Genomic DNA, 56394 nt, shown 5'->3' on the forward strand with positions numbered 1-56394 from the left:
CAGCCGCTCCAGAGTTCATCTAGCAAGAGGCCGCGGGGCAGCTCTGGCTGGGTGGCTTGGGCGCCTTCCAGGGCCTCAGTGGAAAAGGAGGTCAGCAATGGCGGCACAGGCTGGCCGGCCCACAGGCGGCCAGCGTGCCGGGCCACGACCTCTCCGGTGTGGCGCTCGGTACCTGGCGTGGGTTTGATCTCGATATTGAGCAAATAGCCGTTGCGGATGCAGTAGGCGGCAATGCCGTCCAGCGTCGGGATGGTTTCACCCGCATACGCGCGGCTGTGCCAGCTGCCGGCATCGAGTTGGCTCAGGGTGGACCAGCTGTGATTGCCCGCAATCGCTTCATTTGCTACATCTTTGATAGCTACTCGCGCATATTCCACCTGCGCCAGAGCCTGATTGGATGCATTCGTGGTACGGGTGAGGGTGGCGTCGTGCAGCAAGAATGGCACGCCATCCGCGCTGAGTTTGACGTCGCATTCGAACATGCGGTAGCCGTGGCTGGCCCCCAGGCGAAAGGCGGATAGCGTGTTCTCTGGCGCCAGCTTGCCGGCACCCCGGTGCGCCACCCAGCGGGGGTAAGGCCAAGCGGGGAGGTCGAACACGTTCTCTGCCGTCATACCGACTCCAACCGCTTGCCGGTCGTGGCGTCGAAGTGGTGAATGCGGTCAGCGCGCGGCGTCACATGCAGCGTGGTACCCAGAGCCGGTGCAGGCTGCGACTCTTCGATACGGATGATGACCGTCTCGTCTGCATCCGCGGCGTTCAATTTGTGCGCCCATTTGCCGTAGATCAGGCGCTCGGCGCCCAGCATTTCGACGGCTTCTACTTGCAGAGCCCAGCCGCCAGGGGTGATGTCCAGATGCTCGGGGCGGATGCCGGTGATCACACCAGCCTTGGCATCCGGCGCGTTTTTGAGCAGGTTCATGGGCGGCGAGCCGATGAAGCTGGCCACAAAGGTGCTGGCCGGGCGGGTGTAGACCTCTTCGGGCGTGCCGAATTGCTCCATCACGCCGCCATTCATCACGATCATGCGTTGGGCCAGGGTCATGGCCTCGACCTGATCATGCGTCACGAACAGGCTGGTAATGCCCAGCTCGCGGTGCAGCTTCTGGATCTCCAGGCGCGTCTGGGCGCGCAGCTTGGCATCAAGGTTGGAGAGCGGTTCGTCAAACAAAAACACCTGGGGCTGGCGCACGATGGCCCGGCCCATGGCCACACGCTGGCGCTGACCGCCTGACAGAGCCTTGGGCTTGCGCTCGAGGTAGGGGGCGAGTTCGAGAATCTTGGCGGCTTTGTCGACGCGGCGCTTGATCTCGTCCATGGGCACATTGGCGATCTTGAGGCCGTAGGCCATGTTCTCGAACACGCTCATGTGGGGGTAGAGCGCATAGTTCTGGAACACCATGGCAATGTCGCGCTCGCTGGGCTCCAGGTCGTTGACCACGCGCCCGCCGATGGAGATTTGGCCTTCGCTCACTTCTTCCAGGCCGGCCACCATGCGCAATAGCGTGGATTTGCCGCAGCCACTGGGGCCGACGATGACGATGAATTCACCATCCTGAATTTGGGCATTCACCCCGTGGATGACTTGGTTGGCCGTTTTGCCGCTGCCGTAGCGCTTGATGATGTTGTGTAGTTCGATGGAAGCCATAAATTACCGTAATAGGGGTTGTAAGGGGTGACGTCGGGGTGGCGAGGGCTTATTTCTCGGTGTCCACCAAGCCTTTGACGAACCACTTTTGCATCAACATGACGACGAGTGCCGGGGGAATCATGGCCAACATGGCCGTTGCCATGACGATGTTCCACTCGGTTTGCGCATCGCCACCAGAAATCATTTGCTTGATGCCGATCACCACGGGGTACATGTTTTCTTCGGTGGTGACCAGCAGGGGCCAGAGGTACTGGTTCCAGCCGTAAATAAACTGAATCACAAACAGGGCGGCAATGCTGGTGCGGGACAGGGGGACCAGAATGTCCTTGAAAAAGCGCATGGGTCCGGCGCCATCGACCCGGGCTGCTTCGACCAACTCTTCAGGCACCGTCAAGAAAAACTGGCGGAACAAAAAGGTGGCGGTGGCAGAGGCAATCAGGGGAACCGTCAGGCCCGCGTAGCTGTTGAGCAGGCCCAAATCCGCCACCACCTGGTAGGTGGGGCCGATACGCACCTCGACCGGCAGCATCAGGGTCACAAAAATGGCCCAGAAGAAACCCATGCGGAACGGGAAGCGGAAGTACACGATGGCAAACGCCGAGAGCAGCGAGATCGTGATTTTGCCGATGGAGATGGTCAAGGCCGTGATCAGGCTGACCACCATCATGCGGCCCACCGAAGCGTGTGACCCAGAGCCTTGACGCTCGCCACCCAACGCGGTGGCGTAGTTGTCGAGCAAGTGGCTGCCGGGCAGCAGCGGCATGGGCGACTGCACCACCGCGTCGGCGGTGTGGGTGGAAGCCACAAAAGTGATGTAGATCGGGAATGCCACGATGAGCACCCCGATGATCAGAATGGCGTGCGACAAAAAGTCCAGCCAGGGGCGTCGTTCGACCATCAGTAATTCACCTTTTTCTCTACGAATCTAAATTGCACCACCGTCAGGGCGATGACGATGATCATTAGCACCACAGATTGGGCCGCTGAGCCGCCCAGGTCCATGGCCTTGAAGCCGTCGAAATACACCTTGTAGACCAGGATGGCGGTGTCTTTGCCCGGGCCGCCTTTGGTGGCCGCATCCACAATCGCAAACGTGTCAAAAAACGCGTACACGATGTTGATGACCAGCAAAAAGAAGGTGGTGGGGGACAACAAGGGGAGCTGTATCGTCCAGAACCTGCGCCAAGGGCGGGCACCATCCATGGAAGCCGCCTCGATCAGCGACTTGGGGATGGACTGCAGACCGGCCAGGAAGAACAAAAAGTTATAAGAAATCTGCTTCCACACCGCGGCCATCACGATCAGCGCCATGGCGTGGTCGCTGTTGAGCAGAGGGTCCCACGACATGCCGAGCTCCCGGATGCCGTAGCTGACGATGCCGATGCTGGGCGCAAACATGAACAGCCAGAGCACACCGGCCACCGCAGGGGCCACGGCATAGGGCCAAATCAAAAAGGTGCGGTAAACGCCAGACCCTTTGACCACCCGGTCGGCAAAAATGGCCAGGGTGAGCGACAGCGTCAAGCCCAGCACCGCCACCAGCAACGAAAAAATCGCCGTCGTTTTGAAGGATGCGAGGTAGGAGGCGTCGTTCCAGAGATTGCGGAAATTGTCGAGCCCGACAAACACCACCGAGGTGCCGAAGGCATCGCTTTGCTGCACCGATTGCAGCAGCGCCTGCGCTGCAGGCCAGAAAAAGAAGATAGAGATGACGGCTACCTGCGGTGCGATCAACACCCATGGCAGCCATGCAGATTTGAAAACGACGCGTTTTTCAGCAGCCATATGTCCCGATCAGAAATGCAAAGTGGCGGCAAAAGCCGCCACTTGTGAGGAAGTGAAAAACCTTACTGGTTCGCTTTTTCGAAACGCACCAGGAGTTCATTGCCGCGTGTTACGACGGAGTCCAGCGCTTCTTTGGCTGTTTTTTTGCCAGCCCAGACTTGTTCGAGCTCTTCATCCTCGATCGCACGGATTTGGACATAGTTGCCCAAACGGATGCCGCGGGATTTGTCAGTGACCTTGCGGATCATCTGGTTCACCGCGACGTCAGTACCGGGGTTCTCTTTGTAGAAGCCCGACTTTTCAGTCAACTGGAACGCGGCAGTCGTGATCGGCAGGTAGCCGGTGCGCTTGTGGCTGGCAGATTGGATTTCAGGCTTGGACAAAAAGTCGAAGAACTTAGCAATGCCTTTGTATTCTTCTGCTTTTTTACCGGACATCACCCACAGGCTGGCACCACCGATAACGGTGTTTTGCGGGGCGCCGGGTACGTCTTGGTAGTGCGGCAGCGGGGCCAAACCGAAGTTGAACTTGGCGTTCTTTTTGACGTTGCCGTAGAAACCACTGGAGGTAGTCATCATGGCGCACTCACCGGACACGAAGCTGGCTTCAGGCACGTTACCGCGGCCCTTGTAGACAAAAATGCCTTGTTTGGCCATGTTCGCTAGGTTTTCAATGTGGCGCACATGCAAAGGCGAGTTGATTCGCAAGCGTGCATCCAAGCCAGCCAAGCCGTTTTGCTTGGTGGCAAATTCGACGTTATGCCAAGCCGAGAAGCTTTCCAGCTGTGTCCAGCCTTGCCACGCGATGGACAGCGGGCACTTGTGTCCATTGGCCTTGAGCTTGGCGCCTGCCAGAGCCACTTCGGCCCAGGTAGCGGGTGCTTTTTCCGGGTCCAGACCTGCGGCCTTGAACGCATCCTTGTTGTAATAAAACACGGTGGTCGAGCTGTTGAACGGGAAGCTCAGCATCTGGCCATTGGGGGCGGTGTAGTAGCCGGCCACTGCGGGCACGTAGACCTTGGGGTCAAACTTGTAGCCTGCGTCGGTCATGACCTTGCCCACAGGCACGATCGCGTTCTTGCTCGCCATCATGGTGGCCGTGCCGACTTCGAAAACTTGCAGAATGTGCGGTGCGTTGCCGGCGCGGTAAGCCGCAACCGCTGCGGTCATGGATTCGTCGTAAGTGCCTTTGAAGGTCGGCAGGATGCGGTATTCCTTCTGGCTCGCGTTGAACTCTTTGGCCAAGTCGTTCACCCATTCGCCGTTGACGGCGGTCATGGAGTGCCACCACTGGATGTCGGTTTGGGCCTGGGCTTGTGTCGGAATGGAGAATGCTGCAGCGGAAATGGCTGCAATAGACAGTGCTCTGCGGGTAATAGACATGGAATCTTCCTGATGAACGAATGACGCGACTTTATGGGTGCTTCATTTCAATTTTGTGTCACGTCGATTACACACCGAGGTTTCTGACCGGATGGTCAGGGGTTTCCATTAGAAAAGCCCGTGTATAGGCGGTGCGGTACCATCGCAAACCTACCAAAAAAGGCCTTTTTGGGGCCTATGGCAGCAACTACACACCCTGATGAACGCTCCCACCTCGCTCAATCACCTCCTCAGCGCTGCCCAGCCGGGCGCGCACGCGCAAGAGCGCATTCGTGAAATCCCGTACAACTACACGTCGTTCTCTGACCGGGAAATCGTGATTCGTTTGCTGGGTTCTCAAAGCTGGGAGCTGTTGAACCAGTTGCGCGGAGAGCGCCAGACCGGTCGTTCGGCCCGCATGCTCTATGAAGTGCTGGGCGATGTCTGGGTGGTGCAGCGCAACCCCTATCTGCAGGACGACCTGCTGGACAACCCCAAGCGCCGCGGCCAGTTGGTCGATGCATTAAACCACCGCCTCTCGGAGGTCGAGAAGCGCCGTACCCCAGAGGCTGACCCTGAGCGTGATGCCATGGTCGGCCAGCTGCTGGTAGCTGCCCGGGCGGCGGTTAAAGCGTTTGACGCTGCATTTGTCGAAGTGGCCGCCCTGCGCAAAAAGACCCAGAAGCTGCTCTACAAGCTCACTGCCAAAGACAACGTCAAGTTTGATGGTCTGAGCCGCGTAAGCCATGTGACCGACGCGACCGACTGGCGTGTGGAGTACCCCTTTGTGGTGCTGTGCCCGGATTCGGAAGAAGAGATGGCCCGTTTGGTCAAGGGCTGTATAGAGCTGGGGCTGACCATCATTCCTCGCGGGGGCGGCACCGGGTACACCGGCGGCGCGATTCCGCTGACCTGGAAGAGCGTGGTCATCAACACCGAGAAGCTCGAAGCCATGACCGAGGTGGAGATGAAACGCCTCCCCGGTTTGGATCGTGATGTGGCCACCGTGTGGTCAGAAGCCGGTGTGGTCACCCAGCGCGTGGCCGATGCCGCCGAGCGCGGCGGCTATGTGTTTGCGGTGGACCCGACGTCTGCTGAAGCCTCGTGTATTGGCGGCAACATTGCCATGAATGCCGGCGGCAAAAAGGCCGTGTTGTGGGGCACTGCGCTGGACAACCTGGCCAGCTGGCGCATGGTGACGCCGCAGGCCGAGTGGCTGGAAGTGACCCGTATCAACCACAACATGGGCAAGATCCATGACGTGGAAGTGGCCAGCTTCGAGCTGCAGTACTACAAGGCCGACGGCAAAACGCCGATCCGCAAAGAGCGCCTGGACATTCCCGGTGCCACCTTCCGCAAAGAAGGCCTGGGCAAAGACGTCACCGACAAGTTCCTGAGCGGCTTGCCCGGCATCCAGAAAGAGGGCACTGATGGCCTGATTACCAGCGCGCGCTGGGTGGTGCACAAAATGCCCGCCCACACCCGCACGGTGTGCCTGGAGTTCTTTGGCAATGCCAAGGACGCGGTGCCCAGCATTGTGGACATCAAGGACTTCATGTTCGCCGAGCAAAAGCGCAGCGGCGTGTTGCTGGCCGGCTTGGAACACTTGGACGACCGTTACCTGAAAGCGGTGGGCTACGCCACCAAGAGCAAGCGCGGCGGCTTTCCCAAGATGGTGTTGTTCGGCGACATTGCCGGCGACAACGCTGATGATGTGGCCCGCGTCACCAGCGAAGTGGTGCGCTTGGCCAACGGCCGCAGTGGCGAAGGCTTTGTGGCCATCAGCCCTGAGGCGCGCAAGAAATTCTGGCTGGACCGCAAGCGCACGGCTGCCATCAGCAAGCACACCAACGCCTTCAAGATCAACGAAGACGTGGTGATCCCGCTGCCCCGCATGGCGGAGTACACCGACGGCATCGAGCGCATCAACATTGAGCTGAGCCTGCAAAACAAGCTGGCTCTCTGCGATGCGCTGACCGCTTTCTTTGAGCGCAGCGACCTGCCTTTGGGCAAAACCGACGACGCCAACGACATTCCATCGGCCGAGCTGCTCGAGGACCGGGTCGCCCAAGCGCTGGATCTGGTGGCACAAGTGCGTGGCGAGTGGCAAGGCTGGCTGGATGGGGTGGAGACACTGTTCCCCGAGTTGCAAGACCACCGCCTGCGCGCCAGCTGGAAGACACAAATCCGCACGCCGCTGCAAGCGATATTTACGGGTGCGGCATTCGACGCCATCTTGGCGGAGTGCGCCGCCATCCACAAGCGCGTGCTCAAAGGTCGCGTCTGGGTGGCTTTGCACATGCACGCCGGCGACGGCAATGTGCATACCAACATTCCTGTCAACAGCGATGACTACGACATGCTGCAAGCCGCTCACGGTGCGGTCAAACGCATCATGACGCTGGCCCGCAGCCTGGACGGCGTGATCTCCGGCGAGCACGGCATTGGTATCACCAAGCTGGAGTTTTTGAGCGAAGCCGAGCTGGCGCCTTTCATTGCCTACAAGGCCAAAGTAGACCCCGAAGGCCGCTTCAACAAAGGCAAGTTGCTCCGAAATCAGGAGCTGCCCGCGCAGCCTGGTAGCGGGTTCGCACCGCATTTGACCGCGGATGGCTCTGCCATCTATGCCGATTTGACCAATGCCTACACGCCGTCGTTCGGCCTGATGGGGCACGAGTCTTTGATCATGCAGCAGAGCGATATTGGTGCGATTGCCGATTCGGTCAAAGACTGCCTGCGCTGCGGCAAATGCAAACCGGTGTGCGCCACCCACGTGCCACGCGCCAACCTGCTCTACAGCCCGCGCAACAAGATTCTGGCGACCTCGTTGCTGGTCGAAGCCTTCCTTTATGAGGAGCAGACCCGCCGCGGCATCAGCGTCAAGCACTGGGAAGAGTTTGAAGACGTGGCCGACCACTGCACGGTCTGCCACAAGTGCGAATCGCCCTGCCCGGTGAAGATCGACTTTGGCGACGTGACCATGAACATGCGCAACTTGTTGCGCAAGATGGGGCAGAAGTCCTTCCGCCCCGGCAATGCGGCCGCCATGTTTTTCTTGAACGCGACCAACCCCGAGACCATCAAGCTGATGCGCTCGGCCATGGTGGGCGTGGGCTTCAAGGCGCAGCGCTTGGCGAATCAGGTCTTGCGCCTGGCCGCCAAAAAGCAGACCGCCAAGCCGCCGGCCACGGTGGGTACTGCGCCCATCAAAGAGCAGGTGATCCACTTCATCAACAAGAAAATGCCCGGTGGCCTGCCCAAGAAAACGGCCCGCGCCTTGCTGGACATTGAAGACGCGGATTACGTGCCCATCATCCGCAACCCGAAGTCGACCACTTCAGAGACCGAGGCGGTGTTCTACTTCCCCGGCTGCGGTTCTGAGCGCTTGTTTAGCCAAGTGGGCTTGGCGACCCAAGCCATGCTCTGGCATGCCGGCGTACAAACCGTGCTGCCGCCGGGTTACCTGTGCTGTGGCTACCCCCAGCGTGGTTCCGGCCAGGCGGACAAAGCCGAGAAGATGATCACCGACAACCGGGTGCTGTTCCACCGGGTGGCCAACACCCTGAACTACCTGGACATCAAGACGGTGGTGGTGAGCTGCGGTACTTGTTACGACCAGTTGCAGGGCTACGAGTTCGACAAAATATTCCCCGGCAGCCGCATCATCGACATCCACGAGTACTTACTGGAAAAGGGCATCACCTTGGTGCCGGAGGGGGGTGCCGGTGCCGGTTATCTGTACCACGACCCTTGCCACAGCCCCATGAAGCTGCAGGACCCGATGAAGACGGTCAAGGCCCTCGTGGGCGACGCAGTTTTGAAGAATGACCGCTGCTGCGGCGAGTCCGGCACGCTGGGCGTGACCCGCCCGGACATCTCCACCCAGATCCGCTTCCGCAAGGAAGAGGAGTTGCGCAAGGGCGAGACCGCTTTGCGTGCCCTGACTGCGCCCGAGGGACAGTCGGCCAAGGCGGAAGGCAACGTCAAGATACTCACCAGCTGCCCGAGCTGCTTGCAAGGCCTGAGTCGCTACGGCAACGACCTGAACAACGGCTTGCTGGAGGCCGACTACATCGTGGTCGAAATGGCTAACCAGATTCTGGGCAAGGAATGGTTGCCAGAGTACGTGCAAACCGCCAATGCCGGTGGCATTGAGCGCGTACTGGTCTAAGGGGGGCGCCATGGCAGGTTTGACCGCTGGCGCGCCGGCCCCGCAAGACCTCACAGTGCACGGCCAGAGCCGTGTGCTGGAGGTGGGCTTTTCTGATGGGGCTCGGTTTCGCATTCCATTTGAGCTGATGCGGGTCTACTCGCCGTCTGCCGAGGTGCAGGGTCACGGCCCTGGCCAGGAAACGCTGCAAACTGGCAAGCGCGATGTCATGCTGGAAGCGCTGGAGCAAGTGGGTAACTACGCGGTGCAGCCCCGTTTTTCAGACGGCCATGACACCGGCATTTACACCTGGGACTACCTGTATTTTTTGGGTTCCCAGCAGACCCGCCTGTGGCAGGATTACGAGGACAAGCTCAGGGCCGCGGGCGTTGGGCGCGATGCAGTCATGGCTCCCAAGAGCGGCCACGGCTGTGCCAGCCACTAACCCTCGACCTGTTTGCTATTGTTTCAGGAGCTGCTCGCGCATATTCCATGAGCGCTAGAGCCCCATTTGGACTAAAACTATGAGTACTACCCATTTCGGTTTCAAGTCGGTCGATGAGTCGGAAAAGGCCAGCCACGTGCGTGGCGTGTTTGACTCCGTCGCCCCCAAATACGACTTGATGAACGACCTGATGTCCGCCGGCCTGCACCGCGCCTGGAAGGCCTACACCGTGCTGGTGGCCAACCTCAAAGAGGGCGATAAGGCCCTGGACATTGCCGGCGGCACCGGTGACCTGGCCATGGCGTTCTCCAAGAAAGTCGGCAAGTCCGGCCAGGTGGTGCACACCGATATCAACCAAGCCATGCTCTCCACCGGCCGCAACCGCTTGCTGGATGCCGGCATCGTGTTACCCACGCTGGTGTGCGATGCAGAAAAGTTGCCTTTCCCCGACAACTACTTCAATGTGGTCAGCGTGGCCTTCGGCTTGCGCAACATGACCCACAAAGACGTGGCTTTGGCAGAAATGCAACGCGTCTTGAAACCCGGTGGCAAGCTGTTGGTGTTGGAGTTTTCCAAGGTGGCTCCCCCCTAGAGAAGGTGTACGACTGGTACTCTTTCAAGGTGTTGCCGCGTTTGGGCAAGCTGATCGCGGGTGATGACGCCAGTTACCGGTACTTGGCGGAGTCGATCCGCATGCACCCGGGCCAGAAAGAGCTAAAGACCCTGATGCACAAAGTGGGCTTTGGTCATGTGGACTATCACAATTTGACTGGCGGTATTGCCGCTTTGCATGTTGGAATCAAGTGCTGAAGACAGTTACACCCAGGAGATAACTATGAAATTGTGGGCATTGGCATTGACACTCGCGCTATCCCTTTCGGGCTTTAACGCAGAAGCCGCCAAACGCCTGGGCGGAGGGAAATCGTTCGGTAAGCAGTCCAGCAACGTCACCCAGCGGGATTCAGCAGGTGCGTCACCGGCAAGCCCTGCTGCTCCTGCGCAAAACGTTAACAACACAGCGGCCAAGCCCGCCCCCGCGGCGGCGCCTGCTGCGGCGCAGGCGCCCAAACGGCCTTGGGGCGCCATGTTGGGTGGCTTGGCAGCAGGTTTGGGTCTGGCTTGGCTGGCGAACTCACTGGGTTTCGGTGAAGCTTTCGGGAATATTTTGATGTTCGGCCTGTTGGCATTGGGCGTCATGATGTTGGTGGGGTGGTTTATGCGCAGCCGCAAGACCTCCGTGCAACAGGCCTCTCCGTTTGCTTTTCAGGGCGCAGGGGTACCTGCAGGTCCGGCCCCGGTGCAGGATTTGAAGCAGTACCGCGCTGAGAATGTCGGCAACGACGCATCGGCTCGGCCATGGGAGCGAAACCATATGGGCTTTGAGTCGCCTCAGGCTTCCAGCGGTTCGATGATCGCCTCTGCGCTGATGGGCTCCCAGAATTGGGGCGTGCCTGCAGGGTTTGATTCCGAAGGCTTTTTGAAGTCTGCCAAAGCGAATTTTGTGACGCTTCAGGCAGCCTGGGACCGGTCGGATGTGGCAGCCTTGCGCGCCATGATGACCGACGACATGACCCGCGAAATCCAGTCCCAGCTCGCCGAGCGGGAAGCCCACACAGGCACTGGTGCCAACCACACCGATGTAGTCATGATTGACGCCCGTTTGCTGGGCATCGAGGAGTTGCCTGACGAGTACATGGCCAGCGTGGAATTCTCCGGAATGATTCGCGAAGAGTTGTCGGCAGGCCCTAGCCCGTTCCGCGAAGTCTGGAACATGACCAAGGCCAAAAACGGCAGCAGCGGCTGGTTGGTGGCAGGGGTTCAAGCCCTGCAGTAAAGCCGGTCATTTTTCAGGCAGATAATGGGGGACTATGGCAACACAGTCCCCTTTTTCTATGCTGGAAGGCCTCTTCCAGAACTTTCCCCTTCCACTGACGCCACCTGCTTGGGCGATTGAGGAAAGCCACCGTCGTGTGGTGCTTTTGCTCAATCACGTGCTGCAGCAGGAGCCCCAGGCTACCGAGCGTTTGGCGCGACAAAAAGGGCGTGTCATTCACGCGCAATGGCGTGAATTCACCTTCCGGGTTCAGGCGACAGCAGCGGGCCTGCTCGATCTGGCAGACACTGAAGCTACCCCCGACCTTTCTCTCACTATCACCGAAGTCTCCCCCTTCGCGATTGCGCAGGCGGTCATGCAAGGTGCCAAACCTTCGGTGCGGATCGAAGGCGACGTGCAGTTAGCCGCTGAAGTCAACTGGCTGGCAGACCATGTGCGCTGGGATGTGGAAGAAGATCTTTCCAAGATCATGGGCGATGCGCCAGCGCACATGTTCATGCAAACCTGCCGCACCGCCGGCCAGGCCTTGCAGCAGTTCGTGGCCAAACGCGCGCCTGCGGGTTCGACCGGCACTACGCCATGAGCCGCTTCGGCCGCGGGTTTTTTATCGTCTGGGTTGTCCTGCGCTACGGGCTCGACGAGCTGGTACTCACCAGCTTCCAGAAGCCTTGGCTGCGCCTGCTGGCCCGCATTGTGTCGGTCGGTCGCTCTCTCGATGAGCCCCGTGGTCAACGCCTGCGTGAGGCGCTGGAGCGATTGGGCCCGATTTTTGTCAAGTTCGGCCAGGTGTTGTCGACCCGCCGCGATTTGTTGCCGCTGGATATCGCCAATGAGCTGGCCAAGCTGCAAGACCGGGTGCCCCCATTCGATTCAGCCATCGCGGTGGCCACGATTGAGCGTGCACTGGGCAAGCCGGTGTCGGAATTGTTTTTGTCGTTTGAGCGCACGCCGGTGGCGAGCGCATCGATTGCCCAAGTGCATTTCGCCGTGCTGCGTGACCGGCAGGGGCGTGAGCGCGCAGTGGCCGTTAAGGTGTTGCGGCCTGACATGTTGCGGGTGATCGACAAAGACTTGGCACTCATGCGCATGATGGCCGGCTGGGTCGAGGGGCTGTCTGCAGACGGCAAGCGCCTCAAGCCCCGCGAGGTCGTGGCAGAGTTTGACAAATACCTGCACGATGAGCTGGACTTGGTCCGCGAAGCCTCCAGCGCGGCGCAGTTGCGCCGCAATATGGAGGGCTTGGACCTGGTGCTCATCCCTGAAATGCACTGGGACTATTGCACCACCGAGGTGCTGGTGATGGAGCGCATGGTGGGTGTGCCCATCAGCCAGATCGATACCTTGCGTGCAGCGGGTGTGGATATTCCTAAGTTGGCGCGTGACGGCGTGACGCTGTTTTTCACCCAAGTGTTCCGCGATGGGTTTTTCCATGCGGATATGCATCCGGGCAACATCCAAGTGAGCTTGGCGCCTGAGACATTCGGGCGCTATATCTCACTGGATTTCGGCATTGTCGGCACTCTCACCGAGGTCGATAAAGAGTATCTCGCGCAGAACTTTGTGGCGTTTTTCCGCCGCGACTACAAGCGGGTGGCGGAGCTGCACATCGAGTCTGGTTGGGTGCCTGCGGCGACCCGGGTAGATGAGTTGGAAGCGGCAGTGCGGGCTGTTTGCGAGCCGTATTTCGACCGGCCACTCAAGGAGATTTCGCTCGGCATGGTGCTGATGCGGCTTTTCCAGACCTCACGACGATTCCAGGTCGAGATTCAGCCGCAGCTGGTGTTGCTGCAAAAAACCTTGCTCAACATCGAAGGTTTGGGGCGAGACCTGGATCCGGACTTGGACTTGTGGGCCACTGCCAAGCCATTTTTGGAGCAGTGGATGCTGCAGCAGGTGGGCCCGCAAAAATTGCTGCAGGAGCTCAAGGCCCAGGCGCCCCGTTATGCCAAGCTATTGCCGGAGTTGCCGGGTCTACTTCACCAGTACTTGCAGCGGCCCAACTCCGGCAATGACGCGTTGATCCGTGAGCTGTTGGTGGAGCAAAAGCGCACCAATCGTTTGCTCCAGACGCTGGTGGCGATAGTCATCGGGTTTTCTGTGGGACTGGTGGTGCTGCAGCTGTGGGCTCGCTTCCGGTGGTTCTGACAGCGCACCTATAATTGAGAGTTTTGCAACTTCAGGTCTGAGCTCTACTTCCATGCCCATTTACGCCTATAAATGCGAGTCCTGCGGGTTTGCCAAGGATGTATTGCAGAAAATCTCTGACGCACCTTTGCAGGATTGCCCTCAGTGCAATGCCCCGGCATTCAAAAAGCAAGTAACCGCCGCCGGTTTCCAACTCAAGGGTTCCGGTTGGTATGTGACCGATTTCAAAGGTGGCAGTGCCCCCGCAACTGGTGTGGCACCTGCCGCCCCAGACAGCGCAGCACCCAAAACCGACGCAAAAACGGACTCGAAATCGGAAGCGCCGGCTGCCGCACCTGCGCCTGCTGCGGCCTCAACACCGTCTACCTCCACCTGAACCGGAGCACCTGTGCCCATTAAAAAATACCTGCTTACCGGCCTGATGGTCTGGTTGCCCTTGGCGATCACGATCTGGGTTCTTTTGTGGTTGGTGGGTTTGCTGGACGCCGTGTTTGCCAGCTTTCTGAGTGGCGTATCGGCGGTCGCACCGACCAGCAGTGCGCCGACCATTGAGCACCTGCACAGCATTCCCGGTTTAGGGGTGGTTTTGGTGTTTGCGGCCCTGCTGGTGACGGGCGCTTTGGTATCCAACGTGGCAGGGCGCTGGTGGGTCAAGCAGTGGGACAAGTTGTTTACCAACATTCCTATTGTTAAATCCATCTACAACAGCGTCAAAAAGGTGTCGGACACCTTGTTTTCCAGCAATGGGAATGCGTTTCGCACCGCGCTGTTGATTCAATACCCCCGCGAAGGTAGCTGGACTATCGGTTTCCAGACCGGTACGCCGGGCGGAGAGGTGGCCTCACATTTGGGCGATGCTTTTGTCAGTGTGTATGTCCCGACCACGCCTAACCCTACCAGCGGCTTCTTTCTGATGTTGCCGCGCAAGGACGTCATTGAGCTCGACATGAGCGTGGACGAAGCGTTGACTTATGTGATTTCCATGGGCTCTGTGGCCCCCAGTGCACTCCCCGTGAAGCCGGGTAGCGCGCCTCAATAACCCTATTACTAACCCGTCGCAGGCACTGCGACGAATCGAAAGCACTCTATGGCTATGCGTACTCACTATTGCGGTCTTGTGACCGAAGCCCTGTTGGGCCAAACCGTAACCCTGTGTGGCTGGGTGAACCGTCGCCGCGACCACGGTGGCGTGATTTTTGTCGATGTGCGTGACCGCGAAGGCTATGTGCAAGTGGTCTGCGACCCCGATCGCGCGGACATGTTCAAGGTGGCTGAAGAGATCCGCAACGAATATTGCGTGCAAATCAAGGGCTTGGTGCGTGCTCGTCCCGAAGGCACCACCAACGACGGTCTCAAGAGCGGCAAGATTGAAGTGCTGTGCCACGAGCTGACGGTGCTGAATGCGTCGGTTACACCTCCGTTCCAGCTGGATGAAGACAATTTGTCCGAAACTACCCGCTTGACCCATCGCGTGTTGGATCTGCGCCGCCCCTACATGCAAAACAACCTGATGCTGCGCTACCGCGTGGCCATGGAAGTGCGCAAGTTTTTGGACGCTAACGGTTTTGTGGACATCGAAACCCCGATGTTGACCAAGAGCACGCCCGAAGGCGCGCGCGACTACCTGGTGCCAAGCCGTGTGCACGATGGCCAATTTTTTGCGCTGCCCCAGTCGCCCCAACTGTTTAAACAGCTGTTGATGGTGGCGGGCTTTGACCGCTACTACCAGATCACCAAGTGCTTCCGCGACGAAGACTTGCGCGCTGACCGCCAGCCTGAATTCACCCAGATCGATATTGAAACCTCGTTCCTGACGGAAGAGGACATCCGTGACATGTTCCAAGGCATGATCACCACCGTGTTCAAGAACACCATTGGTGTGGACCTCGGTGAATTCCCGGTCATGACCTACCAGGACGCAGCCCGCTTGTACGGCTCCGACAAGCCTGACTTGCGCGTGAACCTCGAGTTTGCCGAGCTCACCGACGTCATGAAGGATGTGGATTTCAAGGTCTTCTCCGGAGCAGCCACCATGAAGGGTGGCCGTGTGGTGGCCTTGCGCATTCCCGGTGGCTCGGTGGAAGGCGGTGGTATCAGCCGTGGCGAAATCGATGCTTACACCGAGTTCGTCAAGATCTACGGCGCCAAAGGCTTGGCCTACATCCGCGTGAACGACCTTTCCAAGGGCCGTGATGGTCTGCAAAGCCCAATCGTGAAAAACATCCACGACGCAGCCCTGAATGCTGTGCTGGAGCGCACTGGTGCCCAGAACGGCGATCTGATCTTCTTCGGTGCAGACAAAGAAAAGATTGTCAACGACGCGATCGGTGCCCTGCGCTTGAAGGTCGGGCATAGCGAGTTCGGTAAGAAGAACGGTTTGTTCACGGCCGGCTGGCGTCCGATGTGGGTGGTCGACTTCCCTATGTTCGAATTCGACGAGGAAAACGGACGCTACACCGCCGTGCACCACCCGTTCACAGCCCCCAAGGCCGGTCACGAAGACTGGATGGTCACTGCGCCCGAGAAATGCATCTCGCAAGGCTACGACATGGTGTTGAACGGCTGGGAAATGGGCGGTGGCTCTGTCCGTATCCACCGTGCTGATGTGCAGCAAAAGGTGTTCGATGCCCTGAAGATCACACCGGAAGAAGCCCAGCTCAAGTTCGGCTTCCTGCTCGATGCCTTGCAGTACGGCGCGCCTCCACACGGTGGCTTGGCCTTCGGTCTGGACCGTATCGTGACCTTGATGACCGGTGCAGAGTCCATCCGTGACGTGATTGCTTTCCCCAAGACCCAGCGCGCGCAATGTTTGTTGACGCAGGCGCCGAGCCCGGTGGACGAAAAGCAGCTGCGCGAACTGCACATCCGCTTGCGCAACGTGGATTTGGCCAAAACAGCCTGAAACGTGGTGGGCCCGTCAGCGGGTCGTGCACAATGAAAGGGCGCCTCTGTGGCGCCCTTTTTCATTGCGAGGCCCATGACGTTGCCGTACAAAATTCCTCAGTCGGTCTTGGTGGTGATCTACACGCCACAGCACGAGGTACTGCTGATACGCCGTGTGGAGCCTGACCCCTTGGCGCCACCCTTTTGGCAATCCGTGACGGGGGCCAAAGACTTTCCAGAGGAGAGCTGGGCCTTCACAGCAGCCCGGGAGGTCTGGGAAGAGACGGGCCTCGACTGCCGACCCGGCGGGCCCTTCGAGCACGGGCTGGTCGATTGGGAGCTGGAGAACATTTATCCGATTTATCCCCGCTGGCTGTACCGATACGCTCCTGGCGTTACGCACAACACCGAGCGGGTGTTTGGCTTGGGGGTTCCGCACAAGCCCGATGTTCATTTGAGCCCTACGGAGCACACGGATAGCTGTTGGCTGCCGATGGCCGATGCAGCGGACCTCTGCTTTTCTCCTTCCAATGCGGAGGCCATCTTGATGCTGATGCACCGGGATCGGCTGCCATTGGGGAGGAGCGGGGCATGACAAATTTGCGCGTTGTCACTTACAACATCCACAAGGGTGTGCAGGGTTTTGGCCCGATGCGCCGTTTGGAGATTCACAACCTCAGCCATGCGATGGCCGGCATGGAGGCCGATGTGCTCTGTTTGCAAGAAGTTCGCAAAATGCACCACGGTGAATCCCGGCATTTCCCGCATTGGCCTGAAGCGCCCCAAGCCGACTTTCTGGCTCCCGAGGGCTACCATGCGGTGTACCGCACCAATGCAGTGACTCGCCACGGTGAGCACGGCAATGCCTTGCTGTCACGATGGCCGGTGCTGACGCATCAACACGAAGATATGTCTGACCACCGCCTGGAACAGCGGGGTCTTTTGCATGTGGAGTTGGATGTGGCGGGCCGCAGTGTGCATGTGCTGGTGGTCCATTTGGGGCTGATCCGGACGAGCCGGGCACGTCAACTGCAGCAGCTGGCTCGCTATGTGGAGCGTGAGATACCGCGGCACTGCCCGCTGCTGGTCGCGGGCGACTTCAATGACCTTGGGCCTTGGGTGGCGAAGCAACTGGCAGGCTCTGAACTGCAGGCCCCTGTGACCCGACGGTGCGCCACCTTTCCCTCCCGACTGCCGCTGGTGCAACTGGATCATGTGCTGGGCCGGGGCCTGTTGCCCGCGGCCTCGCATGTGCCGCGCGGCCCGCAGTGGGCGCGCATGTCAGATCACCTGCCCTTGGTGACGGAGTGGAATTTGCCCACGGAGTGGCCGGCATGCTGAGGCCTCCCGAGGTCAGATCAGGCCATGTGCTGCATTTGTTGAGTGGCGGTGATGAGTTTTTTCCGGCACTGGTGGGGGCTATCGACGACGCCCAACACGAGGTGCGACTGGAGACCTACATTTTTGATTTCAACGGCCAAGGTGCCGATGTGGCCGAGGCCTTGGCCCGCGCAGCGCAGCGTGGGGTCGCGGTATTTGTGGTGATGGATGGTGTGGGTACCCCCTATCTGCCCGCCCATTGGATGGAGCGTTGGCGCCAGTGTGGAGTGCAGTGGCACCGCTACGCACCCTTCGGCTACACGGGGGTGTTGATTCCCGGCCGGTGGCGGCGTCTACACCGCAAATTGTGTGTGGTCGATGGGCAGCGGGCGTTTTGTGGCGGTATCAACATCCTGGATGACTGGCTGGACCCCCACTTTGGCGCACTAAGTGTGCCGCGACTCGACTACGCCGTGGCGGTGACAGGCCCCTTGGTCGCACAATGCCATGCGGTGATGGCCCAGTTTTGGGCCCGCCTGCAAGCGACCCGGCAGTTGGAGTCTCTTCAGTGGGCCCGCGTCCGCCAAAGCTGGAAGGCCTTTCGGTTGTTGCCTCCGCCAAGTGATGCGCCGGGCGCTTCCAAAGCGGATGATGGCAGCGTGCTGGCAGCGCTGCTCTTGCGCGATAACGTGCGCAATCGCACGACGATTGAGCGCAGCTATCTCAAGGCGATTGGCGCGGCCCGCGAACACGTGGTGCTGGCGAATGCCTATTTCCTGCCCGGTGGTCGATTGCGGCGGGCACTGATCCACGCTGTGAAACGTGGGGTGCGTGTGCAGGTCGTGGTGCAAGGTCAATACGAATACTTCATGCAGTACCACGCGGCCCGCCCGGTACTGAGCCTTCTGGCTGCAAGGGGGGTGGAGATCTGTGAATACATGCCCGGTTTTTTGCATGCCAAGGTAGCGGTGGTCGACGGAGTGTGGGCTACCGTTGGGTCGTCCAATCTCGATCCCTTGAGCTTGCTTCTGGCGAGAGAAGCCAATGTGGTGGTGCACGACGAAAAGTTTGCAGGCCGCTTGTCCGGCGCCCTGGAGCAGGTGATTCAGGGTCATACCCGGCCTTGGGATCTGACGGCAGATGCCCGTCGCCCTTGGTTCGAACGGGTGTTTGATCGTCTGGCCTACGGGGTGATGCGACTGATCTTGCTATTTAGTGGGCGGCGCTATTAAATATATAGCGCTTGGCGCAATGTTTATAAGGGCCTTTTGCTAAAAACATTAAAAGTCAATCACTGGTACCATGGCGAGACTTTCATGACATCAAAATCCCCTATGAGCTCTACAGACGCGCTGGAAGGAACTCCGCTTTCCACCCAAATCCGCCAACGATTGAAAGCCGCCCGCAAGCGCTTTCACGCAAACGACAACATTTCTGAATTCATTCAGCCCGGCGAGCTCGAGACTCTGCTGGATGAGGTCGAAGTGCAAATGCGCGGTGTGTTGAACAGCTTGGTGATTGACATTGAAAATGACCACAACACCGACAACACCGCGCGGCGTGTGGCCAAGATGTATCTTAATGAGGTGTTTCGTGGCCGTTATGTGCCGGCGCCCACGATCACTGAATTCCCCAACGTCGGTCACCTCAATGAGTTGATGATCGTCGGCCCCATTACGGTTCGCAGTGCATGCAGCCACCACTTTTGCCCGGTGATCGGAAAAATCTGGATCGGTGTGATGCCCAATGAGCACACCAATGTGATCGGTTTGTCCAAATACGCGCGCTTGGCCGAGTGGATCATGGGGCGTCCCCAGATCCAGGAAGAGGCTGTGGTGCAACTCGCCGACCTGATCCAGGAAAAGACCCAGCCCGATGGCTTGGCCATCGTGATGGAAGCCAGCCACTATTGCATGGCTTGGCGCGGCGTCAAGGACATGGACAGCAAAATGATCAACTCAGTCATGCGCGGAGTCTTCTTGAAAGACCCAAACCTGCGTCGTGAATTTCTCTCCCTCATTCCCCAGAAAGGCTAATGCCATGTTGGTTCGTTTGCTTTACGCCAGCCGCGCGATTGACTCTAATCCCGATGCGATTGAGGCCATCCTTTCACAGTCGCGCAACTACAACCCGACGTGTGGCATTACCGGCATCCTGTGCTACGGGGGCGGTATTTTCTTGCAGGCCATTGAAGGCGGGCGCATGGCCGTCAGTGAGTTATATGGCCATATCCAAAAAGACACCCGTCACAAAGACGTCGTGTTGCTGCACTACGAGGAAATCACGGAGCGCCGCTTCGGTGGTTGGACGATGGGACAGGTCAATATGTCCAAAATCAACACCAACATTCTGCTGAAGTACGCAGAGCGTCCAGAGTTGGACCCTTACTCGGTGTCTGGCAAAGTGTCTTTGGCACTTTTGGAAGAGCTCATGGCCACGGCCTCCATCATCGGGCGTGCTTGACTCCCGGTTGACGCTGGACAGGCCTGGGGTGGGCTTGTCGCGGTGTTGCATCGACCTGTTGGGATGCCAGCAACTGAGCTAGCCTGAGGGCATCTCACATATTCGCTTGATGTAGTTGGGCAAAGGCGTGGGCCGCTGCCCGGCTACCGCACTTGCCGGCCTTTCTACTTTCTAAATACTCAAGGGTGCAGTTGATAGCTCCGGGGTTCCTATGGGTGTACTGATCGGTTGTGATTTTTCCAGTAGCCCAACCAAGCGCAAAGGTATCGTGTGCGCCAAGGGGGCACAGGCCGGCGGTCGGTTGGTACTGCAGGGTTTGGAGAAACTCGCGTCTCTGGATGAGTTTTCCGCTTACCTTGAGAGTGAGCCGTCGTGGCTTGGTGCCTTCGATTTGCCCTTTGGCTTGCCGCGTGAGCTGGTCGTGGCAATGGGTTGGCCTCGGGATTGGGAAGCCTGCATAAGGCATTACGCAGCCTTGGGTCGCGATGACATCCGTACAGCTTTTGCTGCGTTTTGCGATGCGCGCCCTGCGGGTGGCAAGTTTGCCCACCGCGCGACCGACTTTCCCGCGCAGTCCAGCCCCTCCATGAAGTGGGTCAACCCACCCGTAGCATTCATGCTGCATGCCGGCGTACCCCGTCTGATGGCTGCCAACGCGTATTTCCCGGGCTTGCAAATACGGCCAACAAGGCCAGATGCCGATCTTCGGGTTGCGTTGGAGGCTTACCCCGGCTTGATCGCAAAAGCAGTGTTGGGGAGCCGAAGCTACAAGAGTGATGAAAAAGCCAAGCAAACACCTGAACGGTTGATTGCCCGCAAAGACCTGGTCAACGCGCTCGAAATGGGTCAGACCCGATGGGGCGTTCGTCTCAAGTTGAGCCACGCCCAGCGTGACGCTCTGGTGGATGACCCTAGCGGAGACAGCTTGGATGCTGTGCTTTGCCTGGTGTTAGCCGCTTGGGCAGAGCTGCGCCATATAGCGGGGGCGCCGCTTTATGGCTTGCCGCCCACCATGGATCCACTGGAAGGCTGGATAGTCTCAGCCTAGGTAGTGCCAGGCCAGCGCAAGTCTTATTCGGCTTTGAGACCCACCGTTTCTTCGACTTTGACTGCCAGCTGAGAAATTGCAAGCGCAGCGGGGCTGCCGGGCATGGCTTGTAGCAACAGCTGGCGTCGCATGATTGCTTGGCGTACTGCAGGGTCCGCTGGGATGTCTCCCATGTGAACCAATTTCACGTGTTTACCCGTGTCGGTGGTGACAAAACGATCCAACACCTGCTGCAGTTGGGTGGTTATCGCGCGCCCATCGCCCAAGCGGGCGGTCTGGTTGATGACAAGACGAATGGTCTGTCGTTTCTGCTGCCCCACCAGTACCTTGATAGTGGCATAGGCATCTGTGAGGGAGGTAGGTTCCGGAGTAGCTACTACCATCACTTCCGCAGCAAGAGAGACTGCGAACAACACCACGTCAGAAATCCCGGCGCCGGTATCGAGAATGACAACGTCGTAATGCGGTACCAAGCCATTCATGATCCGCAGGAAGTCGCCGCGTACCTCGGGTGTGAGACGTGAGTACTCCACCATCCCCGATCCAGCCAGCAGCACTGAGAAGCCTCCGGGGGCACGAATGATGGCCTCTTCCAATTTCGCTTTGCCGGTGAACACATCGTGCAAGGTGATTTTGGGGTAAAGGTTTAAAACCACATCCAAGTTGGCGAGACCGAGATCGGCATCGAGCACCAAGACCCGCTGGCCTCGTTTGGCCATGGCTGCAGCCAAGTTGGCAGATACAAATGTTTTACCGACGCCGCCTTTACCGCTGGTAACCGCGATGACTTTGCCAGATGGTTGCGTCGGCAACCCGGTGTTGCCCTCGGCAGAATGGGGTGGGTTTAATACGTCAGACATCAGAATACCCTCTGCATGGGGCCTGCACCCGTATTGTTGGGTGGTTCATTTGAAACGCTTTCAATCCACGCGGGATCACCCAAAGACAGGTGACCGAACAAGAGATTTTTTTCTTCGGCACTGACATAGATCTCTTGTTGTTGGTCGAGGAAGATACGGTTGCGCCCCTCTTTTTTTGCCCGATAGAGTTGCAAATCGGCGCGCTCCGACCACAGTGCGCCCGTAGATCGCACCCATTCAGGTGCGTATGCACCACCAATACTGACGGTCACTTTGATACTCAGGCCGGGAGCAATTTGAATGGACAGATTTTCAATTTGTGCCCTGATCCGCTCCGCAACGACCTTGCCGTAACCTGTGTGGCAACTCGGCAGCATGACAGAAAACTCTTCTCCGCCCAATCTGGCGACCGTATCCATCGGCCGGACACATCCAGTCAGAGTTTTGGCAATGACTTGGAGCACTCGGTCGCCAGCCTGGTGGCCGTAAGTGTCGTTCACCTTTTTGAAGTGATCAATGTCGAGCATCAACAACAGTGCGGGCTCCCCTGAGCGGGCCACCACATCAATAGACCGCTCCAGAACCCCCGAGAAATGGCGCCGATTCGCCAGTCCGGTCAGTGGATCTCTCAGGGACAGCTCGCACAGGCCATCGATAACGGCCTGCAAATAAGCTTCAGGGGAGTCCACTGCTGAGGGAAGTGACACGGTGTTGTCGTGCTCCAAAAGCGCTCGTGCGTTCTCTAGCCGCAAATGATGCAGCTGTAAGGCAGGGGAGGGGTTTTGTTTTTCCACGATCAGGTTTTGGCGTGTTTCAAAGTCTAACAGGAAGCGTTGATTTCCCCGATCTCCACGGCGAACACCTTGGGGTTAAAAAGACCGGCTATCTCAGGCTAATTGTGGCCACTGGAGGTTCCGCAAACAGTGCAAGCGGTATTGCGGGGCAGTCGCATATCGCTCCATTCCATGGACAGTGCATCCAGCAACAAAATCCGGCCGCTCAAAGTGCCCGGAACTTGCAGCAGCAGTTTGAGCGCTTCAGCCGCTTGCATGGCACCGATGATTCCGACCAGCGGTGCAAAAACACCCATGGTGGAGCATTGAGTCGCCGGTGGCGCGTCGTCGGCTGGGAACGCGCACGCGTAGCACGGTGCGTTATGGGTGCGATGGTCAAAGACGGTGATTTGCCCGGCAAACCGGATAGCCGCTCCTGAAACGAGTGGCACCCGATGCCGGACACACGCCGCATTGACTGCTTGGCGGGTTGCGAAATTGTCACTGCAGTCCAGTACCACATCCATCTGCGCCACGTGAGCCATCAGCCAGTCGGTATCGGCTCGAATTTGCAAAGGATGGACCTGGGTCAGCGGGTTTATAGCAGCAAGACTGCCGGCCGCAGAAGCCACTTTGGGTCGGCCAATCGCATCCGTTGAGTGGATGATTTGCCGCTGCAAATTGGTCAGGTCAACAACATCGGGGTCTGTCAGTGTGATCTGACCGACTCCCGCAGCCGCAAGATACAGAGCAGCGGGGGCACCGAGTCCGCCCGCACCCACAATCAAGACATGACTGTCGCAAATCCGGGTCTGTCCTTCGATCCCGATTTCATCGAGCAAGATGTGCCGCGAATATCGCAGCAGTGCCTCGTCCTGCATCGGCGGGTCAGTTGTCTTTGGCTTCTTCTTTGCGTTCCACCTGGGTCTTGCTGACCAGAACAGGCTTGCCCTTCAGGTGGTTGATGGCCTGGATCAGCTGAAAGTCTTTGTCTGAACCAAACTCAGGCACTTTACGCTCCGAGGCGGGTTTGCGTGACTCTTCCTCCAAGCGCTTCAGTGCTTCCTCACGGGCTTTTTCGCGAGCGGTGTCCTTCTTCTCTTCGCCTTGTCCGCTGGAGAGGTGCTTTTCCAAATCAGCCTCGCGCATACGCAATGCCGCGAATGGACTGCCCTCTTCGGTTTCATCCACCATCAAGTCTGGCACGATGCCTTTGGCTTGGATGGAGCGCCCGTTGGGCGTGTAATACCGTGACGTCGTGATTTTTAGACCGGTGTCAGGGCCCAAAGGCCGGAAGGTTTGCACCGAGCCTTTGCCGAATGACTGGCTACCCATGATCGTGGCGCGTTTGTGGTCTTGCAATGCGCCTGCCACGATTTCACTGGCGGATGCCGAGCCTTCATTGACCAGCACCACCACAGGTACTTTCTTCAATGCAGCAGGCAGTGTTTTCAAAGCTTCTGCACCCGACAGGCCGCGAATATCACTGGCGGTAGCCCGCAAGACTTGCTTGCTTTCCGGAGTCTGGCCGTTGGTGGATACCACCGTCACGTTATCGGGCAAGAAAGCCGCCGACATGGCCACCGCTGCAGTCAGCAGGCCACCGGGGTCGTTGCGCAGGTCTAGCACCAAGCCTTTGATTTTCGGGTCTTGTTTGTAGATTTCGTCCACTTTCTTGGCAAAATCTTCGAAGCTGCGCTCTTGGAATTGACTGACGCGTATCCAGGCATAGCCTGGCTCCACCACTTTTCCACGGACGGATTGCTGCTTGATTTCTTCCCGAATGATCGTGACCGGGAAGGTGCGATTTTCTTCCTTGCGGAATATGGTCAGCAGCACTTTGGTATTGGGCTCGCCCCGCATCCGCTTCACGGCTTCGTTCAGGGTCAGCCCTTTGACCGCGGTGTCATCGATTTTGGTGATCAAGTCATTGGTTTTGAGGCCAGCGCGGAAAGCCGGAGATCCTTCAATGGGTGAGACGACTTTGACAAGGCCGTCTTCTTGGGTAATTTCGATGCCGACACCCACAAACTTTCCGGAGGTACCTTCCCGGAATTCTTTGAATGCCTTTTTATCGAAATACTGAGAATGAGGATCAAGACTCGCGACCATCCCAGTGATGGCGTCGGTGATCAGCTTTTTCTCGTCTACAGGTTCCACATAGTCACTCTTGACCATTCCGAATACGGTCGCAAGCTGCTGTAGCTCTTCCAGCGGCAATGGGGCGAGTGAATTGCGCGCAACGGTTTGCAACGAAACGGTGGTGAGTGCACCAGCAACAACCCCTAATGCAACCCAGCCGGTGATTTTTAGTTTGTGACCCATAGTTTTTCCTGTGTCGTCTCAATATACACCTTGGAGTTGCAACCCTCGTACCAGTTCCGCGAAGACCTGCAAAAACGCCCGCGGTAGCGGGCGTTTAGTGAGAATCTCCGGGGATCAGGCCTTGCCCTGGGATGCAACTGCTGCCGCTGCCTTGGCTGCTGCCTCCGCATCGCCGAGGTAGTAGTGGCGAATCGGCTTGAGGTTTTCGTCGAGCTCGTAAACCAATGGAATGCCATTGGGGACGTTGACGCCGACGATGTCATCGTCAGAAATGTTGTCCAAGTACTTGATCAATGCGCGGATCGAGTTGCCGTGCGCTGCCAGCACGATGCGCTTGCCTGCCTTGATGGCAGGGGCAATCGATTCATTCCAGAAGGGAATTACACGGTCTACCGCGTCTTTCAAGCATTCTGTGAGCGGGATTTGTTCCGCAGGGAGCTTGGCGTAGCGGATATCTGAGCGTTCGCTGCGGGGGTCTGTGGCCTCCAGCGCAGGTGGCGGGGTGTCGTAGCTTCGGCGCCATACCAAGACTTGCGCGTCGCCGTACTGTTTGGCCATATCGGTTTTGTTCAAACCCTGCAAGGCGCCGTAGTGGCGTTCATTCAGGCGCCAGCTGTGCACGACCGGCAGCCATGTGCGGTCCATTTCATCGAGTGTGTGCCACAAAGTGCGGATGGCGCGCTTGAGCACGCTGGTGTAGGCTACATCGAATTCATACCCCTCAGCTTTGAGCAGTCGCCCTGCATTTTTGGCTTGTTCAACCCCGGTAGGTGTGAGGTCTACATCGGTCCATCCGGTGAAGCGATTTTCAAGATTCCAAGTGGATTCGCCGTGGCGTACGAGGACTAATTTGTACATGGGTGTGCGTTCAAACGTTGATAAAACCGGCCGGAGTGTCCGTCAGCTGGAGGAGCTCCATTCTAAAATGGCGTCTCCGAGCCAAGTAACCAAGAAGGAACAAAGTGAAATTTTTTATCGATAACTGGATGCTGATCGCGATCGCACTGTCGTCTGGCGGCTTGCTGCTGTGGCCCGTGTTCCAGGGCGCGACTGCAGTGGGCATTGACTCCGGCAAGGCCATTCAGTTGATTAACCGTGAAAAAGCCAATGTGGTGGATGTGTCTGACGCTGCCGAGTTTGCTGCCGGTCATATCGTTGGTTCCAAGAATCTCCCGCTCGCTGACTTGGAGGCGAAGCTCGCAGGCGCCGTGAAAAACAAAGGCTTGCCCTTGGTGCTGGTTTGCCAAAGTGGCGCGCGCTCTGCCAAGGCAGTCAACATTGCCAAGAAACTGGGTTACGAGCAGGCCCAATCGATGCAGGGTGGGCTGAAAGCGTGGAAATTGGCTAACCTTCCAGTTGAAAAAGCCTGATCCGGGCTGACGATCTAAAGGAATGAGCTCCATGCAAGCCGTGAAGATGTACACCACCGCTGTCTGCCCTTACTGTGTGCAGGCCAAGCGCATTTTGAAATCCAAAGGCGTTGACACGATCGAAGAGATTCGAGTCGACGCCAACCCCGATGAGCGCATGAAAATGATGGAGCTCACCGGACGACGCACGGTGCCCCAAATTTTCATTGGGGATACCCACGTGGGCGGTTGCGACGATTTGATGGCGCTGGACAGCAGCGGCGGCTTGCTGCCTTTGTTGGGCGCTGTAGCCTGACATAATTCTCACCAACGAATTCTGTTTTCGTAGCCCGTCGGCGTTGTGCCGGCGGGCTTCTGTTTATCTAGAGAGACCTCAGACATGGCTGACCAAGATCCCGTTTTCCAGATTCAACGCGTCTACCTCAAGGAGGCGTCGTTGGAGCAACCCAACTCTCCTGCGATTCTGTTAGAGCAAGAGCAGCCATCCGTAGACATCCAGCTCGGCGTTGAGGCAGCTCCTGTCGCAGACGGCGTTTACGAAGTGTGTGTGACGGCTACCGTGCAGACCAAAATCAAAGATAAAACCGTTTTCTTGGTAGAAGCCAAGCAGGCCGGAATTTTTGAAATTCGCAACCTCGGCCAGGAACAACTGAGCCAGATCATGGGTATTGCTTGCCCGCAAATCGTGTACCCCTACTTGCGCGGTAACGTGGCGGACTTGATTCAACGCGGTGGTTTCCCACCGGTCCACCTCTCGGAAATCAACTTCCAGGCCATGTACGAGCAGCAGCAAATGGAAGCTGCAGGCGCTGCTGCGGGCACTTTGCCGCAATAACGTGGTTCAGAGAGGTTTAGGCCTCTCGCCCACGTTTTATCAGCGCAAGTAGCTATGAAAATCATAGTAATCGGCGCAGGGGCCTGGGGTACGGCGCTCGCCATCAGCGCTGCCCGTAATGAACGGCAAGCGCACGCAGTGACCTTGTGGGCGCGAGATGCTGTTGCGGTGCAGCAGATGGCGGCAGAGCGCGTGAATCATCGCTACTTGCCCGGTTGCGGCTTTCCGCCGGCTTTGAATGTCACGAACGAAGACATTTCCAAGCTGTTGGCTCCGTCGGATGGTCGCAGCTTTGATCTTGTGATCATCGCTACGCCCATGGCCGGGTTGCGGTCGACCTTGCAACAAGTGGCCCAGACGCAGTGCACTGTGGCTTGGTTGTGCAAGGGATTTGAAGCGCCCTTGGAGCCGGGTGCGCCCGGTTTGCTGGGGTACGAAGTTTTGCAGTCCGTAGCCCCCCATTTGCAAGCGGGGGTATTGAGTGGACCTAGCTTTGCCCAAGAAGTGGCAGCCGGACAACCAACTGCTTTGGTCGCCGCGAGCCCGCATGAGTCGGTGCGGCGCTTGCTGGTCGAGGCCTTTCACAGCCCTGAACTTCGTGTGTATGCCAATGAAGACGTTGCAGGGGTCGAGGTTGGCGGTGCAGTGAAAAATGTGCTGGCGATCGCAACCGGCTTATGCGATGGCCTTCATCTCGGGCTGAATGCACGTGCCGCCCTGATCACCCGCGGATTGGCAGAAATGACCCGGCTTGGCATCGCACTCGGTGCGAAAGCAGAAACTTTCATGGGTCTGAGCGGCTTGGGAGATTTGGTCCTTACCGCCACGGGTGACCTGTCGCGCAACCGCAAGGTGGGCCAAGCCTTGGCAGCCAACAAAACGCTGGAGCAGGCAGTGGCGGAATTGGGCCATGTGGCCGAAGGTGTGTACAGCGCGCGTACCGTATGGCAGCGCGCCAGCACCTTGGGTGTACCGATGCCGATCACCCAGGCGGTGGTGGGTTTGCTGGACGGGCAGTTAAAAGCCCATCAGGCAGTCGCTGCGCTGATGGGCCGGGGGCCGGTTTCCGAGGTTTACTAGGCTCAGGTGTCGCTGGCCACTTTGGCGGCGATGTGGGCCATCGCCTCCCCGACCTGATCGACCAAAACCAGGCACAACTCTCCGGGCTGGAGTTTGTTCATGGCTGAGTCGATCGCAAGAAACTCGCCGAACACTTCGGATTGTTCTTTGGTTCGCTTAGCGTTGACCAAGCCTTCGCGCAGCAAGGCTAGTACCTCGCCATCATTGCGGCCCCGTTGGCATTGGTCTTCGAACATCACGACTTCGTCAAAGGCATCGCCCAGGATTTCTGTTTGCTGGCGGATATCTTGGTCGCGGCGGTCGCCAGCGCCACTGATCACGACAGACCTGCGAGTAGCCGGCAAGGCTTGCACCGCTTGCACGAGCGCCAGCATCGCATCAGGGTTGTGGCCGTAATCGGCGATCACGGTGGCACCCCGGTACTTGAACAGGTTGAATCGGCCTGCAGCGTTGTGACTGTCATTGGAAAAATTGGCCAAGCCTTTGCGAATCACATCCCACGAAATACCCAAAGACCAAGCCGCTGCCACGCTGGCCATGACGTTGTCGACCTGGAAGCCGATTGCGCCGTTCAGGGTGATAGGCACTTCGCTCAGTGCAATCGTTTGTAGCGTGTCGCCTTTGCTGGCCACAATGTTTCCGCCCTCCACGTAGACGACGGCTTGGCCTTGTGCACGGTGGGTGGCCATCACAGGATGGGTAATGTCCGCCGCAAAGAAAATGACTTCTCCTTTGCACTTGGGTGCCATTTTTGCCACGATCGGGTCTGCGGCATTGAGCACTGCGGCACCGGTGGGCGCGACGTTTTGCACAATGACACGCTTGAGCACGGCCAACTCGTTGACGGTCGTAATGAAGTTCAAGCCGAGATGGTCACCACTACCGATGTTGGTCACCACCGCTACGTCGCAGTGGTCAAAAGCCAAACCTTCCCGAAGAATGCCACCGCGCGCCGTTTCCAGCACTGCGGCATCGACGTCCGGGTGTAGCAACACGCTCTTGGCACTCTTGGGGCCGCTGCAGTCACCTGTGTCGATGCAGTCGCCGTTGACGTAAACACCGTCGGTATTGGTCATGCCGACTCGCATGCCGTTCTGATTCAGCAAGTGAGAGATCAGTCGCACCGTTGTCGTTTTGCCGTTGGTGCCGGTCACAGCCACGATGGGAATGCGACCGTTCTGGCCTTTTTTGAACATGCTGCCGATGATGGCTTCGCCCACTGCCCGGCCTTTACCAAAAGAGGGCGACAAATGCATGCGCAAGCCAGGTGCTGCGTTGACCTCGACAATGCCGCCGCCTTGCTCTTCCAGCGGGCGGAGAATGGTGTCACACACCACGTCAACACCGCAGATATCCAGGCCCACCATGTGAGCGGCAGCGATGGCGCGAGCGGCAACATCCGGATGCACATCATCCGTCACGTCTGTGGCGGAGCCACCGGTCGAGAGATTCGCGTTATTGCGCAAATTCACCCGTTGGCCTTTGGCGGGCACCGAGTCTGCGTTGAAGCCTTGATTCGCGAGGGTCGTTTTCGCGATTTCATCAAAACGGATCTTCGTGAGCGAGGTGGAATGCCCTGAGCCGCGTCTTGGGTCGGCGTTCACCTGGGCCACCAGTTCCGCAATGGTGTGCACCCCATCGCCCACCACTTTGGGCGGGTCCCGACGGGCTGCCGCAACCAATTTGTCGCCTACCACCAGCAAGCGGAAATCATTACCCGGCATGAAACGTTCCACAAGAACGTCATCGCGGAATTCTTTGGCGACCTCAAAAGCCCGGATCAATTGTTCCCGGCTGGTGATGTTGACGGTGACGCCTTTGCCCTGGTTGCCGTCGTTGGGCTTGACCACGACGGGCAAGCCGATTTCTTGAGCTGCAGCCCACGCGTCATCCGCATCGACCACAGAGCGCCCACCGGGCACCGGCACACCCGCAGCAGACAACAGCTTTTTGGTGAGTTCCTTGTCTTGTGCGATGGCTTCGGCGATCGCGCTGGTCACATCCATTTCAGCGGCTTGGATACGACGTTGTTTGCTGCCCCACCCGAGGCGCACCATGCTGCCCTCGGTCATGCGGCTGTAAGGGATGCCACGTGCCACTGCGGCGTCCACAATAGAGCCTGTGCTTGGCCCGAGGCGTACATCTTCATCCAGCTCTCGCAGGGCCTCAAGGGCAGCTTGCAAGTCAAAGGGCGTGTCGTGCAGCGCGGAGTTGCAGAGTTTTTCTGCCCACTCCATGGCCAAGTGGCCGACTTCCTCTTCGCTGTATTCCACAACCACCTGGTAGACGTGTTTGTCAACCGTCGGTGTGGTGCAGCTGAAGGTCACTGGGCAGCCGGCTTGGGCTTGCAATCCCAAGGCGACCAACTCCAAAACGCGCGCCAAAGACACGCTCTCCAAGTGACCAACCGGTTGGAAGGGGCTGACCTCCGGAAAGCGCGCCCGGAGTTTGGCCTCAAAGCCCGGGATGGAGGACACGGCGTCCTCTTCCGCGGTGCAAATCACAACCGATTGAATGGCTGTGTGGTGGCTCCACAAGTTGGGGCCGCGTAATGCGCGAATGCGGGTAACTTCCATGGCTGAGCTCAGTAAGGTGTTTTCTTGGGGGTGGACTCGAAGGTGCGCAAACCGGCACCGATCAACTCCACCGGGATGTCGAGTGCCCACGCTGCGCTGATAGCTGCCATGACCATCTCCGGCTTTTCCGCTTTCGCAGGCTTGAGGGTCGAGAGTGGGATCATGGAAATATCCTGATCGCCTTGCGCAAGGACGATTTCTCCGGCGCGCAGAAACACGGTTCGCCCGCCTTTGCTGCGGTGCGTCTGTATAGCGGGTGCTGTCTCATCCAGGGCATAGAAAATGACCTTGCCGTCACACAGCTCAGCCAGCTCTACCACTTGCGCGTCTGCCGCATTGAGCACCGCAGTTCCGCTGGGCAGCACCACGTCGACTTGTGTTCGCGCTACTTTGTAAGCCTGCTCCGCATCCAGAATGTCGAACTCCACCAGATCTTGGGTGTTGCTGATGTCCGTCACCACGCCCACGGCACAGCGGTCGTAGGCCAAGCCCTCTGCCAGGATCATGCGGCTGCTGTTTTCAAACACCGCCGCTTGCACCGAGCGGTTGATCAGCACGCGCTGGCTCGGTTCCCAATGGGCACTGTCACGACTGTCGATTTGGCGCCCGTCGAGGTACAGGCCCTCGCTGCACGCCAGGCCCACATGCTTGCCGCTTATGTGCACCAGCCAGGCAATCAGGCGCGCAAGCCTGCCCGTATGTTGGGTGCCGGTGACCCCGATCACAGGAATCCGCGCTTCCGCGTCCGGTGTGAACAGGTGCTCCACGATGGCCTTGCCGACATTGCGTGGAGTACCCACTGCTGGTTTGATGTGAAACAGCAAGCCAGGGCTGGCATTGACCTCGATGACCGCGCCGCGCTGGCTCTTGAGGGGTTTAGAGCAGTCTTCTAGCACCATATCAATGCCGGCAATATCCAGGCCCACCACCCGCGCAGCCAGTGCCGCAGCGGCGGCCACTGTGGGGTGAACTTCGTCAGTGACGTCCCACGCGACGTTGCCATTGCGCTGAATCAAAACACGTTGCCCACTCGCCGGGACCGACTCAGGTGTAAGCCCTGCACGGCGCAACACCAGTTGGACCTCCGGGCTTTTCTCGGGTTCTATGGGTGAGAGCGGCAATTCTTCGGCTTCGCCACGGCGGGGGTCGCTGTTGATTTGGGTGTTCACCAATTGGGTGACGGTGGATTGGCCATCACCGGTGACCCACGCAGACTCTCCACGGGCTGCTGCAACTACCTGTTTGCCCACCACCAACAGGCGATGCTCATTGCCGGGGATGAACTTTTCGACAATCACACTGCCGCCGCTTTGCTCTTTGGCCACATGAAAGGCGGTCTCTACACTGGCTTGGTCGGATAGGTCCAGTGTGACACCCCGCCCATGGTTCCCATCGTAGGGTTTGACGGCGACGGGCAAACCAATATCTTGCGCTGCTTCCCAGGCTTTTTCAGGAGAGTTCACCAAAGTGCCTTCCGGCACCGGCACGCCACAAGCCTTCAGCAGGCTTTTGGTCAGATCTTTGTCACTGGCGATTTCTTCTGCAATGGCAGACGTCTGGTCGGTTTCTGCCGTCCAGATCCGGCGTTGTGCAATGCCGTAACCCAGTTGGACTAGGTTGCCCTCGGTCAATCGAATAGACGGAATGCCGCGATCGGTGGCCGCATCCACAATATTGGAGGTGCTGGGCCCGAGACACAGGGAGTCGACCATGTCGCGCAACTCGGTCAATTGGGCTTCGAGGGCATAGGCGGTGTCATTGATGGCGGCCATGATCAAATCGCGGGCCACCACCAGCGCCTTGCGTCCAATTTGCTCTTGGCGGGTGCGGAAGGCTATTTTGTAGACCCCGGGCTTGGACATCTGGCGCGCTTTGCCAAAACTGGTCTGCATCCCGCTGAGGTTTTGAATCTCAAGGGCCACATGTTCCATGATGTGGGCTGCCCATGTACCTTCACGCAAGCGCTCCAGAAAGCCGCCGCGCACCCCGGGACTGCATTTGTGCTCAATCAAGCCGGGTAGCCAAGTCGTCAAGCGCTCGTAAAAGCCGGGCAGCGTGTTGGAAGGGAAGTCTTCCAGCTCACCGATGTCCACCCAAGCCTCGATCACCGGGCGATAGGTCCAGATATTGGGGCCACGAAGGTGTGTGACCCGCAGGATTTCAATATTTTTCTTGGCTGTCATGGCTTATTGGGAAAGAGCGGTCCACCATTGTTACGCGCAATGCGTTGAGTATTCTCGCTCACAGAAGCGGCTCACTTCGACTGCTGTGCGCTTGCGCGTAGTATCGACGGCCTGAAGATGGGCGGCCCGTGAGGCCCGCCACTTTGAAAAACTGACTCAAATTCATCCTTTTTTGCGATCCATGACTTCCGAAGCCCCTGCTTTTTCTGCGCTATCCGGCGATTTGCCTTCTGCCTGGCGGGAAGCGGTTCAAAAACAACTCCGTCCCCATGAGAACGTCTTGGCTGCGCTGGAGGTTGACCTTGACCAACAACTGCACTTTGTGAAGGGGCTGGTGCTGCTCACCAACCAGCGGTTGCTCGCCTGTGAGGGGTCAACGCAGATTTGGTCTGGTTGGGACTTGCAGGCCGGCCAGACACTGCTGCATCACGATCATGCTGGTGTGGGGCACCTGAACCTGGTGGACGCCAGCGCGTTGCGCGGCAGTTGGCGGTTTACCCTGGGGCAGAACCTGCAGGCGATTCGCTTGGTCGATCAATTCCATTCCCAGCTGGAAAGCACCGTGTCCGGCAAGCCTCTTGCCCAAGCGCTCACACAGGTGTGCCCGAGTTGCAAGGCGCCGTTGGACCCTGAGCAGGAAGAGTGCCCGGTGTGTACAAAAGTGGTTCACACGCCGCCCAGCACTTGGACTTTGTTTCGCCTGTGGCGGTTTGCGCGGCCCTACCGCGGGCAGCTCCTCCTCGGCTTTTTCCTGACGCTGTTGGGCACTGCGGCCAATCTGGTCCCGCCGTATCTGACGATGCCCCTGATGGACAACGTATTGATCCCGTTCCAGAACGGCCAAAAAATTGATCCGATGTTGGTGGGCATGTACATGGGTGGCTTGCTCGGGTCGGCACTGCTGGCGTGGGTGTTGAGTTGGGCCAAGACGTACATCCTCGCGCTTGTCTCGGAGCGTATTGGCGCCGACTTGCGCACGACGACCTACGAACACCTTTTGCGCTTGTCGCTCGAATACTTTGGTGGCAAGCGGACCGGGGATTTGATGTCGCGCATCGGCAGCGAAAGTGACCGGATCTGCGTGTTTTTGTCGCTGCACCTGTTGGACTTCGCGACCGATGTGATCATGCTCACGATGACCGCCATCATCCTCTTCTCCATCAACCCTTGGTTGGCGGTAGTGACCTTGGTGCCGCTCCCTTTCATTGCCTGGATGATCCACTTTGTGCGGGATCGCCTGCGCACCGGGTTCGAGAAAATCGACCGTGTGTGGGGTGAGGTGACCAATGTGTTGGCCGACACCATCCCCGGTATCCGGGTAGTAAAGGCGTTTGCGCAAGAGACCCGCGAAGCCAGCCGCTTCCGTGAGGCCAACAAGCACAACTTGGTGGTCAATGACCGCATCAACAAAATCTGGTCGCTGTTTTCGCCCAGCGTTTCGTTTTTGACCGAGCTGGGCCTGCTGGTGGTGTGGGCGTTTGGTATCTGGCAAGTGTCCAAGGGTGAGATTACTGTGGGCGTTTTGACGGCATTCATTGCCTACATCAGCCGCTTTTACGGACGCTTGGATTCCATGAGCCGTATTGTGTCGGTGACCCAAAAGTCAGCTTCTGCAGCCAAACGAATCTTTGACATTCTGGACCACGTATCCAGCGTGCCAGAGCCGGTGAACCCGGTTCCGATGGGCAAGGTCCAGGGCAGCATTGAGGTGCGCGATGTGGGCTTCCGCTACGGCAATCGCGAGGTCAACCGCGGCATCAATCTGAAAATCGCCCCCGGAGAAATGGTGGGTCTCGTGGGCCACAGTGGTTCCGGCAAAAGTACGCTGGTCAATCTGATTTGCCGTTTCTACGACGTATCAGAGGGCGCAATTCTGGTGGACGGTGTGGACATCCGCTCGTATGCCATTTCGGACTACCGCCAGAACATTGGCCTCGTGTTGCAAGAGCCATTTTTGTTCTTCGGCACGATTGCCGACAACATCGCATACGGCAAGCCTGATGCGACCCGTGCGCAAATCATCGCAGCAGCTCGGGCGGCCCATGCCCACGAGTTCATTTTGCGTTTGCCCCAAGGGTACGACTCCATGGTGGGTGAGCGCGGCCAAGGCCTGTCCGGCGGCGAGCGTCAACGTATCTCGATTGCGCGTGCGTTGCTGATTGACCCCCGGATACTGATCCTTGATGAGGCAACCTCGTCAGTGGACTCAGAGACCGAGAAAGAGATTCAAAAGGCGCTGGAGAACCTGGTACAAGGCCGCACCACGATTGCGATTGCGCACCGCTTGTCGACCCTGCACCGTGCGGACCGCTTGGTCGTGCTGGATCGCGGCAAGGTGGTAGAGGAGGGCACCCATGATGCGCTGATGGCGACCGAGGGTGCGTACTTCAACCTGTACCAAGCGCAAGCCCGCAACAACTTGATTGAGGAGGCCGCATGAGCGCGCTCTACACCGTGACCGCCAGCCGCTTTGCGCTGGAGCGCAACCCTTTTGGCAAGCTGGTGCTGACCAATGAAGCCGGGGAGCGCTTTGAAGGCGTGGCGCCCGTGCGCGCCTTTCCGATCCAGTCGCCCGAGGACGGTATCTCGATCGTGAGCCAAGACGGCAAAGAGGTAGGCTGGGTGGATCTGCTTGCCGATGTTCCACAACCCGCACAAGACCTGATTCGCGCGGAATTGGCCACCCGTGAATTCATGCCGGTGATTGAGCGTATCGTGTCGGTGACCAGCTTTTCAACGCCCTGCACTTGGTCGGTAGAAACCAACCGCGGGCCTACAGACTTTGTGCTGCGGGGTGATGAGGACATCCGCAGGATTGGCAAAGGCAACGCCTTGTTGATCGCCGACGCACATGGCATTCAATACCTAGTGCGGGACCAGTTTGCCATGGATGCCCAGGGCAAAAAAATTCTCGACCGCTTTTTGTGATGTTGCCTGCCAAATCAAGCTGGGTGCGGTAACCGGACCGTTGTGACGCATTCCAAGGTTTCTGCCCGGGCGCAAGCTCGGGCTTTTTTCATGGTGGCCCTGCCGCGCGTGTGGTGAGTCAGGCTTTACGTTTGAACCCCGACAGGTGCTGTGTCAAATGCATGGTATACGCCTGTTCGTAGTCCGTTTTGCTTAGTGCGCTTTTGGCTAAACGGAGTTGCATCTTCAACCATGTTTTGAAACATGGCAGATGTGGGCTCCGGGAACCCGGTCATGGAGAACTCAATGCTCTGCGCGCAATGCTTGAGGGTCTTGCTCAAGGACCAAACAGCGTTGGAGTCCACCAGTGCAGCTAGCCCAAGGCCCTTGTCAAATTTCCATGTTGTCGATGAGGCGTGTGCTACCCAAGCGGGCGGCCGCTAGCACCACTTTGGCATCGCCTGCCTGTGGGGCCTGCAGGTCTGACTGGCGGCGCACAGCCACGTAGTCGGGCATCCAACCGGCGGCGCGCAGCGATTGCATGCCGTCGTTTTCCAGCCGCGCGAGGTCGGTTTCGCCGGAGCGCACGGCGCTCACGATGCCGCGCAAGATGCTCGACAACAACAAGGCCTCTTCCCGCTGTGCCGGAGTCAGGTAGCCATTGCGACTTGAGAGCGCCAAGCCTGCCTCGTTACGCTGGGTCTCACCGCCGACCACGTCGATCGGCAAAGCGAACTGCTTGACCATATTGCGGATCACCATCAGCTGCTGGTAGTCTTTTTTGCCGAACAGGGCGGTACGCGCTTGTGTGACTGCCAGCAACTTCATGACCACCGTACACACCCCGATGAAAAAACCGGGGCGGAAGTGGCCTTCCAGGATATCTGCCAGCTCAGTCGGAGGGTGCACCTTGAATGTTTGCGCCTGAGGGTAAAGCTCGCTCTCTTTGGGGGCAAACACAATATCGCAACCCGCCGCTTCCAGGTGTTGGCAATCTGCTTCCAGGGTCCGGGGGTAGGTGTCGAAATCCTCGTGCGGTGCAAATTGCAGCCGGTTCACAAAGATGGTGGAAATCGTCACGTCGCCCAGCGGCTTGGCCTGGCGCACCAAGGCCAAGTGCCCTGCATGCAAGTTGCCCATGGTGGGCACGACGGCTGGGTGACGGTACTGGCTGAGTGCTTCGCGTAGCTCAGAAATAGTGTGAATCAGTTGCATCGTTTCTCACCACGCGTGAACAGCGTCGTCCGGAAAGCTGCCGTTTTTGACTGCGGCCACATAGGCTTCCATGGCTCCACGGATACTGGTGGCTTCCAGCATGAAGTTACGCACGAACTTCGGGTTTTTGCCCAGGTTCACCCCCAGCATGTCGTGCAGCACCAGCACTTGACCGGCGGTGCCTTTGCCGGCTCCGATACCGATCGTGGCGCAGTGCGGCAATTCGCGGGTCAGCTCGGCAGACAAGGGGGCTGGCACCATCTCTAGCACCACCATGCTGGCACCCGCGTCTTGCAGTTCGTGGGCCTGCTTTTTCATGATGTCGGCAGCCGCATCACCGCGACCTTGCACTCGGTAGCCGCCGAGGGCGTGCACGGTCTGCGGCGTCAGGCCCAAATGGGCACACACCGGGATGCCGCGCTGCACCAAGAACTGCACTACCTCGGTAGTCCAGCCACCGCCTTCGAGCTTGACCATGTGCGCGCCTGCCTGCATGAGCACGCTGGCACTGCGGATGGCTTGCTCTTTGGATTCCTGGTAGCTGCCGAAGGGCAAGTCGCCAATCAGCCATGCGGTGCCTTGGGCACGGCGCAGGCCGCGGGCCACGCTCTCGGTGTGGTAGGCCATGTCTTCGAGGGTGACGCCCACGGTGCTGTGGCGTCCTTGGCAGACCATGCCGAGGGAGTCACCTACCAAAATGCACTCCACACCTGCCGCATCCGCCACTGCCGCAAAGGTGGCGTCGTAGGCGGTCAGCATGGTGATTTTTTCACCCCGGGTGTGCATCTCTTGGATGCGGGGCAAACTGATGGGCTTGCGTGTGGACGGCGCTGACGCAGGGGGCAGCGTGCCGTAGGGAGTCGCGTTGGTTGCGCTAGAGGCTTGTTCACCGGTCGGGTTCAGGGCCATGGGGGACTCCAAAAATCGGGATTACAAATCGGGCTTGCCGAGGGTTTGGCGAAAGTGGGGCGAATACTAACCGCAGTTGCGAGCCCTGAAATAGAGAGCCCCGTTCAGGTAGGTGCATAGGCCAGGCGCACATAGATCGGCGCGAAGGCCTCCGCCTGGGTGATTTCGATCAGGGTTTCTTTCGCCAGCTCCAGCAGGGCGATGAAGGTCACCACCAGCACCGGCGTGCCTTGGGTCGTGTCAAACAAGTCTTCGAAGCCAACGAAACGCTGACCCTGCAGCTTTTTGAGCACGATGCTCATGTGCTCGCGCACCGAGAGCTCTTCGCGGCTGATCTTGTGGTGCTGCACCAGCTTGGCCCGCTTCAAGATGTCGCGCCAAGCGCTTTGCAGCTCCTCCACTCCCACATCCGGAAAGCGGGGTTTGAGGCTCTGCTCGATGTAGACGTTGGCTTTTAAAAAATCCCGTCCGTATTGCGGTATCGCGTTCAGCCGGGCGGCTGCCAGCTTCATTTGCTCGTATTCGAGCAAGCGGCGCACCAATTCCGCTCGCGGGTCTTCGGCTTCTTCGCCCTCAGCCACCTTTTTGGGCGGCAGCAACATGCGCGATTTGATCTCAATCAGCATGGCTGCCATCAGCAGGTACTCGGCCGCCAGCTCCAAGTTACGTTTGCGGATTTGCTCCACATAGACCAAGTACTGCTTGGTCACGCTCAACATCGGAATGTCGAGGATGTTGAAGTTCTGTTTGCGGATCAGGTAGAGCAACAAGTCCAGCGGCCCTTCGAAGGCCTCCAGAAACACCTCCAGCGCATCCGGCGGGATATAGAGGTCCTGCGGCATGGCGAACAAGGGCTCGCCGTACAGGCGCGCCAACGCCACTTGGTCCACCACCTCGGGCATTTGCCCGAGTTCGGCGACTCCGGTGGGTGCGCCGGTGGTGTCGGTTGTCATTTTGCTATCAAATCAGGAGCTGCTGGCGCAGATAAAACGTGCGCTAGAGGCTGATTGGACTCTTAATCGTGCTTGGTCTGGTAGACGTAGGGCTTTTGCGCGACCTGGGCGCTGCGGAAGCCTTTCCAGGCCATGCGGTCCACGACTTTGTCCCACAACAGGGAGCGGCCCTTGCGCTGCTCGGCTTCCAGCGTGGGTTTGGCGACCTTGAGTTGGTCGATGAACTGGGTGGCTTCAGAGCGGTAATCGGGGCGGCGGAAGATGTTCATGGCGGGATCCTTAATGGCGGCATTTTAACGGCAGGGACGCCAGACTCCGGCGAGCGGCCCTTACTGGGTGGTCCACACTTGATCCGCGTGGGGGTGCGGAGCCAATGGTTGCGGGAGGGTGCGCTGGTTCATGCTGCTCTCCACCACCATGGTGTGCGCAAACATGGTGGGTTGCATATCGTAAGCACTCGCTAGTCTGAGAGCACTGCGCCGGCGCACCCGCAGGACCACCAAGCCGATGGCCAGAGCAAACGCGACCGCGATCAAGGCCCAATGCAGTTCACTCAGGCCCCACACCACGCCGGCAAGTCCCGTTTGGCCTGTTTGGGCGAAAACTTTGGCATGCCCAAAGACAGAGGCGGCAGCGAAAAGGGCATTAAATCGGGGAGTCATGCAGGTTTTCCAAAAGGCCGAGTGCGAAGGGGTGGCATTTTGGCACGCTTGTCCCCCTGACCATCTAGCGCAAGGGTGGCCGGTTATCCTTCGGTGTATGAGCACTTTTGATCTTTCCTCCGCAGACATCGCTGCCCTGGCGCAGTCTGATGTGGCTCGCGCCTTGTCTGAAGACGTGGGCGCCGGCGACCTGACCGCCTCTTTGATTGACCCCACTCGCCGGGCCCGAGCGCGGGTGTTGGCCCGCGAGTCGGCCGTCATTTGCGGCGAGCCCTGGGCCACTGCAGCCGTGCGGGCGCTGGATCCGTCGGCCGCCCTCATCTGGCATGTGCGCGAAGGCCAACGCTGCCAGCAAGACCAAGTGTTGCTGGAGATTGAGGGCAACGCCCAAGCCTTGCTGACAGCTGAGCGCACCGCGTTGAACTTTTTGCAGCTGCTGAGCGCGGTGGCCACTAAAACTTCCACCTTTGTGGAAGCAGTGAATGAAGTGCCCGGTAATCGTGCTGCCATCGTGGACACCCGCAAGACCATTCCCGGCCTGCGGCTAGCGCAGAAATACGCCGTTAAAACGGGTGGCGGTACCAACCACCGCATCGGCCTGCACGACGCGGTGCTGATCAAAGAAAACCACATCGCCGCCGCCGGTGGCGTGACCGCCGCGCTGCAACGCGCTACCCAATTCGCCGCCACTGCCAAGTTCATTGAGGTGGAGGTCGAAACGTTGGAGCAACTGCGCGAAGCGCTCGACTGCGGCGCCAAGATGGTGCTGCTGGACAACATGACGCTGGCTCAATTGATGCAGGCGGTAGCCATCAATGCCGGACGCGCTATTTTGGAAGTCTCCGGCGGTGTGAACCTGGATACGGTGCGGGCGATTGCCTCTACCGGTGTGGACCGCATCTCCATCGGCGCGCTGACCAAAGACGTCAAGGCCACCGACTTCTCCATGCGATTTGAGGACCTGTGATGAGCGCCAGTGATGTGATCGACGTGGAGTACGAGCAACCGGCCTGCTCCACCAAGCATGCCTGGGCCCGTGTGCCTGTGGAGCCCACCCCGATGGAGCGCACCGCGCTCAAAGACAAGATCAAGCGCCTGCTGAAAGAAAAGAACGCGGTCATGGTGTCGCACTATTACGTGCACCCTGATTTGCAGGATCTGGCCGAAGAGACCGGCGGCCTGGTGAGCGATTCGCTGGAGATGGCCCGCTTCGGCCGGGACCACAGCGCACAAACGCTGGTGGTGTCGGGCGTGAAGTTCATGGGCGAGACCAGCAAGATTCTGTCGCCGCACAAGACAGTGCTCATGCCCGACCTGGATGCGACCTGCTCGCTGGACCTGGGCTGCCCCATCAGCGAATTCAACGCGTTTTGCGACGCGCACCCCGACCGCACTGTGGTGGTCTACGCCAACACCAGCGCTGCCGTGAAGGCGCGTGCCGATTGGCTGGTGACCAGCAGCTGTGCGCTGGACATCGTGAAAGCGCTCAAAGACAAGGGCCAGAAGATTCTGTGGGCGCCCGACAAACACTTGGGCGGCTACATCCAGCGCGAAACCGGCGCCGACATGGTGTTTTGGGAAGGCGCCTGTATCGTTCACGACGAGTTCAAGGCTTTTGAGCTGGAAGCGCTGATCCAAGAGCACCCGAAAGCCAAAGTGCTGGTGCACCCCGAGTCGCCCCAAGACGTAGTGGCCCTGGCCCACGCCGTGGGTTCGACCAGCGCCATCCTCAAGGCCGCGCAGACGCTGGACGCCGATACCTTCATCGTGGCCACTGACAACGGCATGCTGCACAAGCTGCGCACGCTCAACCCGACCAAAACCTTCATTGAGGCCCCTACCGCTGGCAACAGCGCTACCTGCAAAAGCTGCGCGCATTGCCCCTGGATGGCCATGAATGGCTTGGCCGGCGTCGCGCGCGTGTTGGAGCATGGCCTGAATGAAGTCCATGTGGATCACCAACTGATTGACCGCGCCCGTTTGCCGATTGACCGCATGCTGGCGTTCACCGCGGCGCTGAAGAACGGTCAGCCTGTGGGTGGCTTGATTCCGAATATCGGTGCGGCCTGAGGTCGGGCCTGTAGTGCGCTAAAAAGTCACGCCCGACACCAGCACCATGTTGGCGTAGGGCGTGCATTCCCCGGTGCGAATGACCGCACGTGCACGTTGGCAGAGCGATTTCAGTTCGGCATGGCTGATGGTTTGGATATCAAATCCGGTACGGTTTGCACACCAGACAGGCAGCGCTTTGTCGTCACCCTGCAAGGCTTCGTGGGCGATGTAGGCGTGCTCCACCTGCAGCTCCGACAAGACCGCGGTCAGCGTTTGGTCCAGTGAGGGGACGCCGGGGCACAAGGCCAAGTCAATCCGCTGTGGCGCGCCTGGGCCTGTCGGAATCGGCAAGCCCGCATCGCCCACGACCACCATGTCACCGTGTCCCATGCTGGCCACCAGCATCGAGATCTCTGCATTCAACAACACACTTCGTTTCATAAATTTTGCCAATGGGGCGCAGTCAAAGCGACCTCGGTTTGAGTCCGGCTAGGGATGGATGTTTGCGCGCCCGCAGTTTGTACACACAAGCTGGCCGCAGTCATGCCCTGGTGCACGCAATCCGCAAATTGCAGACCCCTAGCCCACGCAGCCACCAAGGCGCCCAAAAATGTATCGCCCGCTGCGGTGGTGTCGACCACGTCGACCCGGGCTGCGGGGTGGTAGGTCACCGCGTCACCGTCCGCAGCGATTGCGCCTGCGCCGCCCAAGGTCAGCACCACCCGGCGGATACCCCACTGCTGAAAATGCCGAATGGCTTGCACTGCGGCATCGTGGCTGGCACCTACATCCAGCCCGCACAAGGCGAGCGCCTCGCTCTCGTTGAGTACCAGCAGGTCCACCAGCGCCCACAAGGCTCCGGGCACCGCTTCTGGCACCGGCGAGGGATTCAGCACCACCAGGCAACCGCTGGCCCGCGCCCATTGGGCGGCCTTGAGCACCTCCTGCACCGGCGACTCGAGCTGCAGCACCAAGGCATAAGCGCCACGCAAGACAGGCGCAAGGCCCGTGGCATTCCAGCGGAACGCCTGGTTGGCGCCACCCGCCACCACAATGCGGTTCTGCCCTGAGGCCTCCACCAGCACCAGCGCTACGCCAGTGGGCTGGTGTGGGTTGGTCTCCACTGCCAGGGTATCGATGCCGTCGGCTTGCAAACTGTCCAGTAGCGCGATCCCGTGGGCATCAGCGCCTACGCTGCCGACCATGCGCACACGGGCGCCTTGCCGGGCACACGCCACGGCTTGGTTGGCGCCTTTGCCCCCGGGGGAGTAGCGCAGCGCATGGGCCATGACGGTTTCACCGGCCACAGGCGCGTCGCTCACATCGACACACATGTCCATGTTCAGGCTCCCTAGGCAGACGACGATCGGGGGCTCACTTTGCATATCGACCTGCATTACGCCACCCTCTGCGGGGTCCGCGGTGCCGGCCCGGACGAAGCGCGCACCACCAGCGTTGGCTGCAACAAGACTTGCCGCGATTGCTCCCGTTTGCTTTGGATGCGCTCGAGCAGCATGTCCACCGCCATGACACCCATGCGGTGCTTGGGTTGCACGACGGTGGTGAGTGCGGGGCTGGTGAAATGGGCCAACTCTATATCGTCGAAGCCGACCAGCGACATGTCTTGCGGAATACGGACGCCGGCTTCATGCGCGGCACTCAGGGCACCAATGCCCATCAGGTCGTTACACACAAACACAGCGGTCGGCTTGACCGGGGACTGGAGCACCTGTTTCATGGTGTCACAGCCGCCCTGGCTGGTGAAGTCACTGTGCCAGACCAGCTGATCGGCGTCTGCTGCAGCGCCGGCTTTGGCAAGCGCATTGCGCCAGCCTTGAATACGCTGTGCGCTGGAGTTCAGGTCCTCAGGACCCGCGATACACGCGATCCGCGTGTGCCCTAAGGCCAGCAGGTGTTCGGTGGCCAGCATGGCGCCTTGCATGTGCGCAGTTTCAACCAGGTCGCATTGCACATGGCTGATTTCGCGGTCGAGCAGCACGGCCGGGATCGTCAGCCCTTGTACCAAAGCCAGCAACTCGCTGTCGTTGCCGGTGGAGATGATGATGAGCCCGTCGATCCGCTTCTCGCTCAGCACTTGCAGATACACGCTTTGCCGGTGTGGCTCGTCATCGGTGTTGCACAGAATCAGGGTGTAGCCTGCGCCAAAACAATGGTCCTCCACACTGCGCACAATTTCTGCAAAGTAGGGGTTGGTGCAGTTGGGAATCAACATGCCCAGTGTTTTGGTGGAGTTGCTTTTCAGGCTGCGGGCCACGGCGCTGGGCACATAGCCCAAATTGCGGATGGCTTCTTCCACCTGCTTGCGTGCGGACTCGCTGACAAAGCGGGTGCCATTCACCACATGCGAAACGGTGCTGATGGACACGTTGGCCCTGCGGGCCACGTCTTTGATGGACGACATGGTGGTGGGCTTGCTCTAGTGGCTGGAGGAACGGCGCTGACGTAGCGTGTCAATAATAACGGCCACCACAATGACGCAGCCTGTCACGATGCGCTTGCTGGGGTCGCTGACACCCACCTGCGCCAAACCGGCTTCCAGCACCGCAATGATGAGTACGCCAAACAAGGTGCTGATGACCGAGCCACGCCCACCCATCAGGCTGGTGCCGCCGATCACTACCGACGCAATCACTTGCAGCTCAATGCCCGAACCGGCGTTCGGGTCCGCCGCCTCCAGGCGAGCGGCTTGCATCAGCCCGGCCAAGCCAGCCAACACGCCTGTCATGGCAAACACGGCCACCCGGATCGGGCTGGGGTTAATGCCTGCCAAGCGCATGGCCTCTTCATTCGTGCCAATACCGACCACATAGCGGCCAAACACGGTGCGCGACAGCACCACTTGCGCCACGATGACCAGTGCAATCGCAATAAAAAACGCGGCAGAGACACCGGCCACCCAGGGCTTTGCCAGCTCGGAGATGGCGCCGCCCACATACTGGGTGCGCGAGTCCGTCATCACATAGGCGCCGCCGCGTACGGCTTCGAGCATGCCCAAGGAAACGATAAACGACGGCAAGCGCCACGCCACCGAGATCAGCCCGGTGACCGCGCCGCAGGTCAGCCCCACCAGTAAGCCCAATGCAGACGCAGGCAAGGGGCCCCAGTGCCACACCAGAATGGCATTGGCGGTGGCCGCTGCAGACAGCGCCAGCACCGAGCCCACAGACAAATCGATGCCGGCAATGATCAACACAAACGTCATGCCGATGGACATCACCAACAGGGCCGGAATCTCGTTGGCAATCGCCACAAAAGTGGCCTTGCTCCAGAAATAGTCACTCAGGGTGGAGAACAAAATCACCATGCCGATCAGCACGGCACACAGGCCCAGGTAGGTGCCCATGGCGCTGCGCGAAGTCGCAGTGTTTGGAGGAGTGGAGGCGGTTGTCATATCGTGAGGGGGTAGGGGGTGAGGGGTTGGCGCTCGTTAGGCGCAGACGGCGGCTTCTGGGGTATCCGCTCCGGTCTCGCTGAAGGCAGCATCGAGCAGCGACTTCTCGCTCCATTGGCCGCGCTCCAGCACGGTGACCAAGCGCCCATGGCTCATGACGCCGATGCGGTCGCACATCTGCATCAGCTCCCGCAAATCGCTGGAGACCATCAGCACCGCTTTCTGGGCCTGGGTCATGGCTTCGATTTCCGCGTAAATGTCTGCGCGTGCGCCCACATCCACGCCGCGGGTGGGTTCGTCCAGCAAAAGCACTTCGCAATTCTTGTGCAACCAGCGCGCAAAAATGACTTTTTGCTGGTTGCCGCCGCTCAAGGTGCCCACCGCTTGGTCCACCGAATGGCTGCGCACCCGCAGGCGCTTCACCATGTCCGAGGCCAGGGTGCGCTCCTTCCACAGGTGCAGCCACCCCCGGCGAGACACGGTGTTCAATGCTCCTAGCGAGGTATTGACCGCAATTGACTGTGTGAGCAACAGGCCCTGTGATTTGCGGTCTTCCGTCACCAAACCAATGCCTGCCGCAATGGCCGCCTGCGGCGAGCGCCAGCCGGGCGCCCGCACTTGGAGGGCTGGCCTATGGGCATTGGCAGCCAAGGTGATGTCACCCGTGTCCGCGCGGTCTGCTCCAAAGAGCAGACGCACCAGCTCGGTCCGGCCACTGCCCACCAAGCCGGCCAGGCCAAACACCTCGCCCGCGTGCAGATCCAGGCTGACCGATTTCACGGCCGTGCCGCGCCCCAGGCTTTGGGCCTTGAGCAAACAGGGCCCTTGGGGGCGCCGTGGCTTTTGCATGTCCTGCTCCACGGCCCGCCCTACCATGAGGGCGATGATGTCGTCTTCGGTTACCTCGTGCATGGGGCAGGTTCTGACCAGCACCCCATCGCGCAACACCGCCAGGGTGTCGGCAATTTTGCGCAACTCCTCCAGCCGGTGCGATACATAAATAATGGCCACGCCCTGCGCCTTGAGGCGTTCAATTTGGGCAAACAAATGTTGTGTTTCCCGCGGCGTCAGCATGGCCGTGGGTTCATCCAGAATCAGAATCTTGGTGCCGTCCTGGAGGTTGCGGGCAATCTCCACCATTTGTTGCTGGCCGATACCCAGCTCTGAGACCAGGCAATCGGGCGCAATGCCCTGAATACCAATTTTTGCCAGCTGCTGGCTGGCCGCTTGGTGGAGTGCTTTGCGGTCAATCCAGTGGGCGCACCAGCGCCCGCGGTTCGGCAAGGCGTCGATCAACAGGTTTTCTGCCACTGTCAGGGTGGAGACCAGACTCAGCTCCTGCATCACCATGCGCACGCCTGCGGCTTCGGCCTCACGGCGATTTATGGGTGCGAAGCGGTGGCCGGCCAAGTGCATCGTGCCCGCGGTGGCATCGACCAGACCCGCCACGATTTTGGACATGGTGCTTTTGCCCGCACCGTTTTCTCCGGTCAGCGCCAACACCTCGCCGGGACGCAAGCTTAGGCTCACCCCGCTGAGCACATTGCTCGCATAGCGCTTGGTGATGCCCTCCACCGTGAAGATGGGAGCGCCTTGTAGTCCGGGGGCTGTCATGGCTGTGCCTTGCTGAAATGGGAGGTACTTAAAGTGTGACGATGGATCCCCGATCGGCCAGCGCCTTGGCGCGTGCCGATCGGGGTGTGCCCTCAAAGGGCCGTCAATTTACTTGCTGGCTTTGGTGACCAGCACCACATCGGTCTGGATGGCAGCAGGCATGTCGGCTTGCTTTTTCTTCTCGGCCAGTGCCTTCAGTGCAATTTCGATACCGAATACCGCTTGCTTCGCACCAAACTGGTCGGCAGTCGCCAGCATGCGGCCATCGGCCAACATAGGCTTGACGGCACCGATGTTGTCGTAGCCCACAACCTTGACCTGGCCTTCTTTGCCAGCGGCCTTGACGGCAGCCACTGCACCCAGCGCCATGTTGTCATTGCCGACCAACAGGCCCTTCAAGTCGGGGTGCTCACGCAGCATGCCGGACGCCACGGTGTTGCCCTTGTCGATTTCCCAGTTGCCGGACTGCACGCCCACCACGGTGGCGCCCACAGCCTTCATGGCGTCCTGGTAGCCCAGGGTGCGCTGCTGCGCATTGAAGGTGGTGGATACACCTTCGATGATGCCGACCTTGTCACCCGCCTTCAGGCCCTTGCCCAGGAAGTCGCCCACCAGCTTGGCGCCGGCACGGTTGTCAGGACCTGCGAAGGGAATTTGGAGGCCCTTTTCTTTTTGGGCAGCAGCGTCTAGCTGGTTGTCGATGTTGACGACCAAGATGCCCGCATCGATAGCCGTCTTGAGCACGGGCACCAGGGCCTTGGAATCAGCAGGCGCAATCACAATCGCGTCCACCTTCTGGGCCATCATTTGTTCGATCATGCGGATTTGGGCCGCAGTGTCGGTTTCGTTCTTGATGCCGTTGGACACCAGGCTGTACTTGGCCGCGTTGGTCTTGGCATGGGCCTTTGCGCCGTCTTCCATGGTGCGGAAAAATTCATTGGCCAGTGACTTCATCACCAAGGCGACCTTGGGTTTGTCGGCGGCCAGGGCGGGGGCTGCAAAAAACCCGCCATCAGGCTCAAAGCCAGGGTGGTTTGTACGGTACGGCGATTCAATTTCATGGTCTATCTCCTCTGAGTTGTTAACTTTTCATGCGTAGCAGAAAGGAACGCTGGAGGTCCCATGGCCTCGCCAAAGTACGTTTCTGCTCCTAAATGCTAACGTAGCAAACGTTTGCGCAAACGTTTTTCTCATTGGGAGAAACCCTAGATGTGTGCAAAGCGCATCTCGCCCGAAAAGGCAAACCGCTCATCGACTGAGCCGCCGCTCCCCTTCAAAACCCCTAGATGTAACAACGTCATAAAACCTTCACAAACTAGTCATTCAATCGGCTTTGCCCACCCCGTCCGGGGTGTTTGTTTCCCAGAGGTTGTCATGCGCGTGTCCACCCGGCTGTTTGTGTTGGTTGCCAGTCTGGCGGCTTTGTTATTGGTGATTGGTGGCTTTGGTGTCTACGGTGCAAGGCAGTCCAACGACGCCTTGCGCTCGGTGTACCAAGAGCGCACCGTGCCTGCGGTGACGCTGGGGCAAATAGATGCCCTGACCTTCAGCAGCCGTATGCATGTGGCACAGGCCTTGGCAAACCCCTTGCCGGATGTGATTGCCTCCAGCGTCAAAGAGATCGCCGCCAACCAAAAGCAGATTGCTGAAACCTGGGCGCAGTACCGCGAGCATCCGCTCGAGGGTGAGGCCGAAACACTGGCCGCTGACTGGGAGAAATCCTTCAAAGCCTATGACGAACAAGGCCTCAAGCCCGCAGTGACGGCCTTGCTAGAGAACGACATCACCACCGCGCAAGCCGCCATGGTGGAGAAGATGACGCCCTTGTCTGCGCCCGTGAACCGCAGCATTCAGGCGCTGCAACAACTCCAGATCGAGGGGGCTAAAACCGAGTTTGAGGCTGCGGGCGGCCGTTACCGCACCCAGTGGTGGGGCAGTGTGGGCCTGATCGGTTTCGGGCTGCTCTGCGCCATCACGTTTGGTTGGAGCACAGTGCGCAACATCACCGCGCAACTGGGCTGCGAGCCGGCGCAAGCCAACGAGGTCGCGCAGCGCCTGAGTGCGGGTGACTTCGGCGCGGATTTGCGTACCGCTGCCGCACCTCACAGCCTGATGGCGCAGCTGGGCGAAATGCAACACAGCCTGAGCGCAGTGGTGGCGCGCGTGCGGCACTCGTCTGAGGCGGTGTCGGGCGCGAGTGTGGAAATCGCCTCGGGCAACCACGACCTCTCCAGCCGCACCGAACAGCAGGCCGGCGCCATTCAGCAGACTGCCGCCTCTATGGAGGCACTGGGTGACACGGTGCGGGTGAACGCCCAACGCGCCGCCCGTGCCGATGCGCTGGCCCGTACGGCCTCAGACGCCGCCAGCCAAGGGGGCGAAGTGGTCGCCAATGTGGTGAGCACCATGCAAGAGATCAACGACAGTTCGCGCCGCATTGTGGACATCATCAGCGTGATTGACGGCATTGCGTTTCAGACCAACATCCTGGCGCTGAACGCCGCGGTGGAGGCTGCGCGCGCAGGTGAGCAAGGGCGAGGGTTCGCGGTGGTGGCCTCCGAGGTGCGCTCGCTGGCCGGGCGCTCGGCGGCTGCGGCCAAAGAAGTCAAAAGCCTGATCGACGCGAGCCTGGAGCGGGTGGAGCGCGGCAATGCGCTGGTGGCTAAAGCCGGGCAATCGATGTCGCAGGTGGTGGGCTCGATCCGCCATGTGACCGACATCATGGGCGAGATCAGCGCCGCCAGTTCCGAGCAGAGCACTGGCGTGCAGCAGGTGGGGCAAGCGATTGCGCTCATTGACCAGACCACGCAGCAAAATGCCGCCATGGTGGAAGAGATTGCCGCAGCCGCCAGCGGCCTGCGGCACGAGGCGCAGCAGTTGGTGGAGTCGGTGGCCTTCTTCAAGCTGGGCCACCAGAGCCCGGCGCTGCAGGCGCCTACAGTGCTCGCACTGCGCTAAGTGCCAGGCCTATCAGGGCGCAGGCGGCAAGCACCTGCATCACGCTGCGTTGGTATTTGAAAAGCGCCACGCCCGCGGCGATGGCAATGGCGGCAGACACTGCGTCAAACGGGCCGGCAAAACCTTGCGGCCACAGCAGGTGGTAGCCGAAGAACAGCGCCAAGTTCAAGATCACACCCACCACGGCAGCGGTAATGGCAGTGAGCGGTGCGGTGAAGCTCAGCTTGTTGTGCGTGGTTTCTACCAACGGGCCGCCGGCCAGAATGAACACAAACGAGGGCAAAAAGGTGAACCAGGTCACCAGCGTGGCTGCTACGGCGCCCGCCAAAAACAGCTGGTCGGGCCCGAACACCGCTTTCACATAGCCGCCCACAAAACCCACAAAGGCCACCACCATGATCAGCGGGCCCGGCGTGGTTTCACCCAGGGCCAGACCATCCATCATCTGAGTGGGGGTGAGCCAGCCGTAGTGGCCTACCGCACCCTGAAACACATAGGGCAACACCGCATAAGCGCCGCCAAAGGTGAGCAACGCGGCCTTGGTAAAAAACCAGCCCATTTGGGTGAGCGTGTGGTCCCAGCCGAACTGCAGGGTCAGCCAGCCCATGGGCAGTGCCCACAGCGCGGCACCACTTGCTACCACCACGCCGAGCCGGCTCCAACGAAAGAGCGCGTGTGCCGGTGTGGGGGTGTTGTCATCAATCAGCGCCTGGCCCTGGCTGGCCTCGGCAGCGCCGTGCCCGCCGCCCAGCTGAAACCACTGCGGCGCCCAGCGCCCGCCCGCCCAGCCGATGGTAGCCGCAGAGAGCACGATGAGCGGGAAGGGCAGCTGCAAGGCAAAGATGGCCACAAACGATGCAGCTGCAATCGCCCAGAGTGCGCCGTTTCTAAGCGCGCGCGAGCCGATGCGGTGGGCCGCTTGCACCACGATGGCCGTCACCGCGGGTTTGATGCCATAGAAGATGCCTGCCACCCAGGCCACGTCGCCATACGCGATGTACACCCACGACAGACCCACCAGGATGAGCAGCGACGGCAGCACAAACAAGCCACCCGCCACCACGCCGCCCCAGGTGCGGTGCATGAGCCAGCCGATGTAGGTGGCCAGTTGCTGCGCCTCCGGGCCGGGCAGCACCATGCAGTAGTTCAAGGCGTGCAAAAAGCGCTTCTCGGAAATCCATCGCCGCCGCTCCACAAGCTCCTGGTGCATCATGGCGATCTGGCCTGCGGGCCCGCCAAAGCTCACACAACCCAGCTTCCACCAGAACAGCAATGCCTGCCAGAACGACACCGCCTGGGGCGCCTTAGGGGCTGGGGTAGAGGGTGTTATTGGCATCAGGGCTTCGACTTGCAGGGGGATGGCATTGGGGTGCTAGTTTAAGTTGTTTAAGTTTATGGTTTTAAATAAAAAGAGCTGCTAGCGCAGGTAATGTATGCGCTAGCAGCTCCTAATTTCATAGCGTTGCAGCCGGGAATCAATCCTCCACAAACGCCTCTTCCCGCTTAGCCTTGATAGAAGGCAGCATCACCACCACCAAGAGAGCGAGCGCCGCCAGCAACAGGCTCGCAGACAGCGGCCGCGTCACAAACACACTCCAGTCCCCACGGCTGAGCAACAGTGCCCGGCGCAAGTACTCCTCCATCATCGGCCCCAGAATGAAACCTAGAAGCAGCGGTGCAGGCTCCGTACCCAGCTTGATGAACAAATACCCGATCACCCCGAAGATCGCCACCATCCAGATATCGAAGGTGTTGTTGTTGGTCGAATACACCCCGATCGCACAGAACAACACGATAGAAGGGAACAACCAGCGGTAAGGCACCGACAAGAGCTTGATCCAGATACCGATCAAAGGCAGGTTCAGGATCACCAGCATCAGGTTACCGATCCACATCGAAGCAATCAAACCCCAGAAGAGTTCCGGATTGGCTGTCATCACCTGAGGGCCGGGCTGGATGTTGTGGATCGTCATCGCACCCACCATCAACGCCATCACTGCATTCGGTGGGATACCCAGGGTCAGGAGCGCGATGAAGGAAGTCTGGCTTCCAGCATTGTTCGCCGCTTCAGGAGCCGCCACACCGCGGATGTTGCCCTTGCCAAAAGGTACTTCACCGGGCTGGAGCTTGGTCTTGCGCTCCAGAGAATACGCCGCAAAAGCCGACATTACGGCGCCTCCGCCGGGCAAGATGCCTAGCGCCGAGCCCAGGGCTGTGCCACGCATTACTGCAGGCACCATGCGCCGGAAGTCTTCCTTAGTAGGCAGTAGGCCGGCCACCGATACGCTGAATATCTCGCGCTCGCTCTCATTCTTGGACAGGTTGCTGATGATCTCGCCGTAGCCGAACACGCCCATGGCGATCACGATGAAGCCGATACCGTCAGTCAGCTCCGGAATATCAAAGCTGTAACGGGCGACACCGGAGTTCACGTCGGTGCCGATCATGCCCATCAACAGACCCAACACGATCATGGCGACGGCTTTGAGCAGAGAGCCCGATGCCAGCACCACCGCACCGATCAAGCCCAGAATCATCAGGCTAAAGTATTCCGCCGGACCGAACTTGAAGGCCAGCTCGGTCAAGGGGCCTGCAAAGGCCGCAAGAATCAAAGTGCCTACGCAACCGGCAAAGAAAGAACCCAGGCCTGCGGCAGCCAGAGCGGGACCCGCCCTTCCGCTTCGCGCCATTTGGTAGCCGTCGATGGTGGTCACGACAGACGCGGATTCCCCCGGCAGGTTTACCAGGATGGCAGTAGTCGATCCGCCGTACTGGGCACCGTAATAGATACCGGCCAGCATGATCAATGCCGCTACCGGCGGGAGTGCATAGGTCGCTGGCAAGAGCATGGCGATAGTCGCCAAGGGGCCGATGCCGGGGAGTACCCCGATCAAAGTACCGAGCAAACAGCCGATGAAGGCATAAATCAGATTCTGGCCGGTGAAGGCCACGCCAAAGCCGAGGGCGAGGTTGTCAAAGAGTTCCATGGTGTGCAGTTCCTGTCGATGGTTCAGTCGTGGCTTAAGCGGTGAAGTAAGCAGGCCAGACCGGGAACTGCAGTTTGAGGAGAACGATGAAGGCGACGTAGCTCAGGAGCGCAAGGATGGTTGCAAGAACAGCGACTTCCTTGAACTTGTGTTCATCACCAGCGTGGCTGGCGATGTAGGTGAGCAGGTAGATACCGACGATCAGGCCCAGAGGTTTCAAGCCGATCATGGGCAGGCCGCCGATGCAGGCTCCGAACACCAGGTTGGCGCTGATGATGAAGAACAGGGGCTTCCAGGCGAATTTGCCTACCTTGTCGCCGTCTTCGGTTTCCACGACCAGCGAGGTGAAGGTGACTGCGATGCCAATGATGGCAAGGAGCACTCCGAGTACGAGGGGGAAGTAGCCCGGGCCCATCTTCGCACCGCTGCCCAGGCTGTACTGGGTGGCGCCGGCCGCAAAGCCGGCGCCCACCATCACGAACATCAGCCCTGAAAAGAAGTCCTTTTGACTTTTGATTCTCACGTTATGTCTCACTCTTTATTTTTGGAAACGTGAAAATTCTTAGCCCTTCAAAGAGTTCAGCACCCGGTCGACCATCACGCCGGCTTGGCCGAGGTTGTTCATCGGATCGCAGAAGCCCTCCAGCTGTTCGCGGGTGACGTGTTTGTTGATCTCAGGGTGCTCAGCCAGCAGCTCAATCAGGTGGCGCTTCTGTTTGAGGGCTTCTCGGCAGATGTCATAGACCAAGTCATGCGCATATTCACGGCCGATGTAGGGGCCCATGCCCATCATCACGGCTTCGGACATCACGAGGCCATGGGTCATGTCGATGTTGCTGCGCATCTGGGCGGCGTCCACTTCCAGGCCGGCCAGAATGAACTTGGTTTGCTTGAGTGCGCCGGACATCAGGCAGAAGATCTCAGGCATGGCCACCCATTCAATTTCCCAAGGGCCGGTGGAACGCTCGTGGTCGGCCACCATGGCATCCATCAGGGACGCGGCCAGTTGGCGCACCACCGAGATGTTGGCGTGGATGTACAGGCAGGAAATCGGGTTGCGCTTTTGCGGCATGGTGGAGGACGAGCCGCGGCCGGGGGCATAGGGCTCGAACACTTCAGCCACTTCGGTTTGCATGAGCAGTTTGACGTCCATGGCGATCTTGCCCAGCGAGCCACCCACGATACCGAGGAAGGCGCCCACTTCTGCAAAGTTGTCACGCACGGTGTGCCATGAGATCAGTGGTTGGCCGAGGCCCAGTTCTTTCATCAGGCCGGCCTGGGTTTCCATGGCGCCGGTTTCCAGCGAAGACAAGGTGCCCGATGCGCCGCCGAACTCGCCAACCAACACGCGGGGCTTGAGTTGTTCCAAGCGTTCGCGGTGACGCTCGATGCCCGCGAGGATGCTGGCCATTTTGTAGCCGAAGGTGATGGGGGTGGCTTGTTGCAGGTTGCTGCGGCCGATGATGGGGGTGTCGCGGTGGGCTTTGGCCAGCTTGGCCAGCGAGCCCGAGATATCTTTCAAGTCGGCTTCGACCAAGGCCAAAGCTTCACGGATCTGCAGCACGGCGGCTGTGTCGGTGATGTCTTGGGTAGTTGCGCCCCAGTGGCAGTATTCGCCCAGCTTGTCGCGGCAGTTGGCGTTGATCTGGTTGACCACCGCAATGATGGGGTAGCCGATTTGCTCGGTTTTGGCCTTGAGCTTGACCCAGTCGATTTGGCTGGGTTCGCAGTTCTTCACGATTTCGTCCGCTGCTTCTTTGGGGATGATGCCCAGCTCGCCTTGCACTTTGGCCAAGGCACGCTCGATGTCGAGGTACTTGGCCGTGCGGTTTTCGTCCGACCAGACTTGGCGCATCGCGGCGTCGCTGAACATGTCGGTGAAGATCTTGGAGTCGATGATGGTGGAAGACATTTTGTTATTCCTTCTGTTGAGACGTAATGAATAGGGTTTGGGGCGGCTTCAGGCGGCCGCTTGTGAAAACTGTTGGAGGTTCAGGATGCGTTGGGCGCGCAGGTAGACAGGTTTGTCCACCATCTTTCCCTGCACCTGGAGCGCCCCCGTGGGGCCATTGCCTGTGTGAGCCGCATCCCAGGCGGTGACCACTTCGTGCGCCCAATCGACCTCCGCAGGCAGCGGAGCCAAGGCACGGCGAACGCCTGCTATTTGGGCGGGGTGGATGCACATCTTGGCGCCGAACCCTAGGCGCATGGCGTCCTGCATATCGGCTTGGGTGTGCTCGGCCAGTACCGAGGGCGTAACGCCTGCCACCGGTGCGGCGAGCCCTGCGGCCCGCGAGGCCAACACCAGCTGAGAGGCGGCCAGCGTGAGCGTGGGGCTGTCTGCGGGGATGTTCAGATCCACCATCAGATCCAGCGCGCCCAGCGCGAGCCGGGTGACCGATGCGTGGCTAGCGATGGATGGGCAGGCGGCGATGCCGGCTGCAGTTTCCACCAAGGCCAGCAACTCTGTGTCAGCTTGCATGACACCACGAACGTTTTGCAAGTCTTCAGCGCGTTCTGCTTTGGCGAGCATGACGCCGCAGGCCGGCAAGGTGCGCAGCAGGGCCAGGTCGTCAGCAAAGAAGTCGCTGCGAGCGTCGTTGATGCGCACCATCAGCCGCTGCGGGGGCAAGTTGGTGGAGGCGGCGTGCATCCAGGAGTGGATTGCCTGCCGCGCTGCAGCTTTGTCCGCAGGCGCAACCGCATCTTCCAGATCCAGGATGACGCGCTCGGCATCGCTTGCTGCCGCTTTGGCGAAGCGCTCCGGGCGATTACCCGGAACGAAGAGGTAGGTGTAGGGGGCCAGCGTGCTCATGCGGCGCTCACACTGCGGCTTCGGTGCGCAGGGCGTCTATCTGTGCTGCGCTGTAGCCCAGGCTGCCAAGAATGGCGCCGGTGTGCTCGCCCAATGCAGGCACCGGGTCCATGCGGGCAGCGCCGTGTTGCCAACTGCCGGGTGGTATCAGGGCCGGCACAGTGCCTTTGGCGGTTTCAACCGTCGTCCAGCGCTGGCGGGCTTTGAGCTGAGGGTGCTCCCACACTTCGGCCATGGTGTTGACTTGTGCATTGGCGATGCCGGCTTCTTCCAAGCGCTGCGCCACATCAGCGGCGGAGAGGCTGGAGAACGCCTGCAGAATTAAGGCAGACAGTTCCGCCCGCTGTGCACTGCGCTTGCCATTGCTGGAGAAGCGTTCTTCGCTGGCGAGTTGGGGTTGCAGCAAAACCTTGTCGCAGAAGATCTTCCACTCCCGTTCGTTTTGCAGTCCCAGCATGACGGTTTTGCCATCTCCGGCAGCAAAAGGGCCATAGGGGTAAATGGTGGCGTGGCTGGCACCGGTGCGCGCAGGAGGAGTCGCACCTTCGAAAGCGTAGTACAGCGGGTAGTTCATCCACTCGCCCAGAGCCTCGAGCATGGAAATGTCGATGCGCTGTCCCTGGCCGGTTTGCTGGCGGTGCATCAGTGCGGCCAGGATGTTGGTGTAGGCATACATGCCGGCGGCAATATCGGCAATGGATGGGCCGGCTTTGGACGGTGTATCCGGCGTACCGGTCACGGAGACGAAGCCGGCTTCGCTCTGGATCAACAGGTCATAAGCCTTCTTGTCACGGTAAGGGCCGTCGCTGCCGTAGCCGGAGAT

52 protein-coding genes and 2 pseudogenes (2 of these 54 running past the window's edge) are annotated in these 56394 nt (G+C 59.4%); 24 read left to right on the forward strand and 30 right to left on the reverse strand.

The features are described 5' to 3' along the window. From ugpQ to ugpB, 5 genes are all read right to left on the reverse strand, one after another. Positions 1–614, reverse strand: the 5' portion of a protein-coding gene (gene ugpQ / locus RAE19_RS13480) for a glycerophosphodiester phosphodiesterase (RefSeq protein ID WP_313875374.1). The gene continues 205 nt to the left of window position 1, outside the view; only the first 614 of its 819 coding nucleotides appear in the window; its start codon is at positions 612–614; the stop codon falls past the left edge of the window. Continuing rightward, positions 611–1648 (reverse strand): sn-glycerol-3-phosphate ABC transporter ATP-binding protein UgpC, encoded by a 1038-nt coding sequence (gene ugpC, locus RAE19_RS13485; protein WP_313875375.1) that lies wholly within the window; start codon positions 1646–1648, stop codon positions 611–613. Before ugpC ends, ugpQ begins: the two co-directional genes overlap by 4 nt. A gap of 49 nt (positions 1649–1697) precedes the next feature. Then, on the reverse strand, positions 1698–2549 hold the full coding sequence (ugpE, locus tag RAE19_RS13490; RefSeq protein ID WP_313875376.1) for a sn-glycerol-3-phosphate ABC transporter permease UgpE: 852 nt from the start codon (positions 2547–2549) through the stop codon (positions 1698–1700). Beyond that, positions 2549–3436, reverse strand: coding sequence for a sn-glycerol-3-phosphate ABC transporter permease UgpA (gene ugpA, locus RAE19_RS13495; protein WP_313875377.1), 888 nt, complete (start codon positions 3434–3436; stop codon positions 2549–2551). Before ugpA ends, ugpE begins: the two co-directional genes overlap by 1 nt. Positions 3437–3498: 62 nt before the next feature. Next, positions 3499–4818 carry a sn-glycerol-3-phosphate ABC transporter substrate-binding protein UgpB gene (ugpB, locus tag RAE19_RS13500; protein ID WP_313875378.1) on the reverse strand — a complete coding sequence of 440 codons (1320 nt, stop codon included), beginning with the start codon at positions 4816–4818 and terminating at the stop codon, positions 3499–3501. Between the two features lie 199 nt (positions 4819–5017). Between ugpB and RAE19_RS13505 the strand changes: the two genes are divergently transcribed. The 15 genes and pseudogenes from RAE19_RS13505 (at position 5018) to RAE19_RS13575 (ending at position 21085) form a co-directional block, all read left to right on the forward strand. After that, positions 5018–8968, forward strand: a complete 3951-nt coding sequence (locus RAE19_RS13505) for an FAD/FMN-binding oxidoreductase (protein ID WP_313875379.1) — start codon at positions 5018–5020, stop codon at positions 8966–8968. Positions 8969–8978: 10 nt separating this feature from the next. Further along, positions 8979–9392: a DUF971 domain-containing protein gene (locus RAE19_RS13510; RefSeq protein WP_313875380.1), complete on the forward strand. Its 414-nt coding sequence runs from the start codon at positions 8979–8981 to the stop codon at positions 9390–9392. A gap of 79 nt (positions 9393–9471) precedes the next feature. Further along, positions 9472–10202: pseudogene (ubiE, locus tag RAE19_RS13515) on the forward strand (bifunctional demethylmenaquinone methyltransferase/2-methoxy-6-polyprenyl-1,4-benzoquinol methylase UbiE). A 25-nt stretch (positions 10203–10227) separates the two neighbouring features. Then, positions 10228–11226, forward strand: coding sequence for a Tim44 domain-containing protein (locus RAE19_RS13520; RefSeq protein WP_313875381.1), 999 nt, complete (start codon positions 10228–10230; stop codon positions 11224–11226). 34 nt (positions 11227–11260) lie between these two features. Next, positions 11261–11809 carry an SCP2 sterol-binding domain-containing protein gene (locus RAE19_RS13525; RefSeq protein WP_313875382.1) on the forward strand — a complete coding sequence of 183 codons (549 nt, stop codon included), beginning with the start codon at positions 11261–11263 and terminating at the stop codon, positions 11807–11809. Then, entirely contained in the window at positions 11806–13371 is a 1566-nt protein-coding gene (gene ubiB, locus RAE19_RS13530; RefSeq protein ID WP_313875383.1) for a ubiquinone biosynthesis regulatory protein kinase UbiB, read from the forward strand. The genes RAE19_RS13525 and ubiB overlap by 4 nt, the downstream gene beginning before the upstream one ends. Before the next feature lie 52 nt (positions 13372–13423). Further along, on the forward strand, positions 13424–13747 hold the full coding sequence (locus RAE19_RS13535) for an FmdB family zinc ribbon protein (RefSeq protein WP_313875384.1): 324 nt from the start codon (positions 13424–13426) through the stop codon (positions 13745–13747). Between the two features lie 18 nt (positions 13748–13765). After that, positions 13766–14410 carry a DUF502 domain-containing protein gene (locus RAE19_RS13540; protein ID WP_313876240.1) on the forward strand — a complete coding sequence of 215 codons (645 nt, stop codon included), beginning with the start codon at positions 13766–13768 and terminating at the stop codon, positions 14408–14410. 48 nt (positions 14411–14458) lie between these two features. Beyond that, a complete protein-coding gene (gene aspS / locus RAE19_RS13545; protein WP_313875385.1) occupies positions 14459–16273 on the forward strand; it encodes an aspartate--tRNA ligase in 1815 nt (604 codons plus the stop codon). 75 nt (positions 16274–16348) lie between these two features. Next, positions 16349–16849 (forward strand): dihydroneopterin triphosphate diphosphatase, encoded by a 501-nt coding sequence (nudB, locus tag RAE19_RS13550; RefSeq protein ID WP_313875386.1) that lies wholly within the window; start codon positions 16349–16351, stop codon positions 16847–16849. After that, positions 16846–17595 (forward strand): endonuclease/exonuclease/phosphatase family protein, encoded by a 750-nt coding sequence (locus RAE19_RS13555; RefSeq protein WP_313875387.1) that lies wholly within the window; start codon positions 16846–16848, stop codon positions 17593–17595. The genes nudB and RAE19_RS13555 overlap by 4 nt, the downstream gene beginning before the upstream one ends. Continuing rightward, positions 17589–18806, forward strand: coding sequence for a cardiolipin synthase ClsB (clsB, locus tag RAE19_RS13560; RefSeq protein ID WP_313875388.1), 1218 nt, complete (start codon positions 17589–17591; stop codon positions 18804–18806). Before RAE19_RS13555 ends, clsB begins: the two co-directional genes overlap by 7 nt. Positions 18807–18908: 102 nt before the next feature. Then, a complete protein-coding gene (gene folE / locus RAE19_RS13565; RefSeq protein WP_313875389.1) occupies positions 18909–19610 on the forward strand; it encodes a GTP cyclohydrolase I in 702 nt (233 codons plus the stop codon). 4 nt (positions 19611–19614) lie between these two features. Continuing rightward, positions 19615–20037, forward strand: a complete 423-nt coding sequence (locus RAE19_RS13570; RefSeq protein WP_313875390.1) for a BLUF domain-containing protein — start codon at positions 19615–19617, stop codon at positions 20035–20037. Positions 20038–20248: 211 nt separating this feature from the next. Further along, positions 20249–21085, forward strand: a complete 837-nt coding sequence (locus RAE19_RS13575; protein ID WP_313875391.1) for a DUF429 domain-containing protein — start codon at positions 20249–20251, stop codon at positions 21083–21085. A 23-nt stretch (positions 21086–21108) separates the two neighbouring features. Here RAE19_RS13575 and RAE19_RS13580 read toward each other — a convergent pair whose 3' ends face one another. From RAE19_RS13580 to gpmA, 5 genes are all read right to left on the reverse strand, one after another. After that, the gene (locus RAE19_RS13580; RefSeq protein WP_313875392.1) at positions 21109–21945 is read right to left on the reverse strand and encodes a MinD/ParA family protein; all 837 of its coding nucleotides are present in this window, start codon (positions 21943–21945) and stop codon (positions 21109–21111) included. Then, complete coding sequence (locus tag RAE19_RS13585; protein ID WP_430962539.1) at positions 21945–22739, reverse strand: GGDEF domain-containing protein; 795 nt, start codon at positions 22737–22739, stop codon at positions 21945–21947. The genes RAE19_RS13580 and RAE19_RS13585 overlap by 1 nt, the downstream gene beginning before the upstream one ends. A gap of 98 nt (positions 22740–22837) precedes the next feature. Continuing rightward, a complete protein-coding gene (locus RAE19_RS13590) occupies positions 22838–23599 on the reverse strand; it encodes a HesA/MoeB/ThiF family protein (RefSeq protein WP_313875393.1) in 762 nt (253 codons plus the stop codon). Between the two features lie 7 nt (positions 23600–23606). Further along, positions 23607–25043: a S41 family peptidase gene (locus tag RAE19_RS13595; RefSeq protein WP_313875394.1), complete on the reverse strand. Its 1437-nt coding sequence runs from the start codon at positions 25041–25043 to the stop codon at positions 23607–23609. Between the two features lie 114 nt (positions 25044–25157). Continuing rightward, complete coding sequence (gene gpmA, locus RAE19_RS13600) at positions 25158–25901, reverse strand: 2,3-diphosphoglycerate-dependent phosphoglycerate mutase (RefSeq protein WP_313875395.1); 744 nt, start codon at positions 25899–25901, stop codon at positions 25158–25160. 104 nt (positions 25902–26005) lie between these two features. Between gpmA and RAE19_RS13605 the strand changes: the two genes are divergently transcribed. From RAE19_RS13605 to RAE19_RS13620, 4 genes are all read left to right on the forward strand, one after another. Further along, a complete protein-coding gene (locus RAE19_RS13605) occupies positions 26006–26413 on the forward strand; it encodes a rhodanese-like domain-containing protein (protein WP_313875396.1) in 408 nt (135 codons plus the stop codon). 31 nt (positions 26414–26444) lie between these two features. Further along, positions 26445–26708, forward strand: a complete 264-nt coding sequence (grxC, locus tag RAE19_RS13610; protein WP_313876242.1) for a glutaredoxin 3 — start codon at positions 26445–26447, stop codon at positions 26706–26708. 84 nt (positions 26709–26792) lie between these two features. After that, positions 26793–27248, forward strand: coding sequence for a protein-export chaperone SecB (secB, locus tag RAE19_RS13615; RefSeq protein ID WP_313875397.1), 456 nt, complete (start codon positions 26793–26795; stop codon positions 27246–27248). A 54-nt stretch (positions 27249–27302) separates the two neighbouring features. Then, the gene (locus RAE19_RS13620; RefSeq protein WP_313875398.1) at positions 27303–28328 is read left to right on the forward strand and encodes an NAD(P)H-dependent glycerol-3-phosphate dehydrogenase; all 1026 of its coding nucleotides are present in this window, start codon (positions 27303–27305) and stop codon (positions 28326–28328) included. Between the two features lie 2 nt (positions 28329–28330). Here RAE19_RS13620 and cphA (RAE19_RS13625) read toward each other — a convergent pair whose 3' ends face one another. Further along, entirely contained in the window at positions 28331–30904 is a 2574-nt protein-coding gene (gene cphA, locus RAE19_RS13625; protein WP_313875399.1) for a cyanophycin synthetase, read from the reverse strand. An 8-nt stretch (positions 30905–30912) separates the two neighbouring features. Next, positions 30913–33087 (reverse strand): cyanophycin synthetase, encoded by a 2175-nt coding sequence (cphA, locus tag RAE19_RS13630; RefSeq protein WP_313875400.1) that lies wholly within the window; start codon positions 33085–33087, stop codon positions 30913–30915. Positions 33088–33268: 181 nt separating this feature from the next. Between cphA (RAE19_RS13630) and RAE19_RS13635 the strand changes: the two genes are divergently transcribed. Continuing rightward, positions 33269–35527: an ABC transporter ATP-binding protein gene (locus RAE19_RS13635; RefSeq protein WP_313875401.1), complete on the forward strand. Its 2259-nt coding sequence runs from the start codon at positions 33269–33271 to the stop codon at positions 35525–35527. Continuing rightward, entirely contained in the window at positions 35524–36015 is a 492-nt protein-coding gene (locus RAE19_RS13640) for a DUF1854 domain-containing protein (RefSeq protein ID WP_313875402.1), read from the forward strand. The genes RAE19_RS13635 and RAE19_RS13640 overlap by 4 nt, the downstream gene beginning before the upstream one ends. Before the next feature lie 125 nt (positions 36016–36140). Here RAE19_RS13640 and RAE19_RS19460 read toward each other — a convergent pair whose 3' ends face one another. The 6 genes from RAE19_RS19460 to RAE19_RS13665 form a co-directional block, all read right to left on the reverse strand. Continuing rightward, the gene (locus RAE19_RS19460; RefSeq protein ID WP_430962540.1) at positions 36141–36359 is read right to left on the reverse strand and encodes a DUF1569 domain-containing protein; all 219 of its coding nucleotides are present in this window, start codon (positions 36357–36359) and stop codon (positions 36141–36143) included. A 25-nt stretch (positions 36360–36384) separates the two neighbouring features. After that, the gene (gene panC, locus RAE19_RS13645; protein ID WP_313875403.1) at positions 36385–37209 is read right to left on the reverse strand and encodes a pantoate--beta-alanine ligase; all 825 of its coding nucleotides are present in this window, start codon (positions 37207–37209) and stop codon (positions 36385–36387) included. Positions 37210–37215: 6 nt separating this feature from the next. Next, positions 37216–38118 carry a 3-methyl-2-oxobutanoate hydroxymethyltransferase gene (gene panB / locus RAE19_RS13650; protein ID WP_313875404.1) on the reverse strand — a complete coding sequence of 301 codons (903 nt, stop codon included), beginning with the start codon at positions 38116–38118 and terminating at the stop codon, positions 37216–37218. 104 nt (positions 38119–38222) lie between these two features. Further along, a complete protein-coding gene (locus RAE19_RS13655) occupies positions 38223–39071 on the reverse strand; it encodes a segregation and condensation protein A (RefSeq protein WP_313875405.1) in 849 nt (282 codons plus the stop codon). Between the two features lie 62 nt (positions 39072–39133). After that, positions 39134–39340, reverse strand: coding sequence for a DUF3460 family protein (locus RAE19_RS13660; RefSeq protein ID WP_313875406.1), 207 nt, complete (start codon positions 39338–39340; stop codon positions 39134–39136). 60 nt (positions 39341–39400) lie between these two features. Beyond that, on the reverse strand, positions 39401–39733 hold the full coding sequence (locus RAE19_RS13665) for a hypothetical protein (protein WP_313875407.1): 333 nt from the start codon (positions 39731–39733) through the stop codon (positions 39401–39403). Positions 39734–39830: 97 nt separating this feature from the next. Between RAE19_RS13665 and nadC the strand changes: the two genes are divergently transcribed. Beyond that, positions 39831–40700, forward strand: a complete 870-nt coding sequence (gene nadC, locus RAE19_RS13670; protein ID WP_313875408.1) for a carboxylating nicotinate-nucleotide diphosphorylase — start codon at positions 39831–39833, stop codon at positions 40698–40700. Then, the gene (nadA, locus tag RAE19_RS13675; protein ID WP_313875409.1) at positions 40700–41803 is read left to right on the forward strand and encodes a quinolinate synthase NadA; all 1104 of its coding nucleotides are present in this window, start codon (positions 40700–40702) and stop codon (positions 41801–41803) included. Before nadC ends, nadA begins: the two co-directional genes overlap by 1 nt. A gap of 18 nt (positions 41804–41821) precedes the next feature. Here nadA and rbsD read toward each other — a convergent pair whose 3' ends face one another. The 6 genes and pseudogenes from rbsD to RAE19_RS13705 form a co-directional block, all read right to left on the reverse strand. Next, on the reverse strand, positions 41822–42226 hold the full coding sequence (rbsD, locus tag RAE19_RS13680) for a D-ribose pyranase (protein ID WP_313875410.1): 405 nt from the start codon (positions 42224–42226) through the stop codon (positions 41822–41824). After that, positions 42223–43182: a ribokinase gene (locus RAE19_RS13685; protein WP_313875411.1), complete on the reverse strand. Its 960-nt coding sequence runs from the start codon at positions 43180–43182 to the stop codon at positions 42223–42225. Before RAE19_RS13685 ends, rbsD begins: the two co-directional genes overlap by 4 nt. Then, positions 43182–44207, reverse strand: a complete 1026-nt coding sequence (locus RAE19_RS13690) for a LacI family DNA-binding transcriptional regulator (protein WP_313875412.1) — start codon at positions 44205–44207, stop codon at positions 43182–43184. Before RAE19_RS13690 ends, RAE19_RS13685 begins: the two co-directional genes overlap by 1 nt. A gap of 15 nt (positions 44208–44222) precedes the next feature. Further along, positions 44223–45197, reverse strand: a complete 975-nt coding sequence (locus tag RAE19_RS13695; protein ID WP_313875413.1) for an ABC transporter permease — start codon at positions 45195–45197, stop codon at positions 44223–44225. 36 nt (positions 45198–45233) lie between these two features. Beyond that, positions 45234–46811, reverse strand: a complete 1578-nt coding sequence (locus tag RAE19_RS13700) for a sugar ABC transporter ATP-binding protein (RefSeq protein ID WP_313875414.1) — start codon at positions 46809–46811, stop codon at positions 45234–45236. Between the two features lie 108 nt (positions 46812–46919). Further along, a pseudogene (locus RAE19_RS13705) lies at positions 46920–47872 on the reverse strand (sugar ABC transporter substrate-binding protein). A 313-nt stretch (positions 47873–48185) separates the two neighbouring features. Here RAE19_RS13705 and RAE19_RS13710 point away from each other — a divergent pair. Next, a complete protein-coding gene (locus tag RAE19_RS13710) occupies positions 48186–49769 on the forward strand; it encodes a methyl-accepting chemotaxis protein (protein ID WP_313875415.1) in 1584 nt (527 codons plus the stop codon). Here the strand turns inward: RAE19_RS13710 and chrA are convergent. From chrA to RAE19_RS13740, 6 genes are all read right to left on the reverse strand, one after another. Beyond that, positions 49747–51105, reverse strand: a complete 1359-nt coding sequence (gene chrA, locus RAE19_RS13715) for a chromate efflux transporter (RefSeq protein WP_313875416.1) — start codon at positions 51103–51105, stop codon at positions 49747–49749. The genes RAE19_RS13710 and chrA overlap by 23 nt on opposite strands. Before the next feature lie 139 nt (positions 51106–51244). After that, the gene (locus tag RAE19_RS13720) at positions 51245–52756 is read right to left on the reverse strand and encodes a tripartite tricarboxylate transporter permease (protein ID WP_313875417.1); all 1512 of its coding nucleotides are present in this window, start codon (positions 52754–52756) and stop codon (positions 51245–51247) included. A gap of 34 nt (positions 52757–52790) precedes the next feature. Further along, a complete protein-coding gene (locus RAE19_RS13725) occupies positions 52791–53279 on the reverse strand; it encodes a tripartite tricarboxylate transporter TctB family protein (protein ID WP_313875418.1) in 489 nt (162 codons plus the stop codon). Positions 53280–53318: 39 nt separating this feature from the next. Continuing rightward, a complete protein-coding gene (locus RAE19_RS13730) occupies positions 53319–54668 on the reverse strand; it encodes a class-II fumarase/aspartase family protein (RefSeq protein WP_313875419.1) in 1350 nt (449 codons plus the stop codon). Positions 54669–54716: 48 nt separating this feature from the next. Beyond that, positions 54717–55571, reverse strand: a complete 855-nt coding sequence (locus RAE19_RS13735; protein WP_313875420.1) for an HpcH/HpaI aldolase/citrate lyase family protein — start codon at positions 55569–55571, stop codon at positions 54717–54719. Positions 55572–55578: 7 nt separating this feature from the next. Next, on the reverse strand, positions 55579–56394 hold the 3' portion of the coding sequence (locus tag RAE19_RS13740) for a CaiB/BaiF CoA transferase family protein (protein ID WP_313875421.1). The gene runs 366 nt beyond the window's last position; the window shows 816 of its 1182 coding nt (coding positions 367–1182); its start codon lies beyond the right edge, outside the window; it ends in the stop codon at positions 55579–55581.

Origin of the sequence: Rhodoferax potami (assembly GCF_032193805.1) — a bacterium.
GTDB classification, from domain to species: Bacteria; Pseudomonadota; Gammaproteobacteria; order Burkholderiales; family Burkholderiaceae_C; genus Allorhodoferax; species Allorhodoferax potami_A.

Excerpts from the sequence above, each read along its gene's own strand:
- ugpC (WP_313875375.1), bottom strand. The coding sequence starts at position 1,648 with ATGGCTTCCATCGAACTACACAACATCATCAAGCGCTACGGCAGCGGC.
- ugpE (WP_313875376.1), bottom strand. The coding sequence starts at position 2,549 with ATGGTCGAACGACGCCCCTGGCTGGACTTTTTGTCGCACGCCATTCTG.
- ugpA (WP_313875377.1), bottom strand. The coding sequence starts at position 3,436 with ATGGCTGCTGAAAAACGCGTCGTTTTCAAATCTGCATGGCTGCCATGG.
- ugpB (WP_313875378.1), bottom strand. The coding sequence starts at position 4,818 with ATGTCTATTACCCGCAGAGCACTGTCTATTGCAGCCATTTCCGCTGCA.
- RAE19_RS13505 (WP_313875379.1), top strand. The coding sequence starts at position 5,018 with ATGAACGCTCCCACCTCGCTCAATCACCTCCTCAGCGCTGCCCAGCCG.
- RAE19_RS13510 (WP_313875380.1), top strand. The coding sequence starts at position 8,979 with ATGGCAGGTTTGACCGCTGGCGCGCCGGCCCCGCAAGACCTCACAGTG.
- RAE19_RS13520 (WP_313875381.1), top strand. The coding sequence starts at position 10,228 with ATGAAATTGTGGGCATTGGCATTGACACTCGCGCTATCCCTTTCGGGC.
- RAE19_RS13525 (WP_313875382.1), top strand. The coding sequence starts at position 11,261 with ATGGCAACACAGTCCCCTTTTTCTATGCTGGAAGGCCTCTTCCAGAAC.
- ubiB (WP_313875383.1), top strand. The coding sequence starts at position 11,806 with ATGAGCCGCTTCGGCCGCGGGTTTTTTATCGTCTGGGTTGTCCTGCGC.
- RAE19_RS13535 (WP_313875384.1), top strand. The coding sequence starts at position 13,424 with ATGCCCATTTACGCCTATAAATGCGAGTCCTGCGGGTTTGCCAAGGAT.
- aspS (WP_313875385.1), top strand. The coding sequence starts at position 14,459 with ATGGCTATGCGTACTCACTATTGCGGTCTTGTGACCGAAGCCCTGTTG.
- nudB (WP_313875386.1), top strand. The coding sequence starts at position 16,349 with ATGACGTTGCCGTACAAAATTCCTCAGTCGGTCTTGGTGGTGATCTAC.
- RAE19_RS13555 (WP_313875387.1), top strand. The coding sequence starts at position 16,846 with ATGACAAATTTGCGCGTTGTCACTTACAACATCCACAAGGGTGTGCAG.
- clsB (WP_313875388.1), top strand. The coding sequence starts at position 17,589 with ATGCTGAGGCCTCCCGAGGTCAGATCAGGCCATGTGCTGCATTTGTTG.
- folE (WP_313875389.1), top strand. The coding sequence starts at position 18,909 with ATGAGCTCTACAGACGCGCTGGAAGGAACTCCGCTTTCCACCCAAATC.
- RAE19_RS13570 (WP_313875390.1), top strand. The coding sequence starts at position 19,615 with ATGTTGGTTCGTTTGCTTTACGCCAGCCGCGCGATTGACTCTAATCCC.
- RAE19_RS13575 (WP_313875391.1), top strand. The coding sequence starts at position 20,249 with ATGGGTGTACTGATCGGTTGTGATTTTTCCAGTAGCCCAACCAAGCGC.
- RAE19_RS13580 (WP_313875392.1), bottom strand. The coding sequence starts at position 21,945 with ATGTCTGACGTATTAAACCCACCCCATTCTGCCGAGGGCAACACCGGG.
- RAE19_RS13590 (WP_313875393.1), bottom strand. The coding sequence starts at position 23,599 with ATGCAGGACGAGGCACTGCTGCGATATTCGCGGCACATCTTGCTCGAT.
- RAE19_RS13595 (WP_313875394.1), bottom strand. The coding sequence starts at position 25,043 with ATGGGTCACAAACTAAAAATCACCGGCTGGGTTGCATTAGGGGTTGTT.
- gpmA (WP_313875395.1), bottom strand. The coding sequence starts at position 25,901 with ATGTACAAATTAGTCCTCGTACGCCACGGCGAATCCACTTGGAATCTT.
- grxC (WP_313876242.1), top strand. The coding sequence starts at position 26,445 with ATGCAAGCCGTGAAGATGTACACCACCGCTGTCTGCCCTTACTGTGTG.
- secB (WP_313875397.1), top strand. The coding sequence starts at position 26,793 with ATGGCTGACCAAGATCCCGTTTTCCAGATTCAACGCGTCTACCTCAAG.
- RAE19_RS13620 (WP_313875398.1), top strand. The coding sequence starts at position 27,303 with ATGAAAATCATAGTAATCGGCGCAGGGGCCTGGGGTACGGCGCTCGCC.
- cphA (WP_313875399.1), bottom strand. The coding sequence starts at position 30,904 with ATGGAAGTTACCCGCATTCGCGCATTACGCGGCCCCAACTTGTGGAGC.
- cphA (WP_313875400.1), bottom strand. The coding sequence starts at position 33,087 with ATGACAGCCAAGAAAAATATTGAAATCCTGCGGGTCACACACCTTCGT.
- RAE19_RS13635 (WP_313875401.1), top strand. The coding sequence starts at position 33,269 with ATGACTTCCGAAGCCCCTGCTTTTTCTGCGCTATCCGGCGATTTGCCT.
- RAE19_RS13640 (WP_313875402.1), top strand. The coding sequence starts at position 35,524 with ATGAGCGCGCTCTACACCGTGACCGCCAGCCGCTTTGCGCTGGAGCGC.
- panC (WP_313875403.1), bottom strand. The coding sequence starts at position 37,209 with ATGCAACTGATTCACACTATTTCTGAGCTACGCGAAGCACTCAGCCAG.
- panB (WP_313875404.1), bottom strand. The coding sequence starts at position 38,118 with ATGGCCCTGAACCCGACCGGTGAACAAGCCTCTAGCGCAACCAACGCG.
- RAE19_RS13655 (WP_313875405.1), bottom strand. The coding sequence starts at position 39,071 with ATGACAACCGACACCACCGGCGCACCCACCGGAGTCGCCGAACTCGGG.
- RAE19_RS13660 (WP_313875406.1), bottom strand. The coding sequence starts at position 39,340 with ATGAACATCTTCCGCCGCCCCGATTACCGCTCTGAAGCCACCCAGTTC.
- RAE19_RS13665 (WP_313875407.1), bottom strand. The coding sequence starts at position 39,733 with ATGACTCCCCGATTTAATGCCCTTTTCGCTGCCGCCTCTGTCTTTGGG.
- nadC (WP_313875408.1), top strand. The coding sequence starts at position 39,831 with ATGAGCACTTTTGATCTTTCCTCCGCAGACATCGCTGCCCTGGCGCAG.
- nadA (WP_313875409.1), top strand. The coding sequence starts at position 40,700 with ATGAGCGCCAGTGATGTGATCGACGTGGAGTACGAGCAACCGGCCTGC.
- rbsD (WP_313875410.1), bottom strand. The coding sequence starts at position 42,226 with ATGAAACGAAGTGTGTTGTTGAATGCAGAGATCTCGATGCTGGTGGCC.
- RAE19_RS13685 (WP_313875411.1), bottom strand. The coding sequence starts at position 43,182 with ATGCAGGTCGATATGCAAAGTGAGCCCCCGATCGTCGTCTGCCTAGGG.
- RAE19_RS13690 (WP_313875412.1), bottom strand. The coding sequence starts at position 44,207 with ATGTCGTCCATCAAAGACGTGGCCCGCAGGGCCAACGTGTCCATCAGC.
- RAE19_RS13695 (WP_313875413.1), bottom strand. The coding sequence starts at position 45,197 with ATGACAACCGCCTCCACTCCTCCAAACACTGCGACTTCGCGCAGCGCC.
- RAE19_RS13700 (WP_313875414.1), bottom strand. The coding sequence starts at position 46,811 with ATGACAGCCCCCGGACTACAAGGCGCTCCCATCTTCACGGTGGAGGGC.
- RAE19_RS13710 (WP_313875415.1), top strand. The coding sequence starts at position 48,186 with ATGCGCGTGTCCACCCGGCTGTTTGTGTTGGTTGCCAGTCTGGCGGCT.
- chrA (WP_313875416.1), bottom strand. The coding sequence starts at position 51,105 with ATGCCAATAACACCCTCTACCCCAGCCCCTAAGGCGCCCCAGGCGGTG.
- RAE19_RS13720 (WP_313875417.1), bottom strand. The coding sequence starts at position 52,756 with ATGGAACTCTTTGACAACCTCGCCCTCGGCTTTGGCGTGGCCTTCACC.
- RAE19_RS13730 (WP_313875419.1), bottom strand. The coding sequence starts at position 54,668 with ATGTCTTCCACCATCATCGACTCCAAGATCTTCACCGACATGTTCAGC.
- RAE19_RS13735 (WP_313875420.1), bottom strand. The coding sequence starts at position 55,571 with ATGAGCACGCTGGCCCCCTACACCTACCTCTTCGTTCCGGGTAATCGC.